The sequence below is a fragment of the Pengzhenrongella frigida genome, from assembly GCF_004168625.1.
GTDB lineage: Bacteria > Actinomycetota > Actinomycetes > Actinomycetales > Cellulomonadaceae > Pengzhenrongella > Pengzhenrongella frigida.
On record NZ_SDWW01000024.1, the window covers coordinates 1 to 56,724 of the forward strand.

The following is a 56,724-nucleotide window of genomic DNA, read 5'->3' on the forward strand; positions in this document are numbered from 1 at the left end:
TGCGACCTCGACCACCGCGAACCGTTCCACCCCGACGGCACCGGCGGAGCCACCTCCGCCGCCAACCTCGGCCCCCTATGCAGGCGCGACCACCTGATCAAGACCTACGCCCGATGGCACCTATCCACCGACCCCCAGGTGCCGGGTTCGTACACGTGGACCACCCCCACCGGGCACGTCTACCCCTACCGACCCGACCCACCACCCGGGCACGAACCCCCACTGACCCGCGACTTCGACTGGGACACCCCACCCCCGTACTGACGCGCGACCCCGTTCCGACCCCGAGTCACCTTCTCGCGACCCCCCGGACGGGCGATGACCGGACGGGTCAGGCGACCGTGGTGCCGAAGACGAGACCGAGGAGGTAGGTCGCGCCGGCCGCGCCATAGCCGATGGCGATCTGGCGTAGCGCGCGCCGCAGCGGCGGGGCACCGGACAGCAGGCCGACGATCGCGCCGGTGGACAGCAGTGCGAGCCCGACCAGGACGGTCGCGATGATCAGGGCCACCGCTCCGTGGAACCCGAACAGGTAGGGAAGCACGGGGATGACGGCGCCCGAGGCGAAGAAGCAGAAGCTCGACACGGCCGCGCCGAGACCGGTACCGATCGCCTCGTGGGTGTCGACCTCGGGGACGGATGTGCTGGCGGCGGGCGCGAGGTCGCGGTCGCGGAGCACGTCGGCGGCATGAGCCTCGGCGTCCGCGGCCGACATGCCCCGGGCCCGGTAGACCAGGACCAGCTCGTTCGCATTGACGTCGAGGTGGGGCAGTGCGGTGTGCGTGTCCGGGTCGGGCGACGACGCCTCGAGAAGCTCGCGCTGCGAGCGCACGGAGACATACTCGCCGGCCCCCATCGACAGCGCACCGGCGAGCAGCCCGGACAGCCCGGTGAGCAGGACCGTGGCGTTGGAGACGCCCGCGGCGCTGATGCCCAGGACGAGCGCGAGGTTGCTCACCAGGCCGTCGTTGGCGCCGAAGACCGCGGCCCGGAACGTGCCGGACAGCCGGTTGCGGCCACGCGCGGCCAGGCCGCGCACGACCTCCTCGTGGATGCGCTCGTCGGCGGCCATCGCGTCGGTGGCGTGCGCGTCGTCGGCATAGGGGGAGCGGCCCTCGGCGCGCTGCGCCAGGGCGAGGACGAAGACCGAACCGAAGTGCCGGGCAAGGAAGGCCAGCACGCGGGTCCGGAAGTCACCACGCAGCGGCTTGCCCACGCGATCGCCGAGCAGTGCGACCCAGTGCGCCTCGTGGCGCCCCTCGGCCTCGGCGAGCGCGTGCAGGATCTCGCGCTCGTTCCCGGTGCGGCGGTGGGCGAGCTCGCGGTAGACAGCAGCCTCGGCGCGTTCGTCGGCAAGGTACTGGCGCCAGCGGCGCACGTCGCGTGCGCTCGGGGCGGGGGCCGCGAGCACGTCGGGCCGGACGGGGGTGGGGGAAGGCATCGGGGCTCCTACGGTCGTTTCCGACCGAACGCCCGCGGGCCTCGGCCAGCTGCCGGGCACCGAGATGCCGCGGCGGAGAAAATGGCCGAAGGTCTCGTTCGCCCGACTCGCGGGTGGTGCACCGGGCTGTGAAGCCGGTGTGTCGACGCACCTGTCACCGACCGCGCTCGACACGACGCACGACGGCGAGAACTACTCCCCTTCAGGGGGTGACGGTACCGGACGCCGCGCGGCGGGCTAGCCCTTGTCGTGCGACCGGTACTCGCTGGGGCTCGAGCCATGGATCCGGCGGAACTGTCGGGAGAAGTACAGCGGGTCGTCGTACCCGACCTGGCGGGCGATCGAGGTGATCGTCCGGTCGGTGGTGTCGAGGAGCTCACGGGCGAGCCCCATGCGCAACCGCGTCTGGTACTCGAGCGTGCCGTAGCCCGTGGCGCGGCGGAACAGCGCCGCGTAGTGGGAACCGCTCAGACCGGCCATGCCGGCGAGCTCCGCGACGGACAGGCGGGTGGAGATGTTGGCCCGCAGGTGCTCGATCGTGACCTGGACCGGGTCGACGCGCTCGCGACCCACCGCCCGCCGGTCGGCCGCGAGGAGCGTCAGCGCGTGCCAGGCCGCCCCGGACGCCGCGAGCAGGCTGGACATGGTCTCGTCCCGCTCCATCCGGTTGATGATCGTGTCGATCAGGGCGATCACCCGGGGCGGGTCGCCGAGCCCGAGGACGGGCTGGTCGGCGTTCGCGCCGATCGTTGCGAAGAGCTCGGCGACTCCGCGACCGACGACGTGCATCCACCAGATCGTCCAGGGGTCGTCAGAATCTGCCTCGTACAGGTGCGCGAGCCCGGCCGGGATGATGACGGCCTGTCCGGCGCGCACGGCGTGGCTCCCGCTCGGCACGACGCACGTGCCCCGACCCGCGGCACAGACGATGACGATGTTCTGGGCTGCCCCTTTCGGTCGGGAACGTCCGTGCGACGACGCCCGGGGGTAGTAGCCGACGTCGGTCACCAGGATCTGACCCGTGGTCGGCGCCCGCAGGGCCTGCGTGACCAGCGGGCGCGGCAGGACGCGCATGCGCTGGCCGGGGAACCCCTCGCGGAGCCGCGTCGCGCCGAGGTCGTCTTCGATCATCGATTCATCCATGTCTGTCGGAGGAATGCCCATTCTGCACGCTCGCGGGCGCTTCTAGCGTTGACCCCATGCTCGATGAAGAGTCCCTCCTGGAACTGCCCCCGGTCCCGCCTGCTCAGGCCGGCCGCCCCGTCGCCGCCTGGCGCGAGCCGCTGACGATCGACACCTACCTGCCCGACGTCGCGGATCGCTATCCGGCCTACCTGGAGAGCCGGGTCTACCAGGGCTCGTCCGGTCGCGTGTACCCGCTGCCGTTCCACGAGCGGATCAGCCCCACCAAGTCGCCGCGGCAGTGGGACGCGATCCACCTGGAGAACCGCTGGGTGCGGCTCGTGATCCTGCCCGAGCTCGGGGGACGTATCCACGTCGGGTTCGACAAGACGAACGGGTACGACTTCTTCTACCGGAACAACGTGATCAAGCCCGCACTGGTCGGGCTCGCCGGTCCGTGGATCTCGGGCGGGGTCGAGTTCAACTGGCCCCAGCACCACCGTCCTGGGACGTTCCTGCCGACCGACTCGTACATCGAGCACGAGGAGGACGGCGCCGTCACGGTGTGGTGCTCGGACCACGACCCGTTCGCCCGCATGAAGGGCATGCACGGGATCCGGCTGCGGCCCGACAGCTCCGTCATCGAGCTGCGCGCCCGGCTGTTCAACCGCACCGACGACATGCAGACCTTCCTGTGGTGGGCGAACGTCGCGGCCGCGGCCGGCGACGACTACCAGTCGTTCTTCCCGACCGACGCACGTGCCGTGGCCGACCACGCGAAGCGCGCGGTGACCGCGTTCCCGCAGGCGGACCGGCCCTACTACGGCGTCGACTACCCCGCCCGCGTGGACGCGGCCCACCCCGACGCCGACCGCATCGACTGGTACCGCAACATCCCGGTGCCCACCTCGTACATGTGCCTGGGGACCGAGGACGACTTCTTCGGCGGGTACGACCACGGCGTGGACGCCGGCTTCGTGCACTGGGCGGACCACCGCGTCGCGCCCGGCAAGAAGCAGTGGACCTGGGGCAACGGTGCGTTCGGGTGGGCGTGGGACGCGAACCTCACGGACACCGACGGCCCGTACGTGGAGCTCATGGCCGGGGTCTTCACCGACAACCAGCCCGACTTCTCGTTCCTCGCCCCGGGGGAGACCAAGGCGTTCAGCCAGTACTGGTACCCGATCCAGGGCATCGGCGCGGTCGACCAGGCCACGCTCGACGTCGCCGTCCGGCTGGACATCGCGGCCTCCCCGAGGGGGAACGCGCCGGACGGGAGCACGCCGGACGGGAGCACGCCGGACGGGAGCACGGCCGTCCGGGTCGCCGTCGTCGTCACCGCCGACCGCCCCGGGCTGGAGCTCGAGCTCGTGGACCGCGCGGGCGCGGTCGCCTGGCGGCGGACCGTGGACGCCGGTCCCGGCACACCCTCCATCACCGAGCTGGCCCTGGCGGGCCGGTTCGCGCCGACCGACCTCACCCTCGTGGTCACCCACGCGGGGATCGAGCTGGTCCGCTGGACGCACCGGGAGCTGGCCGACGACGTCGTCGTGCCCGAGCCTGCGACCGAGCCCCCGGCCCCGCAGGACGTGGCCAGCACCGAGGAGCTGTACCTCACCGGCCTGCACCTCGAGCAGTACCGGCACGCGACCCGGTCGCCCGAGCCCTACTGGCAGGAGGCGCTGGCGCGCGATCCCGGGGACATCCGGTCCAACGTGGCGCTGGCCGCGCGGCGGTACCGGAGCGCGCGCTACGCCGAGGCCGAGGTGCACCTGCGCCGGGCGATCGAGCGGCAGACCGCGCTGAACCCGAACCCGTACGACGGCGAGGCCTACTTCCGCCTCGGTCAGGTGCTCGGGCGCACGGGTCGGGCTCCTGCCGCGTACGACGCCTACGGCAAGGCCGCGTGGAACTACGCCTGGCGCGGCGCCGCGCACCTCGCCATGGCTCGCATCGACGCCGCCCGTGGTCGGGACGCGGACGCGCTCACGCATGCCCGGGCCGTGCTCGCGCTCGATGGCGACCAGCTCCAGGCGCGCAACCTGGCCGTCGTGGTCCTGCGACGTCTCGGTCGCGAGGCCGAGGCCGCGGCGCTGCTCGCCGCGACCCTGCGGCTCGACGCGCTCGACTTCTGGGCGCGGGACCTCGCCGGCGAGCCCGCCAGCCCGGACGCGCCGCTCGAGCTCGACATCGCCCTGGAGTACGCCTCGGTGGGGGAGACGGGCCGGGCGCTCGACCTGCTCGCCCTGGTGGCGTCCCTGCCGACCGTGCCCGGACAGGTGGAGGTCGCACCGCTGGCTCACCTGCACCGCGCGGACCTCCTGACCCTGCGCGGGGACACCCGCGGTGCGCGGGCCGCGCTCGACGACGCCCATCGCGCGGCCGCGACCTACTGCCTGGCCTCGCGCCTGGACGACGTCGACATGCTCGTCCGGATCTGCGCCGCGCACCCCGGCGATGCCCGGGCCTGGGCGCTGCTCGGTCACTGGCTGTACTTCCAGCGCCGGTACGCGGACGCCATCGAGGCCTGGACCACCGCCACGGCGTGCGGCGTGCAGGACCCCGTGGTCTGGCGCAACCTGGCCGTCGCGGCGTTCAACGTGCTCGACGACGCCGAGCTCGCCGCCGCGCACTACCAGCGGGCGTTCGACCTCGCGCCCGACGACGCCCGGCTCCTGTACGAGTCGGACCAGCTCGCCAAGCGCACCGGGTCGAGCTCCGCGGCCCGGCTGGCGCGGCTGCAGTCGCACCCCGCCGCCGTCGCGCAGCGGGACGACCTCACGGTCGAGGTGGTCGAGCTGCTCACCGCGGCCGGGCAGGCCGACGCCGCGCTGGAGATCCTGCAGACCCGGGCGTTCCAGCCCTGGGAGGGCGGGGAGGGACAGGTGCTCGGCGCCTGGGACGAGGCGCTGCTGGCCCTCGCCCGTGCCGCCCTGGCCGACGGCGACCCCGCCCGCGCCGTCGACCTCCTCGAGACCGCCCTGACGCCGCCGTCGACCCTCGGCGAGGGGCGGCACCTGCTGGCGAACTGCGCGCACCTGCTGCTGACCCTCGGGGACGCGCGGACCGCGGTCGGCGACCTCGCCGGCGCCCAGGACGCGTGGCGACGTGCCGCCGCGTTCGCGGGGGACTTCCAGTCGATGTCCTCGACGCCGTGCTCGGAGATGACCTACTACTCCGTGCTGTCCGCGCGGCGCCGTGGCGACGAGGCGATGGTGCAGGACCGGATCGACGAGCTCGACCGGTTCGTCAAGGAGCTGCGGGAGACCGCGGCGTCGGTCGACTTTTTCGCGACCTCGCTGCCGAGCCTCCTGCTGTTCACCGACGACCTCGACGCGCGCCGCACCACGACCGTGCTGATCCTCGAAGCCCAGGTCGCGGCGCTGCGCGGCGACCCGGTGCAGGCCGGACAGCTCGTCCGGGCCGCCCTCGAACGCGAACCGAGCCGTGTGCGGGCCCTCGACCTCCAGCGTGAGCTCAGCACGCATCGATGAACGTGGCGCGCGGCACAGGCCGCACGCTTATCCCTACGGAACCATGCAAAGAAGGACGACGATGACAACGAAGACATCCTCACGGAACAGCCGCTGGGTCGGTGCGAGCGCGGTCGGTGCGCTCGCGCTCCTGCTGGCGGCCTGCAGCTCGGGTCAGGCAGAGACTGCCGCACCCGCCGACGACGGCGCCGGCGCCGGGACGAGCGGGGCGATCTCGATCGTCTACCTGCAGAAGCAGGGCGACCAGCAGTACTTCGTCGACCAGGCCGACGGCGCCAAGGCCGCCGCATCCGAGCTCGGCGACGTCACCGTGACCGTGGTGAACCTGGGCACGGACGCGAACAAGGCCATCAGCGAGCTCGACGCAGCGATCGCTCAGGGCGCCGACGGCATCGTCATGGTCGCCCCCGACCAGGCCATCGGCCCGCAGGTCATCGACCAGGCCAAGCAGGCCGGGATCCCGCTGCTCGCGTCCGACGACGGTCTCAAGGCCGCCGACGGCACCGCGGCACCGTTCGTCGGGTTCAACGGCACCGCGATGGGCAACGCCGTCGGCGAGAAGGCGTCCGAGCTCTACACGGCGGCCGGCTGGGCTGCCGCGGACACGAAGATCATCGCCGTCGGCAAGGCCGACCTCTCGGTCTGCGTGCAGCGCCTCGAAGGTGCCGCTGACTCGTTCGGCGAGGTCGTCACGGACGTCCCCGAGACCGTCGAGGTCGGGACGGACAACTCGGTGACCGACGCGCTCAACAAGGCGGGTGCGGTCGTCACCGCGAACCAGACCGTCAAGAACTGGATCGTCTGGGGCTGCAACGACGAGTCCGAGACCGGGGTCGTGACCGCCCTGCAGAACTCGGGGATCGCCGCGGCGAACATCATCGGGGTCGGCCTGGGCGCCAACCTCACCTGCAAGGACTGGGCCGCGGGTCAGGACACCGGCAACAAGGCGGCGCTGTACATCTCCGGGTACGACGTCGGCAGCGCCGCGGTCAAGGCGATGGTCGCGCAGATCCGGGACGGCGTGGCGTTGCCGGCCGAGACGATCGCGGACACCCACATGGTCGACAAGGACAACTGGGAGGACGAGGGCGTCGTCTGCACCTGACGACCACCGGTGACGGTGCCCGCTCGCGTTCGAGCGGGCACCGTCCCGCCCCGCCCCATCCCGACGTCCCCCGAACGAGAGAGCCCCATGACGCGATCAGACGATTGGCCGCGAGCGTCGCTGAACGCCCGCGGGATCACCAAGAACTTCACCGGTGTGCGGGCGCTCGCCGGGGTCGACCTCGACCTTCCCACCGGGAAGGTGACCGCCCTGATGGGCGAGAACGGGGCGGGCAAGTCCACCCTCCTGAAGATCCTGTCGGGTGACTACCAGCCCGACGAGGGGACGATCGAGATCGGCGGCAAGGCGGTCACGTTCGCCACCCCGTTCGACTCGCGCGCGGCGGGCTTGCGGGTCATCGCCCAGGAGCCGGAGATCGTGCCGTTCGTCTCGGTGGCGGAGAACATCTACGTCGGCGCCCTGCCGGGCAGCCGCGGGATCGTGTCGCAGCGGCAGCTGCAGGACCGGGCGCGGGCTGACCTCGAACGGTTCGGGTTCGAACGCTTCCTCGACCCGGCGACCCGGGGGATCGACCTGTCGCCGGCACAGCGCCAGATGGTCGAGATCGTCCGGGCGCTCATCGGCGATCCGCAGGTGATCTGCTTCGACGAGCCGACCTCGTCCCTGTCGGACTCCGAGACCGGCGTCCTGTTCGACCTCATCGTCCGGCTGCGCGACGAGGGCCGCGCCGTCGGCTACGTGTCCCACCGGATGCGCGAGATCTTCCAGATCGCGGACACCGTGACGATCCTGCGCGATGGCCGGCTGATCGGTTCCCGGGAGATCCGGGACACCTCTGTCGGCGAGGTGGTGCGCATGATGGTCGGCCGAGACCTGTCGACCATGTTCGAACGCAACCGGCACGAGCTGGGCGAGGTCGCCCTGGAGCTCGAGGCGGTCAGCACCGACGACGTCACCGACATCTCCCTGACCGTGCGCCGCGGCGAGGTCGTCGCGCTGGCCGGCCTGGTCGGTGCCGGACGGACCGAGCTCGCGCTGGCGATAGCCGGCGACCGGCCCGTGACCGCCGGCACGATCAAGGTCCACGGCGTCGCCCAGCGCTTCCGCAGCCCGGCCGACTCGATCGCCGCCGGCATCGGGCTGGCCCCGGAGGAGCGCAAGGCGGACGCCCTGATCATGGTGCGGAGCGTGCGCGACAACATCGCCCTCGCGGTGCTCGGCGGGCTCAGCCGGTTCGGGGTGGTCGACCGCCGCAAGGAGCGGCAGCTCGCCGAGAAGTACATCGCCCAGCTGCGGATCCGCACGCCGTCCATGGCCCAGCTCATGCAGAACCTCTCCGGCGGCAACCAGCAGAAGGTCGTGCTCGCCCGCTGGCTCGCGAAGGCGACCGACGTCCTCATCCTCGACGAACCCACCCGCGGGGTGGACGTCGGAGCCAAGGCCGAGATCTACGCCATCGTCGACGAGCTCGCCGCGAACGGTGTCGCCGTGCTGGTCATCTCCTCCGAGCTGCCCGAGGTCCTCGGGCTGGCCGATCGCATCATCGTCATGCAGGAGGGCCGGGTGACGGGTGAGCTCACCCACGCCGAGGCCACCGAGGAACGCATCCTCACCCTTGCCATCGCCGACCATTTCTCCGCCGAAGGAGTACAGCCGTGAGCACCACCGTCGTCCATGAGATCCCGACCACCCCCGAGGTGGCCCGGGCCAACGCGTTCAAGCGCACCGTCCTGGCGGTCGGCGTGCAGAACCTCAGCCTGATCCTGGCCATCGCGGTGCTGGTGGTGGCCATCGGGTCGCAGAACTCGGCGTTCTTCCTCACCTCCAACCTCAAGACCATCGGCACCGCGGTGACGATCTCGGGGCTGCTCGCCCTCGTGCAGACCGTCGTGATCATCATGGGTGGCATCGACCTCGCGGTCGGCTCGATCGCCGGGCTCGCCTCGGTGACCTCCGCCATGATCTTCACCAGCGCCGGCAGCTCCGCGAGCTTCTTCGGTGCCCTCGCGATCGGGGCGGTGTGCGGGCTGGTCAGCGGGTGCATCGTGGTCTTCGGCCGGGTCACGCCCATGATCGCGACCCTCGCCGGCCTGATCGCGTTCAAGGGCGTCGCCCAGCTCGTCTCCAACGGGCGTGCGCAGGGCTACACGGGTGCCGATCCGTTCTACGTGTTCCTCGCGCGGGGCTCGATCATCGGGATCCCGACCCTGATCTGGGTGCTCGTCCTGATGGCCCTGCTCATCCATTTCGTCCTGCGGTACACCCGCGTGGGCCGCAACATCTACGCCGTCGGGGGCAACGACACCGCCGCGCGGCTCTCGGGCATCAACATCAACCGCTACATCCTGGGCGTGTTCATCCTGGCCGGCACGGTGGCGGCGCTCGCGGGGATCCTCATCACGGCCCGCACGGGCTCGGGGCAGCCGGTCTCGGGTTCGGAGGGGCTCGAGTTCCAGTCCATCACCGCCGCCGCCCTCGGAGGCGTCGCGCTGCGTGGTGGCAAGGGGTCGATCGGCGGGACGATCCTCGCGGTGATCCTGCTCGGTGTCCTGCTGAACGGGATGTCGCTGCTCGGGGTCAACCCGTTCTGGCAGAACGTCGCCCAGGGGACGCTCCTGGTGGCGGCCGTGATCATCCAGCAGCTGCGCAACGGGGAGCGCCGGGTCGGACTGCCCAAATGACCCACGCCGCACCGGCGGCTGCGGCGACCTCCGTGGTCGGGGCGCCGAGCGACGTGGCGCTCCGGCGCGCGGCTCCCGGCGGGGAGCTGCGCGCGTCGGTGGACCTGCTCGGTGGCGGGCTCCGGTCCCTCACCTTCGGGGGGGTGGACCTCGTGGAGAGCTACCCGCAGGGACAGCCCGCCCCGGCGTGCTCAGGCGCGGTGCTCTTTCCCTGGCCGAACCGGGTCCGAGACGGTCGTTGGTCGCAGCACGGGAGCGAGCACCAGCTCGTGGTCACCGAGCCGGAGCGGGGCAACGCGAACCATGGTCTGGTGCGTACGGCGCCGTTCACGATCGAGCATGTGGCGCAGGACGAGGTCGTCGTGTCGGTCTGCCTCACCCCGCAGCCAGGCTTCGCGTTCCAGCTCACGATGCAGGTGCGCTACGCGCTCACCGACGACGGGCTCGAGGTCACCCACACCATGACGAACACGTCGGGGTGGCCGGCCCCGGTCGCGCTCGGGGTGCACCCGTACGTGCGGATCGGGGACGTCCCCCGGGGCGAGCTGAGCATCCAGGTCCGCGCCGGCCGCTACCTCGAGGTGGACCGCCAGCTCATCCCGGTGGGCGAGCGCCCGGTCGCCGGCTCTGCGGTCGACCTTCGCGAGCCCCGGCGGGTCGGCGAGCTGGAGCTCAACACCTGCTTCGGCGACCTGACCGCAGCGGACGGGTACAGCCGCAGCGTCGTGGCGGCCCCGGACGGACGCGCCGTCGCGGTGTGGGCCGACGAGGCGTTCGCCTTCGTCCAGATCTACACCTGTCCGGACTTCCCCCGCGCTGACGGAGCCGGGCTCGCGCTGGCGATCGAGCCCATGACTGCGCCCGCGGACGCCCTGAACTCCGGGGTGGGGCTGACCTGGCTCGACCCCGGCGAGACCTGGACCGCGTGCTGGGGGATCCGACCCGGCGGGCGATCGGACGCCTGGGCCACCGCGTTCACCCGGACCGGGTGAGGCGCGCGTCCCCGCGCCCGGTGCACGCTCAGGGTCTCCTCGTGAGTTCGGAGCCCGTCATGACGTCCGGCGACCGCCCGTCATCGCCCCGCTGCAGGGTGCCGTGACCGGCCCCGCACCGCTCCCGGCGGCGACCGCCCGGCGGTGGCGTACCCGCCGATCGGCTGCGGTCGCCGGGATCGTGTTCGCGGTCCTGCTCATCGTCGCCCTCGTGGCGATGCGCGTGGCGCTGTCGGCGGGGGACGTCCGCGCTGTCGGGACCGACCCCCAGCGCCAGGCCTTGATCCGGCTCAGCCTGAACATCGTGCCGTTCGCCGGGATCGCGTTCCTGTGGTTCATCGGCGTCGTGCGCGATCAGCTGGGCGCCGTCGAGGACCGGCTGTTCTCGACGGTGTTCCTCGGCAGCGGGCTGCTCTTCCTCGCGATGCTGTTCGAGGGCGCGGTGGTGGCGACGAGCCTGATGGAGATGGCCGCCGGGCAGGGGCTCGACGCGGGCATCTGGGCGTTCGGCCGTGGCACCACCCAGGCGCTCATCACCGTGTACGCGATGCGGATGGCGGCCGTGTTCACGCTGTCGGTGAGCACGGTGGCGCTCCGCACCTCCGCGATGCCGCGGTGGGTGGCGTTCGTCGGGGTCGCGGTCGCCGTCGTGCTGCTCGTGTCGGCCGGTGAGCGCACCTGGTCCCAGTTCGTCTTCCCGGCGTGGGTCCTGCTGGTCAGTGTCGTCATCCTCTTCACCCGTCCGCACGGTCCGGGCGTCGCGCCGGCGGACGAGGCCGGTGCGACGATGCGGCCATGAGGACGATTCGGCCATGAGCAAACGCGCGGAGCTCCAGGTCGCCCTGCGGCCGCTCGACGCGCCCGGTATCCGGGCCTTCCTGACGGCGCACTCGGCGCTGCCCGGACCCCGTGCCAACCTCGAGCTGCTGGCCGCCTTCGGGGACGTCGCGCCCGCCACCGTCATCCTGGGGCTGGTCGGGTCCGACGACGAGTACCTCGCCGCGTGCGCGGCCGGCGCGCTGGGGCGCCTGGTGATCGAGGCCGACGGCGGCCGGCGCGACGAGCTGGTCGGGTTGCTGCACGACCAGGCCGCCGACGACCGCTGGCGAGTTCGCGAGGGCGTGGCGATGGGGCTGCAGCGGATGGGCGACGTCGATGCGGCCCTGCTGCGCGACCTCGTCGACGCCTGGGTGGACGACGACGACCCGCTGGTCCAGCGCGCTGCGGTCGCGGGGATCTGTGAGCCCCGGCTGCTGGTCGACCCCGAGACCGCCCGGTGCGCGCTGGCCGCGTGCGCGACAGCGACCGCGTCGCTGGCCCGCCGACCCCCGGATCAACGACGACGCGCCGAGGTACGGGTCCTGCGTCAGGGGCTGGGCTACTGCTGGAGCGTCGCGATCGTCGCCGACCCGGTGCGGGGTCTGCCCGCGCTCGCCGCGCTGGAGGCCTCGACCGACGGCGACGTCGGCTGGATCGTGCGCGAGAACCGCAAGAAGGCCAGGCTGATCTGGTTGCTCGACGCTAGCCGTTGAAGGACCGTCCGGGCACCGGCGCCTTGTTGCTGACGGCGGTGATGATCTCGGCGGAGACCAGGCGGAGCTTGACGTTGCGGTGCTGGGAGGCCGCGCGCAGGATCGCGAACGCCGCGTCGGCGTCGCAGCGGTTCTGGCCCATGATGATGCCGATCCCCTGGTCGATCGTGGTCCGGGAGTCCAGGGCCGCGCGGAGCTGCTCGGTGATCTCGCGGTCGTGCTCGTGGCGCACCGCCAGGGCGAGCGCGCGGGAGGCGTCCGCCGCGAAGTAGCGCGCCGCGGCCTGCTTCGCGGCACCGAAGGCGTGCGCCTGCAGGGAGTACAGGTTGAGCGCGCCGACCGCGTCCGGCCCGCCGTCGAGCGGCAGGAACATCGCGGACCGCACCCCGAGGCTCAGCGCCCGGGTGCGGAACCGGCGCAGGCGCTCGTCGGCCGCGAGGTCGTCGATCACGACGACCGTTCCCGCCTGGATGGCGCCCGTCGCGGTGTTGTCGCGCTCGGCGAAGAGCGCCTCGTCGCACAGTCGGGCCAGCTCGTCGGTGCTGGCCAGGGTCGCCCGGCGCTCGTCCCGCATGACGGTGACGGCGCCCGAGACGCCGCCCGGGACTCCCTCACCGAGGGTGGCGACCGCGAGCTGGACGAGGTGCTCGAGGAAGCCCGGGACGTCGGTGCCCGTCAGCAGCGCGTCGTGCAGCTCGCTGGGTGGGTGGCGGCGGCGTTCGCTGAAGACCGCGGTCTGATCGTGGTCGGACATGGCGTACCGCCAGTTCCTTCAAAGGCGCGTGCGTTCGGGGTGCACCGCTCGGGTGCGCCAGCGAAGCGCGTCCCACTCGGCAAAAGGTTCCTCTTTGATCATCACACGGGAGTCAAATTGCCCTCGTTGCGTCACACGGCCCGAACGCCGTCGAGCACCTGGTAGAGGTCGAAGTCCTGCCAGGATCCGGCGATGTTGAGGTACTCCGGTGCGGTTCCGTACCAGGCGAAGCCGGTGCGTTCCAGGACCCGCCGCGACCCGAGGTTGTGGTGCAGGATCTCCGCCTGGACGCGGTGCAGCACCCAGTCCTCGAAGGCGACGCGGGTGATGTCCCGGACGGCCGCGGTGGCGTGGCCGCGCCCGTTGTCGACCTCCGCGACCCAGTAGCCGAGGCAGCAGGACTGGAACGCTCCCCGTACGACGCCGCTGAGCGTGATGCGGCCGACGATGCGGCCGGCCTCGTCGAGGATGACGTGCGGCAGCCCCGCCTCCTGGCGATGCATCGCGAGCGCCGCGTCGACCACCGCGCTCTGGCCGTCCTCGGTGAAGTACTCCTCGTTCCGGACCGGCTCCCAGGGGGCGAGGAAGTCGCGGTTGGTGCGGACGAGCGCGGTCAGGGCCGGGACGTCGTGGGCGGTGATCAGTCGGGTGGGGCGCACCGGCTCAGTGTGGCAGCGCCCCGAGCCGGCCCGGCGGGCGCAGAATGGCGCATGCGCCACCGTCCCCCCGCCCCGCCCGTCGCCCGCATCGTCCCCGGTCCCGGGCAGGAGTCGGTCTGGGACTACCCCCGCCCGCCCCGGCTCGAGGCGACCGTCGAGCGGGTCGTCGTCCGGTTCGCGGGCCGGGTCGTCGCGGACACCCGCGCGGCGGTGAGGGTCCTGGAGACGAGCCATCCGCCGGTCTACTACCTGCCGCGGGCGGCCTTCGCCGACGGCGTGCTCGTCGAGGTGCCCGGGTCGTCGCTGTGCGAGTTCAAGGGGTCGGCGCGGTACCTCGACGTGCGGGTGGGGGACACGGTGGCGTCCCGAGCCGCCTGGTACTACCCCGAGCCGTGGCCGGGCTACGACGAGCTGAGGGACCGGGTCGCGCTCTACCCGGGCACCATGGAGTCCTGCGAGGTCGACGGCGAGGTCGTGCAGGCCCAGGAGGGCGGTTTCTACGGGGGCTGGATCACCGCGCGCGTCGTCGGCCCGTTCAAGGGCGCGCCCGGGACACTCGGGTGGTGACCGCCATCAGGACCTCCGACTCTTCCACCGGGAGACGACGGCAGACCAGGATCGTGTCGTGACCAGCGGACCGAACCGAGTCCTCGCGATTCTCGTCGGGCTCGTGGTGGTCCTCGCCGCGGTCGCGGGGGTCGTCGTCGCGAACCGCACCGCGCCGTCCTTGGACGCGGACACCCCCGCGGGCGTCGTCCAGGAGTACCTGCAGGCCGTTCTCGCCGGGGACTACCCGGCCGCGGCCGACCTGATCTCGCCGTCGTCCCCCTGCGACGCCGCGGACGTGGCGCAGGCGTACCTCCCCGAGACCGCGCGCGTCGTGCTCGACCGCACCACGGTCGACGGCGACCGTGCGGTCGTGACCCTCGACGTCACGGAGAACGCCGGCGACGGCCCGTTCGGTGACTCGGGGTACTCGCACACCGAGCGCATCAACGTCGCGCGTGAGGGTGGGGCCTGGAAGATCACCGGATCGCCCTGGCTGCTGTACTCGTGCGACTCCACGAAGGGCTGATCATGATCCTCGGGCTGATCTCCTCGATCGTCACCCTCGTCCTCCCGATCGTCGTGGTCGTGTGGGCGGTGCGTCACTTCGGCGGCCGCGGCGGACCCCGCGGGACGGACGGGCGTGGCGTGCGGCGGTTCTTCCAGTACCTGCTGCTCTACGCCCTGATGATCGTCGCCGCCGTCGGCCTGTCGGAGCTCTTCGGGCTGCTGCTCGAGCAGCCCGCGCTCGTCGGGGACGACCGCACGGCGCTGGCCCGGGCCCTGACGTTCTCGGTGTTCGGCATCCCGATGTTCGTCCTGCTCGCCGTCTGGACCCGCCGGCACCTGCGGCAGGACCCGGATGAGGCACGGTCGCTCGGCTGGGCCGTCTACGCGACGTTCGCCCCCCTGACGGCCCTGATCGTGGCCATGGTCGCGCTCGGCGAGCTCGTCTCGGCGGCGCTCGCGGACCAGCGGTTCGCCGGGACCGCGCTCGCCCAGCTCGTGGTGTGGACCGGGGTCTGGGTCGCGCACTGGATCGTGGCGACCCGGATGCTCGACGCCGATCGTCGGCAGGGACAGCTCCTCCTCGGCTCGCTCATCGGCCTGGGCACCACGATCACCGGGCTGGTCTGGCTGCTGGGGGCGTCGGTCCGCATCCTGCTCGTGGACCAGCCGGACACCCTGCTGGTCGGGTCGCAGACCCCGCTCGCGCCGGCTGCCGCCACCCTCGTCGTCGGCGCGCCGGTCTGGGTCTGGTACTGGCTGCGACACCTGGCCCCGTCCCGGCGGACACCGGTGTGGTTCGCGTACGTGCTCCCGGTCGGCGTCGGCGGCTCCCTCGTCCTGGCGGTGGTCGGGGCGAGCATCGCCGGCTACCAGCTCCTCGTCTGGCTCATCGGCGAGCCGGCAGCCGCGACGGCCGCCCAGCACTTCGAGGGCACCCCGATCGCGGCCGCCTGCGTCGTGGTGGGCACCGTGAGCTGGTGGTACCACCGGCGGGTGCTGGCCGGCGCGACCCCCGAGCGCACCGAGGTCACCCGGGTCTACGAGTACCTCATGGCCGGGATCGCCCTGCTGGCCGCGGCGGCCGGGGTGGCGATGGTGATCGTCGCGCTCGTCGAGTCGCTGCTGCCCGAGGTGGTCGAGTTCGGCACGTCCGTGGTCAACTCGCTGCTGGCCGGGGTGACGCTGCTGCTCGTCGGCGGTCCGCCGTGGTGGGTGTTCTGGTCCCGGATCGGACGGGCGACCCGCACCGACGACCCGGACGAGCTCGGCGCGCCGACCCGGCGGCTGTACCTGTTCGTGCTCTTCGGGCTCGGCGGTGTTGCGGCGGTCGTGTCCGTCCTGGTGGCCGCGTTCGTCGCGATCCAGGGCATCCTGCAGGGCGGGCTCGATGCGCAGGTGGTGCGCGACATGCGCATCCCGGTCGCGATCCTGCTCACGGCCGGAGCCGTCTCCGGGTATCACTGGGCGGTCTACCGCGACGACCGGTCCCGGCTGCCCGCGCCCGTTCCTGCCCGCGGTCCGCGGTACGTGCTCCTCGTCGGTGCCCCCGGCGGCGTCGACCGCGGTGCGCTCGAGCGCCTGACCGGGGCCCGCGTGGACGTGTGGGTGCGCGCCGACGGCCTTGCCGCCCCCTGGGTGGTCGACGACGTGGTCGCCGCCGTGCGGGGGTCGGCAGCCGAGGCGGTCACCGTCGTGGCCGGGCCGACGGGGCTCGAGGTCGTCGCGATGCAGCGGCCCGGGCCGCTCACCGGTCCGGGTCCGCTCACCGGTCCGGTCCCGCAGCCGACGATCTGACGCGCTTCCGGCGTTCAGACCGCGCGCTGCAGCAGTCCCCAACGCGTGCTGTCCAGCTGGTCGAGCAGGTTGTCGAAGACCACGGCCCGGTCGAACTGCCGGGCGCGGGCACGGGCGCGCTGCTCCATCGCCGCGCGCTCCGCCGGCGCCATGGCGTCGACCCGGTCGAGCGCGGCGGCGATGGCGTCCGGGTCCTCGACCGGCACGAAGATCGCGCAGTCCCCGACCGCCTCGCCGATGCCGCCGGTCTCCGTCGTGATCACCGGGCCCCCGCCGGACAGCATCTTCTCGACCAGGGCGATCCCGAACGTCTCGACGAACTCGGGCAACGGCTTGCTGGGCAGCACGTACGCGGCCGACCCGGCCATCAGGTACGGCTTCTCGGCATCGCCGACGTCGTCGAGGAACATGATCCGGTCGGCGACAGGGGACACCGCGGCCAGGGCGCGCAGCCGGCCGGCGTCGGGCCCGGTGCCGGCGATGACCAGCTGCTGGCGGTGGGCCGCGCCGCTGCGCTCGTAGCCGGCGATCAGGTCGTCGACCCCCTTGGCGGGGCTCAGGCGCGACAGGAACAGCACGTACCCGTCCCGGGTCAGCCCGCGCCGCGCGAGCACGCGATCGCCCTCGGCCGGGTCGAGGCGGAGGTAGGCGCCGACGTCGATCGCCGGGTAGGACACGGCCACGCGACCCGTGCAGCGTTCGGCGAACGTGCTCCCGTGGCGTGCGTCGAGCTCGGCGGCCTCCGCGAGGATGATCTGCCGCGTGTACTCGGACACCGCGAGGCACAGGTCGTGGGCGAGGTAGCTCGACAGGACGTGGGCCGCGGCGCCCCACCGCCCCTCCTCGAGGCAGGACCGCACGACGTTCGTCACGTCCGAGCCGACCGCCTCCGCGACGGTGGTGACGTCGACCGGCAGCCCGGTGGAGTGCGCGATCCGGACGGCGTCGGCGACCGCGACCGCGTGCGGGCTCAGGTACAGCGACATGCACACCGTCGGGACGCCGTCGGTGAACAGCTCGACGAGGCGACCGGTCAGGCCCGCGAGGTAGCGCCCGTCGGGCACCTTGTAGTCGCCGACCGGGCCGGGGCGCTCGACGGTGATGCCTGCCGAGTAGGGCAGCACGCGGTCGAGCGGCTTGAGCGGCAGGCCGGCCTCCTGCAGCCGGTCGATGGGCCAGGTGATGATCCGGACGTCGTCGAAGCCGCGCAGCAGCGCCGCCTCGGCGAGGTTGCGGGCCTCGCCGGAGTGCCCGCAGATCACCGGGTCGGCGCGGACGACGATCACCAGGCGGCGGTTCGGGAGACTGATCATGGCGTCGCTCCGGGGTGTGCGGGGGCGGGGGGCTCGGTCGTCGACGTCGAGGGCGGGCGGGAGCCGGTTCCCCACCGGCCGGGGACCGGACCGAGGGTGATGTGCAGGCGGCCGCCGCGGTGCAGCTCGTTCCCGGTCAGCCAGGTGCGCTCCAGCGGCGCACCGTTCAGCTGGACGGCCTGCACGTACTGCACCGGACCGCCCGGCTCGGGTTCCTCGAAGCCGGTCGTCTCGATGATGAACGTGGAGCCCGCCGAGCCGCCGACGTCGATCCGTGACTCGCGCCAGGCGGGGGCGTTGATGAGGAACAGGTTCTGGCCCGCCACCGGGAACAGCCCGAGGGTGGCCCACACGTACCAGGAGCTCAGACCGCCCGAGTCGTCGTTCCCGGGCAGACCGCCGCGTCCGGTCCCGAACTGCTGGTGCACCACGGCGTGGACGACCTCGGCGGTCCGGTCCGGGCGCCCGGCGTACTGGTACGCCCAGGGGGCCTCCATGTCCGGCTCGTTGTTCAGACCCTCGAACCTGTTCAGCGCGTAGCCGCGCGCCATCTCCTCGACGCCCGGTCGGACCCCGGGCTGGGACACCGCAGGCGCGTCGAACCCGAAGAACCGGTCGAGCAGGGCGACGAACGCCTCCTCACCCCCGGCCATCGCGATCCGGGCGGCCATGTCGTGGATCAGCCGGAACGAGTAGTTCCACTTGCCGCCCTCGTAGAAGGTCGAGTCCTTGAGCAGCCCGTCCGCCGGGTCGAAGGCGTTGACCCACCGCGCGGCCAGCGGCGCGAACTGCGCGGCGAGGTCCGGGTCGCCGACCCGGTCCGCGATCTTCGAGGTGCACCAGTAGCCGAAGGCGAGGTCGAGCGTGTGGCTGATCGGATGGGCCTCGCCCCGCAGCAGGAAGTCCTCGCCGTAGGAGCGGCGCAGGTCGTTGTGCATGTGCACCAGGGCCCAGTCCCAGTCCAGCTCCAGGTCGAGCTGGCACAGATCGGCCAGGAACGTGTGCGCCAGGGCGCTCGCCTGCCGCGAGAACTGGTCCGCCCCGCGGGCCATCCGATACCCGATCGGCAGGTTTCCCTCCTCCTCGGAGATGTACAGCAACGCCTGCGCGAGCTCGATTGCCCGGTCCGGCCGGAGCGCGGTCAGCAGCGGCAGCTGGGTGCGGTAGATGTCCCACATGGTGGCGATGTCGAACGCGAACGGTCCGTCGGCCGGCCAGAAAGGGCTCTCACCCGGTGCCAGGCACGGCTTGATCAGCGAGTGGTAGAGCGCGGACGCGAAGACCGTGCGCCGATCCTCCGACGGGGTCTCGACGCTGATCGTGGCGAGATGGTCGCGCCACGTCCCGGCCGTCGCCGCCCGGCGGGTGGTGAAGCTGGAGGGCCCCGTCCCGCAGTCGGTGACCAGGTTCTCCCGGGCCTGGGCGGCGCCACGCAGCGAGAAGCCGAAGCGCAGCTCCACGACCTGGCCCGGCTCGGTCGGACCGGCCCACATCAGGCCGAACGGACGGAGCGTGGTGGGCCGGATGTGGTCGAAGTCGAGCCGGGTGCCGCCGGGCATCAACCGACGGTCGTACCAGAGCATCTGCCGCCACTGGGGGGTGTCGCACTCGACATGCACGCCGAGCGGGGCGCCCTCGACGACGATCTCGCCCTGCGCGACCCCGGGCGCGAGGGTGTGCAGGTGGGCACGCAGCGGCACGGTTCGCCCGTGCGGGATGGCCAGCCCACCGAGGGAGAAGTCGATCACGAGCCGCGCGTCGCGGTGCTCGGGGAACGTGTACCGGTGCACGGCGCTCTTGGGACCGACCGTGACCTCGCACCGGATCCCGGACGCGAGCGTGGCGGAGTACCACCCGGGTGCGGCGCTCTCCTCCTCGATCTCCCACAGTGCCCCGAGGTCGTCCAGCGGCTGGAGCATCGGGGTGACCCGGAAGTAGTTGTAGTACTTGCGGATCGCGCCGGTGCCGGACTGCTGGAAGTGGGTGAAGCCGGAGGCCATCTGGCGCTCGTGCCGCAACGGAGGGACCCCCTCGGTGACGAGGTCGTACCGGCCGTACCCCGTCGGGTAGGCGCCCGAGTAGGCGCACGCCGACACCATGCCCAGCGGGTAGGTGGCGCCGGGGTGGGTGTTGCCCACCTGCGGCTTGGGCCACCACCAGGTGCCGGCCAGGCCGGTGGGCGTCGTCAGCGCGGTGGCGTCGGTCCCGATGAACGGGTCGACGTGGTCGAGCATCGACTGCCCGGCCGAATCCGAGGGATGTGCGTGCGCTCCGCTGCGACGTCCTGCGTCCATGGCGCCGACGGTACGAGTCGTATGTGTCCGAGCGGTTACCGGCAGGTCACCTCCGCGTCAGGCCACAGCCAGCGGTGACCACCCGCCTGCCCGGTACAGTTCCCGCCATGCAAGGGGCGCAGGGGAGCAAAGGGCTGTACGCACTCAAACCGTGGTACACCCGACGGCTCGACGGGGCGATCCGCCTGGCGCAGCGGCGGGGTCTGTCACCCGATGTGTTCACCGTGCTGGGTGTGCTCTCGGCGCTGCTCGCCGGTGGAGCGATCGCGGCGGGCTGGTGGCCGGCGGCGCTGCTGCTGCTGGCCGGCCGCCTCGCCGGTGCCAACCTGGACGGCGCGGTGGCGCGCGCTCGTGGCGTGAGCCGTCCGTGGGGGTTCGTTCTCAATGAGGCCGGCGACCGGGTGAGCGACCTGCTGATGTTCGCCGGCCTCGCGGTGCTGGCCGTGCGCGAACCCGCGACCGTGCTCGTGTCCGGATCCCTGACCTCGGTGGTGTGGGTGCTGGTCGCGACCACGGCGGCGACCCTTCCGACCCTGGTCTCGCTGTCCGGCGCCGGTGCCGGCTCGACGCGGCTCAACGGCGGTCCGTTCGGCAAGACGGAGCGGTGCGCCGTCGTCGTCCTGGCCACGGCCGTCCCCGCCTGGATCCCGGTCGTGGCCCTGCTCGTGGTGGCCGGGTCGGTGGCCACGGCGGTCGCCCGGCTCCGGCGGGTGCACGCCGAGCTGTCGGCGGCCCGGTCCAGATGAGGCCCGCGGCGCCGGTGGTCGGGGGCATTGATCCCCTGGGTTCGTGGTTCGGGCTCGATCGGGAGGCGTTCGCGATCCACGGCGCGCTCGGTGGCTGGCACGTCGACCTCGACGGCCGGGCGGTGTTCCTGCTCCTGCTCTCCGCAGCCCTGCTCGCCGTGGCCGCGATCCCGGTCTTCGTCTCGAGACGACCCGAGCTGATCCGCCGGTGGACCACGTGGGCCCTGATCCTGCCGGTCATCGGCATCCCGATGTGGATCGGTCCGGGTGCCACCGCCGCCCTCGCCGCGCTGCTCGCCCTGCAGGCGGTGCGGGAGTTCGCGGCCATGCTGCGGCTTCCCCGCCCGGAGACCGGGCTGCTGCTCGTGCTTGCGGTCGCCTACCCGGTGGCGGCCTGGCGCGAGCCGAGCCTGCTCGCTCTGGTGCCGCTCATCGCTCTGCTCGCCGCCGTGCCTGCGGTCGTGCGGGGCGACGTGGACCTGGGGATGGCGCGGGCCACGGCCACGGGCTTCGGGTCGATCTGGATCTGCTGGTCGCTGGCGAACCTGGTGCTGGTCGGCGCCGATGCGTACGTGCTGTGCTTCGCGGCCGCCGCGACGGACATCGCCGCGTGGTGCGGTGGCACGGGGCTGCGACGATTCGGTTGGGCCCGACGACCGCTCTCGCCGCTCAGCCCGAACAAGACGCTCGGGGGCCTGGTCGGCGCGGCGATCGGCGGGGTGCTGGTCCTGGCGGTGCTCGGAACGGTGTCGGTCGGGTTGGTGGTCGCGGTCGTGCTCGGCAGCGTAGGAGGAGATCTGGTGGAGTCGATGGTCAAGCGGCAGGCGGGTGTGAAGGACGCCGGGCGGTGGCTGCCCGGGTTCGGTGGCCTGCTCGACCGGGTGGACTCGCTGCTGCTCGTCCTGCCCCTCGCCGCGGTGCTCGGATGACCCGCCGTCGGGTGGGGCTGCCGCCGGGGTTCAACCTGGCCGGGGCCGCGCGGCACACGGTGTGGCGCAACGTGTTCCACGCCGTCGGGGGGTTCAAGGTCACCGGGGCCGCGCCCTACGAAGCGATGGTCGTGGTGGCCAACCACTCCTCGCACGCCGACACGCCCGCCCTCATCGCGGCCTTCCCCGCGCCGTACAAGCCGGTGGTCGTCGCCGCGGGGGACTACTGGTTCGAGAAGCGGTGGATGCGCTGGGGGCTGAAGCTCCTGATCGGGGCGGTCCCCGTGCGCCGGGTCGGGGGCGGAGGCTTCGAGAGCCTGCTCGCCGGTGCGCAGGACGTGCTCGGCACGGGGTCGAGCCTGCTCGTGTTCCCCGAGGGCACGCGCAGTGCCGACGGCGAGCTGGGCACGTTCCGCACCGGCGCGCTGCGGATCGCCCGGGAGTTCGACGTGCCCGTGCTCCCGGTCGCCATCGTGGGGACCAGCCGGCTGCTGCCGAAGGGCGGCCGGATGCGACCCGGACCGGTGGAGGTGCGGATCGGCGTGCCGGTGCAGCCCGAGGACCTCGACCCCGAGGACATGGGGCCCGTGGTCGCCCAGATCCGGGCCCTGCTCGACGACGGCCCGGCCCGGGCCTCCGAGTCGCGGACCTGGCGCACGCTGCACGGGGCGATGGACGGGTGGCCCGGCATGGCCGGCGGGTTCGCCTGGGGGTTCGCCGAGGCCGTGAGCTGGCCCGTGACCTCGGAGATGTACCTCGCGCTCGTCGGGGTCGCGCACCCGCGCCGGGTCCTGCCGGCGGCGGGGTGGCTGACGGCAGGATCGGTCGTGGGCATCCTGTGCACGCGGGCGTTGACCGGCAACGGCCTGCGGCCGCCGGCGCCGCTGACCACGGAGTCGATGCGGCTGGCTGCCGCCCGGCACATGGCGGTCGGAGCCCGCGGGATCTGGTGGCAGGCGCTCAACGGCGTGCCGGTCAAGCTGTACGCGCAGGCGGCCGCCGACGCCGGGGTCGGTGCCCGGCCGCTGGCCCTGCACGCCCTCGGGGCGCGGGGCGCCAGGGCGGCGGCGATGGGCGCGGTCGCGGCGGCCGGGGCCGGGGTGGCCCAGCCGGTGCTGCGCCGGTTCTACGGTCCGTACCTGGGTGCCCTCGGGTTGACCTACGCCGGCGGGCTCGCCCTCGTGATCCGGCGGTGGCAGCGGCGCTGACGCCCCACCGGCCGGGGTCCGTGCTTCATCGTTTGCGGGTCGCCCGGCTCGGTCCTAGCGTGCCGAGAGACCGTTGTTCTCGGCACGGAAGGAGTCGACGATGACCAGGACCACGGTGCGCAGCGATGCGCCGGACGACTTGCGCTCCCGGGTCTCGGGAGCGGTGGTGACCCCCGCGGACGTCGATTTCGACGCGGCGCGCGCGGTGTGGAACTCGATGATCGACCGCAGGCCGGCGGCGATCGTCCGCGCGGCGGGAGTGGAGGACATCGCCCCCACGATCGGGTTCGCGCGGGAGCGCGGGCTGGACCTGGCGGTCCGCGGCGGCGGCCACAACGTGGCCGGCAGCGGAACGGTCTCGGACGGCATCGTGCTGGACCTGGGCGAGCTGACCGAGGTCACCGTCGACCCCGCGGCCCGGACCGTCCGGGTCCAGTCCGGGGCCACGCTCGCGCACGTCGATGCTGCCACGGCGCCCCACGACCTGGCGGTACCGGTCGGGGTCGTCTCCGGGACCGGGATCGCGGGACTGACCCTGGGTGGGGGGATGGGCTGGCTGACCCGCGCGTACGGGCTCACCGCCGACAACCTGGTCGCGGTCGACCTCGTGACCGCCGACGGGCGACCGGTGACGGCGACCGAGACCGAGAACCCGGAGCTGTTCTGGGCCCTGCATGGGGGCGGCGGCAACTTCGGGGTGGTCTCGGCCTTCACCTTCCGCGCCTACCCGCTCGGCCCGCGGGTGTTCGCCGGCAATCTCGTCTACGGCCAGGAGCGCTGGCGCCAGGCCTGGGCTGCGCTCGACGAGTGGACCCGGGAGCTGCCCGACGCGATGACGACGATCACCTCGACGCTGACGCCGCCGCCGCTCCTGGGGCTCGGGGAGGCGCCCGTGCTGCTGATCGGGTTCGTCTGGGCCTCGCCGGACCGTGCGGCGGGGGAGGCGCTCGTCGACCGGCTCCGCGCGCTCGCCCCGCCGGACGTCGAAGAGGTCGGTGACGTGTCCTGGGTCGAGTGGCAGTCGGCGGTCGACGCGATGTTCCCGCGCGGGGTGCGTGCGTACTGGCGCAACACGTCCTTCGATCGCCTCGACGACGAGGTCGTCGACGTGCTCGTCCGGCGCGGCGCCGAGCAGACCTGGTACGGCACCGGCTTCGACGTGCACCACCTCGGTGGCGCCTTCGGGCGGGTGCCCCAGGACACCACGGCCTTCCCCCAGCGGTCCGCCCGCTTCTGGCTGAACGTCTACGGGTTCTGGGGCGACGCGGCCGACGACGACGACCGGGTCGCCTTCGTGCGGGGCCTGTCCGCGGACCTGGACCCGTTCGCCACGGGTGGCCAGTACGTCAACTTCCAGGGTCAGGAGGTGACGGGCCACCGCGTGCAAGACCCGCGGGTCGTGTTCGGCGAGCGGGCCTTCGAGCGACTGGTCGCCGTCAAGCGGCAGTACGACCCCGACAACGTCTTCCGGCTCAACCACAACATCCCGCCGCGCTGACGTTCCCGCCGCGCTGACGTTCCCGCCGCGCTGACGGCTCACCACGGTCGTCAGCGGGGTCGGGCGATCCTGTCAGGCGACGCCGTCCCCGGTGGCGGGGGCGTCGTCGTCGTCGTCGGCCAGGATCAGGTAGAGCGAGCGCCGGGCGTCGCGCAGGACGGTGCTCGCTGCCTCCTGCTGCGCCGCGCTGCCGGACCGGGCCAGCTGGCGGACGGCGCTGATGAGCCCCTCCATCGGCTTGCGCAGGTCGACCTGGCTGCCGACCTCGGCCTTCAGCGCCCCGAACGGGTCCCCGAGCTCGTCGGCGTGGTCGACGAGGTACGCCCGCCCCTCCTCGGTCAGGGTGGCCAGCTTGCGACCCTGGTCATGGGTGATCGCGACCAGCCCCTCGTCCTCCAGCTGGGACAGGACCGGGTAGATGGTGCCCGGGCTCGGGCGCCACACGCCGTCGCTGCGTTCCGCGATCCACTGCATCAGCTGGTAGCCGTGGGCCGGCGCCTCCCCGAGCAGCTGGAGCACGGCGGCGCGCACGTCCCCGCGGGGGGCGCGCATGCCTCGACGGCGGCCCGGTCCGCGTCCGCCGCCGCCGTGGCCGTGGCCGGGGGCACCGTGGTGGCCGGGCCCGAAGCCGGGCCCGAATCCCGGACCGGGGCCGAAGCCCGGGGTGAACGGTTCGTGGTGACTCCACGCTCGGCGGTCGCCGCTGCGGGGGTCCTTGCTGGTGGCGTCTCTCATGACGCTCCTTTCGTCGATACGCTCACGATATATCGCTGACGCATCGCTCGCAAGAGCGGGTGTCTCTCGTCACACGGTGATCTCGGAAGGCTCCCGGCGCGGGCTGGTTGTAGAAGACAGCACCCGCAACCGTCAAGGAGTCACCATGCCCAACCTGTTCGAGCCGTTCACCCTCGCGGGTCTCGAGCTCACCAACCGCCTCGTGATGGCGCCGCTGACGCGGAACCGGGCCGGTGCCGGCGAGGCCCCGACCGCGCTCGCGGCCGAGTACTACGCCCAGCGCGCGTCCGCCGGGCTGATCATCGCCGAGGGCACGCAGCCGTCCGCCGCCGGGCAGGCCTACCCGCACACGCCGGGGCTGCACACGGACGAGCAGACGGCCGGCTGGGCCCAGGTCGCGGACGCCGTGCACGCGCGCGGCGGAAAGATCGTCGTCCAGCTCATGCACGCCGGCCGCATCAGCCACGAGGCGATCATCGGAACGCGTCCGGTCGCGCCGTCGGCCATCACCCCGGCCGGCCAGGTCTACACCGAGCAGGGCATGAAGGACTTCGAGGAGCCGCGCGCCCTCGAGACCGCCGAGCTCCCCGGCGTCGTGGCGGAGTTCGTCGACGCGGCCCGCCGCGCGATGGCGGCCGGCCTCGACGGCGTCGAGCTGCACGCGGCCAACGGCTACCTGCTGCAGCAGTTCCTCGCCACCGGCGCCAACAGCCGCACCGACGGCTACGGCGGGACGCCCGAGTACCGGGCCCGCTTCGTGATCGAGGTGGCCACCGCCGTCGCGGCGGCCATCGGCGCCGACAAGGTCGGGATCCGGATCTCGCCGGCGGGCACGATGAACGGCATCTCCGAGACCGAGGTCGCCGCGACCTACGCCGCGCTGCTCGACGGCCTGAACCCCCTGGGACTGCTCTACCTGCACATCCTCGAGGGCCAGGACACCGTCTTCCACGAGAAGCTGCGCGCCCAGTGGACCGGCGCGGTCATCTTCAACACCGGCTTCACCGGGCCGTCGGACCTCGGCACGGCGCAGGCGGCCGTCGATGACGGGACGACCGACCTGTTCTGCATCGGCCGCGGCTTCCTGGCCAACCCCGACCTCGTCGAGCGACTGCGCAGCGGCGCGGACCTCAACGAGGTCGACACGACGACCCTCTACAGCGGCGGCGCGAAGGGCTACACGGACTACCCGTTGCTCTCCGCCTGACGCCGCTCCGCCTGACACCGCTCCGGCGTGGCTGTTGCCACGCCGGAGCTACGGCTCCGTGGCGTAGTTCATCGCCTCGCCGGCGAGCTCGAGATCGACCGTGGCGCCGAGCACGGGTGAGGTGCCGCCCGAGATCCGGGCCAGGACGCGCTCGTCGGTGGCGAGCACGGTGAGGGCGACCACGGAGTCGTGCCCGTAGAAGTGCACCCGGTCGACCCGCGCCAGCGTCTGGATGCTTGTGCCGTCGGCGGGCACGATCAGGACCTGCTCGGGTCGCACCAGGATCTGGGCAGGTCCGTCGCGGCGCAGCCGTCGGAGCGGGATCGGCCCGATGCTGGTGTGCGCGAGGCCGTCCCGGACCTGCGCCTCCAGCACGTTGGCGTGCCCGACGGACCGGGCCGTGGCGGCGTCGGCCGGCTGGCCGTACACGGCGGCCGGGGCGTCGGCCTGGACGATGCGCCCGTCGCGCATGATGGCGATGCGGTCGGCCATCGACATCGCCTCGCCCTGGTCGTGCGTCACGAGCAGGGCGGACGCCGACGCCGCCCGCAGCGCACTGACGACCGCCTCGCGCGTCTCGGTCCGCAGGGCAGCGTCCAGGGACGAGAACGGCTCGTCGAGCAGGAGCAGGGTCGGACGCGGCGCGAGGGCGCGCGCGAGCGCGACCCGCTGCTGCTGCCCGCCGGACAGCTGGTGCGGCGCGCGGTGGCGGACCCGTCGGTCGAGCCCGACGAGCTCGAGCAGCTCGTCGACCCGGTGGTGCGCCTTGCGCTCGGAGCGGGGCAGGCCGAAGACGATGTTCTCGGCGACGTCGAGGTGGGGGAACAGCGCACCCTCCTGCGGGACGTACCCCACGCGGCGACGTTGCGGCGAGACGAACGTGCCGTCACCGACCACGACGTCGTCCCCCAGTGCGATCGTGCCCTCGTCGGGGGCCGCGAACCCGGCGATGAGGCGCAGCAGGGTGGTCTTGCCGCAGCCCGAGGCACCGAGGACCGCGGTCAGCTCGCCGTCGGCGACGGTGAGGTCGACGCCGTCGAGCACGGGATGGTCCCCGAACGACTTGCACACGCCCTTGATGGTCAACGCGGTCATCTGAGGTGGCCCTTCCGGGTCGGTCGGGTCAGCAGGTAGGTCGCGGGCAGTGACAGCACGACCATCAGGACGGCGTACGGCGCCGCGGCACCGTAGGCGAGGCTGCTGCTGTAGCCCCAGAACGTCGTGGCGAGGGTCTCGGTGCCGATCGGGGCCAGGAGCAGCGTCGAGGTCAGCTCGGTGATCACCGCGAGGAACACGAGGGCGGCTCCTGCGCCGGCCCCGGGCGCGATCAGCGGCAGGGTGACCCGGGCGAACCGGGCCACGACGCCCGCGCCCAGGGAGCTGGCGACCTCGTCGAGCGCGGGCGGCACCTGACGGATCGCTGCCTGCAGGCCCACCATCGCCCGCGGCATGAACAAGATGACGTAGGCGATCACCAGCACGGGAGCGGTCTGGTACCAGGGCTGAGCGAAGCTGATCGTGAGGGTGACCAGCGCGAGCGCGACGACGATGCCCGGCAGCGCACTGCTCACGTAGGTGCTGCGCTCGAGCAGCGTGGCGAACGGTCCGGCGTGCCGCACGCTCAACCAGGCCACCGGCAGCGCGAGCGCGGTGGTGGCGAGCGCGGCCACCAGACCGAGGAGCAGGGACTGGGTCAGCGTCGCGGTCAGGGTCCCCAGCTCGAGCGTCGTCGACGACCCGACCCACAGCCACCGCGCCAGCATCGCCATCGGCAGCCCCACCGCGAGCACCGCGACGCTCGCGACCAGGACCAGCCCGGGGGTCGCCCAGCGCCCCGCGCGCAGCCGCGTCGTGGCCCGAGCGGTCCCGTGCCCCACCCGGGCCAGGTGGCGGTGGCCGCGCAGGCGCAGCTCGGTGAGCAGCAGGAACAGGCACGCGATCACCAGGACCGTGGCCAGGGAGTTCGCCGCCGGGCCGGCGAAGGACGACCGGTACTGGTCGTAGATCGCCGTGGTGAAGGTGGGGTACTGCAGCATGCGCAGCGCGCCGAACTCCGCCAGCAGGTGCAGCCCCACGAGCAGGGAGCCCCCGAGCAGCGCCGGGCGGAGCTGGGGGAGGACGACCCGTCGGAACGTGCCCCAGCTGCCGAACCCGAGCGACCGGGAGACCTCCTCCAGGGCGGGGTCCAACCCCCCGAGCATCGCCGAGACGGGCAGGTACACGAGCGGGAAGTAGGACAGCGTGACGATCAGCAGGGCCCCGCCGAAGCCGTGCAGGCCCGGCACGAGCGAGACCCATGCGTAGCTGTTGACGAACGCCGGGATCGCCAGCGGCGCCACCATGAGCACGTGCCACAGGCGGCGTCCCCGGAGCGCGGTCCGCCCGACCAGCCAGGCCGTGGTCGTGCCCACCAGGGCGCACATCGCGATCGCCGCCAGGGTGAGGCGGACCGTGTTCCAGGTCAGCTCCAGGACGCGCGCCCGGAACACCAGCCGTGACACCTGCGCCCAGCCGGCGTCGACGGTGTACCCCACGACGTACAGCAGCGGGAGCGTCACGAGCAGCGCCACCAGCAGGCTGACGCCGCGAAGCAGCCACACCCCCGACCGGGTCGTGGGCCTGCTAGCGAGGCGGGTTGCAGTGAGCACTCAGAGGAGGCCCGCCTGCTGCATGAGCTCCACCACGAGCGGTCCGTTCAGGCTGGTCGGATCGACGACGGGCGGGTCGAGGTCGCTCAGCGGCGGCAGCGCGGGGTTCGACTCGGCGTCGCTCGCGATCGTGTACTCCAGCGCCTTGCTGCCGGCGATCGCCGCCTGGCCCTGCGCGCTGGTGAGGAACGCGACGAACTGCTGGGCCTCGGCCGGATGCTCGCTCGACGCGAGCACCCCGGCACCGGACACGCTCAGGAACGCGCCCGGGTCCTGGTCGCCGAAGTAGTGCAGCTCCACGTTCGCGCTGTTGTCGCCACCCTCGGCCCGGTCCTGGTACCAGTAGTAGTGATAGACGACCCCGGCGTCGATCTCCCCGGCGTTGACGGCCTTCATCACGGTGCTGTTGCCGTCGTAGATCTTGGCGTTGGCCTTGAGCCCAGCCAGCCAGGCGGCCGCGGCGTCCTCGCCCTCGAGCTGCACGACGGCGCTCACGATGGCCTGGAAGTCCGCTCCGGCCGGGGAGATGCCGAGGCGTCCCTCCCAGACCGGGTCGGCCAGGTCCATCAGCGAGGCGGGCAGGCCGGCGCTGTCCAGCGTCCGCGCGTCGTAGACCAGGACCGTCGACCGGGCGGCGAACCCGACCCAGGTGCCGTCGGTCGGCTGGTACTGCGTCGGGGTCTGCTCGAGGGTGTCCTGGTCGAGCTCGGCGAACAGGCCCGCGTCCGAGACCAGGCTCATGCCGGGGGAGTTCTCGGTGACGAACAGGTCGGCGGGGGAGGCCTCGCCCTCCTGGACCAGCAGGTTCGACAGCTCCGAGTCGTCTCCGTTGCGCATCTGCACGGCGATGCCGGTCTCGTCCTCGAACGCGTCGATGACGGGCTGCATGAGCGCTTCGTGCTGGGCGTTGTACAGGGTCAGCGTCGTGGCGCTGGCATCGGCGGTGGTGTCGGACGTCGTGCCGCAGGCCGACAGGGTCAGGGCGGCTAGGGCGACAACGGACGCCACCGGGCCTCGCAGGGATCGCATGGGTAGGTCTACTCCAGAGGTCTCAGGTAAGCCTAACCTTAATTTTGAGAACCAACCTGGTCAAACCTGCTGGTCAGCGGGACCCACCTGGGTGTCCAGCCAGCGGGTCAGGGGGCGCGAGGCCCGGAGCACCTCCACGACCTCGTCCTTGGCAGCGGCGGTCCCGAGCCAGGGCTCGACCGGCCACTGCTTCCAGGTGACCAGGCCCTTCATGCGCAGGAGCTCGATCCGCGGGTGGTCTCGCGGGTAGCCGCGTGGCGCGGTCGCCAACGTGCTCGCCGCGGTAGTGGTCAGCCCGGCCGCCCGAGCGTCGTCGACGATCCGCACCAGCGCCTCGCCGGGGATGTCGCTGGCCACCGCGCGACGGTAGCGGGCCAGCTGATCGGTCGCGAAGACGTACATGCCGCTGGCCACCGCGAGCCCGTCCGCCGAGAGCTGCACGTAGCCGTGCCGGGCGAGGGTGCCGCCGATGTGGGACTTGTACGGGGTCTTGTCCGCGCTGAACCGGATGTCGCGGTTCGGCCGGTAGATCTTCGCGTCACCGAACTCGTCGGCGAGCTCGGCGAGCAGCGCCTGCATCGGCGCGCGCACCTGCTCGTCGTACACCTGCTTGTGCGCCTGCCAGTAGGCCTTGGAGTTGTCGACCTCCAGCCCGTCGTAGAAGTCGAGGACCGCGTCGGTCCAGCCGTGGAACGCCACCGTCACCGCCCTCCTGCTCCGCCGTCTGCTCCCTGGTCGGCCCGCCGGGCGCCACCGGCGCGGATGCCGATCACGACGGTGGCCTGGAGCTCGTCGGACGTGGTCACCCGCGCGGTCAGCCCGCTGCGCTCGACGAGGTCGACGGTGCCGGCCGCCTGGCTCCGGCTGGTCTCGATCACCAGGGACCCGCCCGGCGCCAGCCAGTCGGCCGCCCGGGCGGCCACGCGCCGGTGGACGTCGAGGCCGTCGCCGCCCCCGTCCAGCGTGACCCGCGGCTCGTGCAGCCGGGCCTCCGGCGGCATCGTGGCGATCGCGTCGGTCGGCACGTAGGGCGCGTTGACGACGATGAGGTCGACCCGGCCGCGCAACCGCGCCGGGAGGGGATCGAACAGGTCGCCGGAGTACACGTGGCCGCCGGCGGGCTCGATGTTGCGGCGGGCGCAGCGCACGGCGGCGGGTTCGATGTCGGTGGCGTGCAGGTCGAGATGCTCGACCTGCGCGGCCAGCGCGGTACCGATCGCGCCGGAGCCGCAGCACAGGTCGACGACGACGGCGCCGGGGCGGGCGAGGGCCACCGCCTGCGCGACGACGAGCTCCGTGCGCCGTCGGGGCACGAAGACCCCCGGCTCGACGGCGATCCGCAGCCCGCAGAACTCCGCCCAGCCGAGCAGCGGTTCCAGGGGCAGGCCGCTGGCTCGCCGGGTCACCAGGTCGTCGAGCTCGGCCGGCGACCGAGCCGCGCCCAGGAGCAGATCGGCCTCGTCCTCGGCATAGACGCAGCCGGCCGCACGCAGCCGCGCGACGACCTCGGGGCGCGTTGCCATCTCAGGGCGCGATGCCCTCTCGGGGCGCGTTGCCGCCTCACGGTGCGCGGCCGTGGGCCGTGGTGCGGGCGAGGCTGGCATGGGGACTCTTCCGGTGGCGCCGACGTCGGCGGTCACGCTACCGGAGCACGGGCCCTTCTACCCTGTGCGGGCCTGTTCGCGTCCCTAGGCTGAGAGCCATGATCACAGTCAAGGAAGCCGCCGCGACGTTCCTCACGGCGAAGCGGGTCGCGGTGACCGGGGTGTCCCGCAAGGCGGAGGGGCACGGCTCCAACATCGTCTATCAGCGGCTGCGGGACCGGGGCTACGAGGTCTTCGCGGTCAACCCGAACGCCGAGACCGTCGAGGGCGATGCCGCCTACCCGGACCTCGCCTCGATCCCCGGTGGGGTGCAGGCCGTCGTGATCGGGACCAAGCCCGCCACGGCGGAGGTCACCATGCGTGAGTGCGCCGACCTGGGGATCGACCAGGTGTGGATGCACCGGTCTATCGGCGGCGGCAGCGTCTCGCCGGCGGCGACCGAGTACGGCCGGGCGCACGGGATCACCGTGATCGACGGCGGCTGTCCGCTGATGTTCGACCCCACCGCGGACACCGGGCACAAGTGCATGCGCTTCGTGTTCAGCATGTCGGGGGCCGTACCGCGCCACGTGAGCTGAAGTCACCGCGGCGGGTTGCCCCCGAGGAGCAGACGGCGGCGACGTAACCGCGTAAGTTGTCGCCACGTCCTTGCGGCAAGGACCGCCGTCCGTACGGACGGTGCAGGTGAGGAAGGACCACCGTCGTGACCGAGGTCGACCCGTCGAAGGCCGGCGCGGAGCAGCTGGCGCCACTGCAACCCCCCGGTCCTGTCGAGCCGGTGCTCACGCTCACCGTGCCCGCCCCGGTCGGGCAGGTCCAGGCGACCGCGGCGCCCCGGATGGCGCCCGCCGTCGATCCTGCCGCGCTGCCCGGGCTCGATGCGAAGGTCGGCGACTTCCTCGGCTCGTTGATGACGGCCGAGCCCCACTCGCCGGAGTTCGCCACCAAGGCCGGCGACGTGCGCATGATGGGCGACGCGGACATCCGGCACGCGGCCGAGAGCTCCAACCGGTTGCTGAAGTCGCCGGTGCGCGCGCTGACCGAGGGCGGGCTCGCCTCGGGCTCCAAGGTCGGCACGACGCTGGTCGAGCTGCGTCGCACGGTCGAGGACCTCGACCCGTCGGGCGCCCAGGGCACCCGCAAGCTGTTGGGGTTCCTGCCGTTCGGCGACAAGATCGCCGACTACTTCCAGAAGTACCAGAGCGCCCAGACCCACCTCGACGCGATCCTGCACGCGCTGCGGGACGGGCAGGACGAGCTGCGCAAGGACAACGCCTCGCTCAACCTCGAGAAGGGCGAGCTGTGGGCGGCGATGGCGCGCCTCAACCAGTACGTCTACATCGCCGAGCGGCTCGACTCCCGGCTCGCGGCGGGCATCTCCGAGCTCGAGGCCACCGACCCGGACCGAGCCCGGTCGCTGCGCGACGACGTGCTGTTCTACGTGCGTCAGAAGCACCAGGACCTGCTGGTCCAGCTCGCGGTGTCGATCCAGAACTACCTCGCGATCGACGTCGTGATCAAGAACAACCTCGAGCTCGTCAAGGGCGTCGACCGCGCGTCGACGACGACGATCTCGGCGTTGCGCACCGCGGTCATCGTCGCCCAGGCGCTCGGCAACCAGAAGCTCGTGCTCGACCAGATCTCGGCCCTGAACACCACGACGTCGAACCTGATCGAGCGCACCTCGGCCATGCTCAAGGACAACTCGGTCCGGATCCAGGAGCAGGCGGCGTCGGCCACGATCGGCCTGCCCCAGCTGCAGGCGGCGTTCGCGAACATCTACGCCACGATGGACGCGATCGACACGTTCAAGGTCGGGGCGCTCGACACGATGGCGGCGACGATCGGCACCCTCGAGACCGAGGTCGGCAAGTCGCGCGACTACCTCGACCGGGTCCAGCAGCACGACGACCGGTTGGCCAGCGGTTCGCTCGACCTCGACCGCCCGGCCGGCAGCGGCCGATGACGCTCGGCGTCCGGGTGAGGAACTGAGCTGATGGGTTCGTTGGCCGACCTGGTCGCCAGGGTCCTGCACCGCCCGCACCCGTCGGCGCAGGCGGACCGCCTCGTGCTGCCCGCGGTGCCGACCCGCGCCGACCTGCTCGCGTCGGTCGACCGGGTCGAGGCGCTGGTGGCCGACGGCGCCGTCCCCGCGCCGGTCGCCTCCCGCGTGTCCCGCGTGACCCGGGTCGTGCGGCAGGCCATCCCGCGGCTGGACCGGTTGGGTGCCGGCAGCCCGCAGGCGTACTCGGTGATGGCGACGGCGACCGACTACCTGCCGGAGGCGATCGGCGGGTACCTGCGCCTGCCGCGGGACTGGGCGAACAGTCGACCAGTAGACAACGGTCGCACGTCGCTGATGGTCCTCATCGACCAGCTCGACCTGCTGGCGCGCACCATGGATCAGGTGTTCGACGCCGTCAACCGCTCGGACGCGGCCGCGCTCGTGGCCCACGGCCGCTTCCTCGCGGAGAAGTTCGGCTCGTCGTCCGGCGGCGGCCAGCTCGAGATCGGCCAGATCACCCCGCCCGCGCAGCCGACGTCGTGAGCGCGCCGCGCACGACCTCCCTCGACGGCGCGCTGGCCGGGCTGGTCGAGATCGGTTCGGTCGCCGGTCTGGCCGTGGCCGACGTGCACGCGGAGGGTGCCGCCCTCGCGGCGGCCGTGGCGGAGTCCGCCCCGCACGCCGCGGCGGACTGGGCGGCGCAGGCGGCCCACGACCGTCCGTTGCGCACGCAGGACTTCTTCGACGCCGCCTCCCGCGGGCGCCGGTGGCGGGCTGCGCCCACCCGCCTGCTCGGGGAGCTCGTCGCGACCGGTTCACCGCATGCGCCGGCGTACGCGCACGCCCTGGCCGAGGTCACCTCCGCCGCCTGCGGGCTCGGGGAGCCGACCCTGCGGGTGATCGGCAACGCGTCCGTCGCCGCGGCGGCGCAGCTCTCGGCGGTGCCGCGGGCGGCGACGAGCCCGCCGACTGCTGCTGCCCCCAGTGTTGCTGCTCCGACCGCGCCAGCCCTGGCTCCGGGGCCGGTGCCGCCCGCCGAGCCGGCCACGCCCGCGCCACCGGCCAAGACCGTCGACGAGCTGCTCGCGGAGCTCGACCAGCTCGTGGGTCTCGCGCGGGTCAAGCGGGAGGTGCACCAGCAGGCCGCCGTCCTGCGGGTCGACCGGCTGCGCGCGGAGCACGGGATGACGAGCCCGACGATCTCGCGCCACCTGGTCTTCACCGGCAACCCCGGCACCGGCAAGACGACCGTGGCGCGCCTGGTGTGCGGGATCTATGCGGCGCTCGGGCTGCTGTCCAAGGGGCACCTGGTCGAGGTCGACCGGTCCGAGCTCGTCGCCGGCTATCTCGGGCAGACGGCGGTCAAGACGTCCGACGTCGTGCGCGGGGCGCTCGGCGGGGTGCTCTTCATCGACGAGGCGTACAGCCTGGCCGGGGACCAGTACGGCGCGGAGGCGGTCGACACCCTGGTCAAGGAGATGGAGGACCACCGCGACGACGTCGTGGTGATCGTGGCCGGCTACCCGGCGCCGATGGTCGAGTTCGTCGACGCGAACCCCGGTCTGGCCAGCCGGTTCCGCACCACCGTCGAGTTCGACGACTACACCGATGACGAGCTCGCGGAGATCTTCGCCCGGCTCGCCACGGCCGCCGAGTTCGAGCCCAGCCCCGCGTGCCTCACCCGGTTCCGCGAGATCCTGGCCGCCACGCCGCGGGGGACCGGGTTCGGGAACGGTCGCTTCGCGCGCAACGTTCTAGAAGGTGCCATCGGCCGCCTCGCCTGGCGGCTGCGTGACGTCGACCACCCGTCTCGGGAGGAGCTGCGGGTGCTCCTGCCGCAGGACCTCGCGGACGACCTGCCGGACCCCGACCAGCCCCTCAGACCCGGAGGTCTCGCGTGACCCGGACCGCTCCGACCACGGCCCCGGCGTCGGCTCGCCCCGGCGCCGACCCGTATGCCAGCCCGCTCCCGACGGTGGCGTCGCCCGCCGCGCGGGCGGGTCAGCGCATGCAGCGGGCCCGCCTGGGTGTGCAGGGCACGCCGGGTCGCATGCGGCTCGTCTCGGCCGCCCTGGTGGTGGTCGGGCTCCTCGTGGGCCTGGCCGCCGCGCAGTCGTTCTCGGTGGCCGACGGCGCCCTGGTGCGGGCCGATCGCAACGCCGCGCAGCTGGTCCGGCTGCAGGACATCCAGACGCTCCTCGTGCGGGCGGACGCCGATGCCACCAACGCGTTCGTGGTCGGCGGCCTGGAGCCGGCCGACCAGCGCGCCGACTACGACGAGGCAGTGGACCGGGCCGTGCAGCAGGTGGCCTTCGCCGCGCGGGCCCAGCCCGCCGACGGCGAGGCGCTCGCCGCGCTCAGCTCCGCGATCCAGAGCTACACCAGCGGGGTCGTGCAGGCCAGGGCCGCCAACCGGCAGGGCCTGCCGCTCGGTGCGCAGTACCTGCGTGAGGCGAGCGCCGGGCTGCGCGCGGACGCGCTGCCGCTTCTCGGTGCGCTGACCTCGGCCAACGAGGAGCGTGTCCAGACCGAGTTCGACACGGCCGGCCGGGCTCAGGTGCTCGCGCTGGTCGCCGGTCTGCTCGGCCTCGTGATCGTCGCCGGGGCGCTCGTCTGGCTCGCCCGGCGCACGCACCGCTACGTCAACGTGCCCGTCGCCGGGGCCGGCGTCGTCATCCTCGTCGTCCTCGTGGCCAGCGTGGTGGCGCTGGGGTCGGTGGCCGCCGCGGTCGCGGACCTCCGAGCCGGTTCGTATGCCTCGGCGCGCGCGCTGGCGGGAGCGCGGATCGCGGCGTTCGACGCCAAGGCGAACGAGAGCCTGACACTCGTCTCCCGCGGATCGGGCGCGGCGTTCGAGGCCGCCTGGCAGGAGTCGTCCGCGGTGACGTCCAGCCTGGTCGCCGAGGCCGCGCAGATCGACCCGGCCGCCGCGGACCTGCCGGGCGGCTGGGACGCGTACACCGCGCTGCACCAGGAGATCAGGTCGCTGGACGACGGCGGCGGGTGGGAGCAGGCCGTGGCCGCGGCGATCAGCCGGGAACCGGGCAGCGCCAACGCGACGTTCGACGCCTTCGACGCCGCCTCGGGCGAGCAGCTGACCGCCGCGAGCGAGGCGACGTCGTCGGGCCTGCGCGACGCGCGGTCCGGTCTTGCGCTCGCCGGGTGGCTGTGCGGGCTGGCCGGGGTGCTCGCCGCGTTGTTGGCCTGGTGGGGACTGTCGCAGCGGATCGAGGAGTACCGATGAGCGGAGATGTGCGGGGCACGCAGGAGCCTGCGAGGGGCCGGGTGGTGCTCGCGGCCGTGGTCACGCTGGTCGGTGCCCTGCTCGCAGGCTGCACGTCGTCGGGCTACGACCCGACGCCGCTGCCGACCGCCTCGGCCGCGCCGTCCCCGACGTCGTCGCCGAGCCCGAGCGGGTCGGCCGCCCCGGTGTGCGACGACCCGCTCGCGTCCTACGCGCCGATCTCCCCGCTGCCGGCCCCCGGCAGCATGCCGTCGGGGTCGACGATGGCGACGATCGCCGAGCGCGGCCGCCTCATCGTCGGGGTCTCGGGCGACTCGCTGCTCCTCGGCGCCCGCAACCCGATCAGCGGTCAGCTCGAGGGCTTCGACATCGACATGGCCCGGCTGGTGTCGCAGGCCATCTTCGGCGACCCCGACAAGATCGAGCTCCGCGTGATCACGGCGGCCGAGCGCATCCCGCTGCTCGAGGACGGCAGCGTGGACCTGGTCGCCCGCAACATGACGATCACGTGTGCCCGCTGGGAGCAGATCGCCTTCTCGGCGGAGTACTACCGGTCCGGTCAGAAGGTGCTCGTCCCGCTCGGGTCGAGCGCGACGTCGCTCGCCGACCTGGCCGGGCAGCGCGTGTGCGCCCCCGCCGGCTCCACGAGCCTGGTCAAGCTCGAGGACTTCCCGGAGGTCGTGCCGGTCAGCGCAGCCACGCACACCGGGTGCCTGGTGAAGTTCCAGCAGGGCGAGGTGGACGCCATCACCGGCGACGACACCGTGCTCGCCGGGCTGGCGGCGCAGGATCCGTACGCCCAGGTGGTCGGCCCGGCGTTCACCGCCGAGCCGTACGGGCTGGGTGTCAACCAGGCGAACACGGACCTGGTCCGGTTCGTCAACGCCGTCCTGGCCCAGGCCGTGGCGGACGGCCGGTGGACGCAGTCCTACGACAGGTGGCTCGCCGACGCGCTCGGCGCGGCCCCCGCCCCGCCGGTCCCCGACTACGGGCGTGGCTGATGGGCCTGGTCACGGCGATCGCCCCGGTGGCTCCCGCTCGGATGGGGGAGCCCGTCGAGCCCGCCGCGATGCTGCGCTTCCTGTCCGAGCTGGTCGCGTGGAGCGAGCGCCGCCGCGCGGAGCTGGCCGAGCTGGACGCGGCGGCGCTGACCGCGGCCGACGCGGGCGCGCTGACGGGTGACATCACGCTGTCGATGACGCTGTGGCAGGCGGTCGCCGGACGCCTGGCTCAGATCGAGCAGGTCTGGGACGACGGTCGGGTGGGTCCGGTCGAGCGGCAGCGGCTCTCCGCCCTGGTGTGGGGGCGGCTCGACGCCGACGCCGGTCCCGGCAGTGCGTCGCTCGCGATCTCGCTGCCCGAGGCCTGCCGGCTGTCGGACGCCCTCGCCGCGCAGCTGAGCTGGCGGCTGTCCCTCGATCCCGTGGGGGTCGACCTCGCCGCGCACCTGCGGTCGCTGCGCGCGACCCTCGAGCGGGTGCGCGACCTGCTCCCCGGCGAGCAGGCCGGCCCGGTGCGCGACGCCGCCGCCGAACGCCTGCTCCGGATCGACCGGCGGCTGGAGGATGCGACCGCCCGGGCGGGACGCGGCGCCGACGTCGGCGGCCTGATCGGCCCGCTCGAGTCCGACGCGGCCCTGCTCGAACGCGACCTCATCGTGGCGGCGGCGACCCGCCGGGACGACGAGCGGGACCGCGCCCGGGCGCACGCCCTGCGTGACCGGCTGCTCGAGCGGTCCGTGGTGGTCGATCGCGTCGTGGACGACTGCGTCGCGCAGATCCGGTCGGCGCCGACCCTCGCGGTGCCCCGCGTCGAGGCGCTCGGCCCGGTGCCCGACGACGCCCTCGCGGTCGACGCGTACCTGGTCCGGCTCGCGGCCGTGGCCCGGGCCCTGACGCTCGCCGAGCAGGCCTACGGCGGTCCGCTCGCCGAGCTCAGCGACCTGCGCGCGCTGCTCGACGTCTACCACGCCAAGGCTGCGGGCACCGGGCATGCCGCCCATCCCGAGGTGGCGGAGATGTACAAGCAGGCCCTCGCCGTGGTCAACGAGCCCCCCACCGACCTGGCCCGCGCGCGGGCCGTCGTCGGGGCGTACCAGCTGCTGCTCGGCGGTTCGGCGGGACCCACCCCTGAAGGACGGAGCTCATGAGCGACATCGCCTGCAGCCAGCCGGGATGCACCGGCACGATCCTGGACGGGTACTGCGACGTCTGCGGCACCCCCGGCGGGGCACCGCCCAGCCCGGTCGTCGCGGCATCGGTCCGGACCGCCGCCGTCCACACCCCTGCCGTCCATACCGCAGGGGCCGGCCAGGTCACCGGCTCGCCGGCCGCTCCGGCAGGCACCGACAGTGCGGCGTCGACCATGTCTCGGGCCTCCAACCGGCTGGCGTCCACCGCCATGGGATCAGCCCGCACGGGCGGCACCCAGGTCACGCTCCGCCGCGGCACGACGTCGACCCGGCTGCGCGCCGCGCGCCTCGGTGCCGGTCTCACCACGATCCCGCCCCAGCCCGCCGTCGACGCGTCCAAGGCGCTGATGGTGAACCCCGAGGTCGCCCCGGAGAAGCGGTTCTGCCCGACGTGCGGCTCGCCGGTCGGGCGCCCGCACGACGATTCGCCGGGTCGCACCGAGGGCTTCTGCCCGCAGTGCCGCAGCCCGTTCTCGTTCACGCCGAAGCTCCAGGCCGGCGACCTCGTCGGTGGCCAGTACGAGGTGGCCGGGGCGCTGGCGCACGGCGGGCTCGGCTGGATCTACCTGGCGCGCGACCGCAACGTGTCGAACCGGTGGGTCGTGCTCAAGGGTCTGCTGAACGCGGGCGACGCCGATGCCGTGGCCGCCGCCATCGCCGAGCGGCAGTTCCTCGCCCAGGTCGAGCACCCGCTGATCGTCGAGATCTACAACTTCGTGACGCACGAGGGTGCCGGCTACATCGTGATGGAGTACATCGGCGGCACGTCGCTGAAGTCGCTCCTCAAGGAGCGGATGAAGGCCGCCGGGCGCTACGACCCGCTCCCGCTCGACCAGGCCATCGCCTACGTGCTCGAGATCCTGCCCGCGTTCCAGTACCTGCACGACCTCGGCCTCGTGTACTGCGACTTCAAGCCCGACAACATCATCCAGGTGGGCGACGACGTCCGGCTGATCGACCTGGGCGGGGTGCGCCGTCTGCAGGACGTGGACTCGGCCATCTACGGGACGGTGGGCTACCAGGCTCCCGAGGTGCCGGAGGTCGGCACGTCGATCGCCTCGGACATCTACACGATCGGGCGCACCCTGCTGGTGCTCGCGATGGAGTTCCGGGGTTACCAGTCGACGTACCTGACGTCGCTGCCGGCGGTGGCCGACACACCGCTGTTCCAGAAGTACGACTCGTTCTACCGGCTGGTCGCCAAGGCGTGCGCGCCGGATGCGGCAGACCGGTTCGCGTCCGCGGCCGAGCTCCGGGTGCAGCTGCTCGGCGTGCTCCGGGAGGTGGTCGTCACCGACCGGCCGGACGACCGCGCCGTGCGCCACGCACCGCCGTCCTTGCTGTTCACGCCGCCGAACGTCTCGGACTCCGGGCTGGCGTGGCCGGACCTGCCCGAGCTCGTGGTCGACACCAGCGACCCGCAGGTCGGCTGGCTGGCCACGGTGAGCGTGGTCGATCCGGCCGCGCGGCTCGACCTGCTCGCCCAGGCGCCCGAGCGGTCGCCCGAGGTGCTGCTCCACACGGGCAGCGCGGCGCTCGCCGCCCACCGCCCGGACGTGGTGGACGCGGTCGTGGACGAGCTGCTGACCGCCGACCCCTGGGAGTGGCGGGCGGTCTGGCTCCAGGGGCTCAAGGCCCTGGACACCCGCGACGGCGACGGCGCGCAGGCCGCGTTCAACGCCGTCTACGGGCAGGTGCCGGGGGAGCTCGCCCCCAAGCTCGCACTCGCGCTGGCCTGCGAGCTGCGGTCCGAGCTCGACATCGCCGAGGCGCTCTACACGACCTGTGCGCGCAGCGATGCGTCGTACACCGCGCCCGCGGCCTTCGCGATGGCGCGGATCCGGTCCGCGCGAGCGGACATCGCCGGTGCGGTCGCCGCGCTCGACCTGGTCCCGCCGACCAGCCGCGCGTTCCCCGAGGCGCGCCGTCAGCGCGCCGGACTGCTCGCCGACTCCGGGGGCGGGCTCCCCGCGCTCGCCGCGGCGATGGCCAGCGTGGACGGGGTGAGCATCGACCCGCACGATCGCTCGCGGCTCACCGCGCAGGTCCTCGAGACCGCTCTGGGCCTCGTGCTGCAGCACGGTCCGCAGCCCACGGTGGCCATCGGGGGACTCCGGGCCGCCGAGCCTGCGCTGCGCGACGGCCTCGAGCAGACCTATCGCGAGCTCGCGTCGATGGCGGCGACGGCCGAGGAACGGGTCGCGCTGGTCGACTCGGCGAACGCTGTGCGGCGATGGACGCTTCGATGAACGGCCGGCGTCGATGGGCGCTGCGATGAGCGGCGCCGTGGTGAGCTCGTTGCCGGTGTGCGGCTCGTGCGGTGCCGTGGCGGCGATCGGCGCGCGCTTCTGCGAGGCGTGCGGGACGGACCTGCCGACCCCGGCCGGGGGTCAGGGCGCCACGCCGCCCGGAGAGATCCTGGCCGCGCCGGTCCCCGACCCTGCGGGGCCGGTGCCCGTGCCGGTTCCCGAGCCCGTGCCCTGCCGCGAGTGTGGCGGCGTCGTCGACGCCGACGGCTACTGCACCTCCTGCGGCGCCAAGGCCCCCCGTGCGCGGGACCACGTCGTGGAGCAGCCGCAGGCGTGGGTGGGGGCGGTCAGCGACCGCGGGATTCGTCATCACCGCAACGAGGACGCGCTCGCGGTCGCCGCGAGCGAGGCACCCGGCAGCCACGCCGTGCTGGTCGTGTGCGACGGCGTCTCGTCCTCCGAGGACTCCGACGTCGCCAGCCTCGCCGCCGCCCGGGCGGCGCTCGACACGCTGGCCGGGCCCCGCGCGCAGGGCCTGGACACGAGCGCCGGGCTGGTGGCCGTGATCGGCGCACGCCTCGAGGCCGCGGCCGACGCCGCCAGCCGAGCCGTCGCGGCAGCGACCTCGCACGACCACGGGGACAGCCCGCCGTCGTGCACGTTCGTCGCCACCGTGGTCGAGCGCGGGCGGATCGTGACCGGGTCGGTCGGGGACAGTCGCGCGTACTGGCTGCCGGACGCGGGTCAGGCGCGGTTCCTGACCACAGACGACTCGTGGGCGGCCGAGCAGATCGCCGTCGGGGTACCGCGGGACCAGGCTGAGTCGGGCCCGCAGGCGCACGCCATCACGCGCTGGCTCGGCGTGGACGCACCCGACCACACGCCACGCATCACCACGATGGAGGTCGACGGGCCGGGTTGGCTCGTGGTGTGCTCGGACGGGTTGTGGAACTACTGCTCCCCGGCCGACGAGCTCGGCGCGCTCGTGCGGCGGATCGCGGCGACGGTCGCCGGCGAGCCGCTCGCGACCGCCTCAGCCTTGGTCGACTGGGCCAACGGGCAGGGCGGGCATGACAACATCACGGTGGTGCTGGCCCGGCTCGGCGCCGACCCGGACTCACCCCTTCCACGCGATCAGACGGGATCATCGAGATGACCGAATTCTCGGCGCAGGTGTACCAGAACGAGTTCCTGGCCGACGGCGCCACGGACGTCCACGCGATCGTCACGGTCACCTGCACCGGTGCGGGTCAGGCCGGGCACACCGGGGCGGGTGAGGCCGCCGAGATCGTCATCGTCGACACCTCCGGCTCGATGGGACCGGTCGGGATCCGGGCCGCGCAGCTGGCGGCCGCGGCCGCTCTCGACCAGGTCCTCGACGGGACCTGGTTCGCCGTCATCGCCGGCAGCCACGTGGCGCGTCTGGCCTACCCTGCCCCGGCGGGCGAGCTCGGGATGGCCCGCATGGACGCCTCGACCCGGGCGGCGGCGCGCGCAGCGATCGGCACGTTCGTGCCCGAGGGCGGCACCGCGATGGGGACGTGGCTCGAGCTCGCCACCGCGGTGTTCGCGAGCGTCCCGTCGGCCGCCCAGCGGCACGCGATCCTGCTCACCGACGGCAACAACCAGCACGAGACCCCCGCCGAGCTGACCCGCCGGATCGCCGCCGCGAGCGGCCGGTTCCAGTGCGACTGCCGGGGGGTCGGCGCCGACTGGCAGGTCGGCGAGGTCCGCCGGATCGCGACCGCCCTGATGGGGACGGTGGACCTCATCCCCACCCCGGACGAGATGGCCGCCGAGTTCGAGACGATCATGCGGGCCTCGATGGGCCGTGGGGTCGCCTCGGCCGACCTGCGGGTGTGGGCCCCGCAGGGCGCCCAGGTGCTGTTCGTCCGTCAGGTCGCCCCGGCGGTCGAAGACCTGTCCGGTCGCCGCCGCGAGATCAACGCCCTCACCGGGGCCTACCCGACCGGCAGCTGGGGCGACGAGTCGCGGGACTTCCACGTGGCGGTGCGGGTCTCGGCCGCGCGCGGCGTCGGCCAGGAACAGCTCGCCGCCCGCGTGCAGCTCGCCGTCGGGGACGAGGTCCTGGCCCAGGGGCTGGTCAAGGCGAAGTGGTCCGACGACAACGAGCTCACCGCCCGGATCAACCCGGAGGTCGCGCACTACACCGGTCAGACCGAGCTCGCCGAGGCGATCCAGGAGGGGCTGGCTGCGAAGGCCGTCGGCGACACCGCCACGGCGACCGCCAAGCTCGGCCGCGCGGTGCAGCTCGCCTCCGAGACGGGCAACGAGGAGGCGACGTCCAAGCTGCGCAAGGTCGTCGACATCGACGAGCCCGGCACCGGCAAGGTGCGATTGCGCAAGGCCGTCGATCGGCTCGACGAGATGGCGCTGGACACGGCGTCGACCAAGACCACGCGGGTCCGCAAGTGAGCGCGGCGACCTGCCCGAACGGGCACGCGAGCGGCGCCACGGACTACTGCGACGTCTGCGGGGCACCGATGGCGGACGGTGCCGGTGCGGCCGCGCTGACCGGGTCGGGCGCCGCCGCACCGACCGCTGCGCCCGCTACGACCGCTGCGCCCGCTACGACCGCTGCGACCGGCGGGGCCCAGATCTGTGTGAACTGCCAGACCGCGAACGTCGCCGACGCGCTGTTCTGCGAGGCGTGCGGGTACGACTTCACGACCGGGGCGATGCCCCGCGTCGTGGCGTCCGCCTCGGCGGCCGGCGCCGTTCCCGCCAGCCCGGCGGCGCCCGAGGGATCCCTCGCGCCGGCCGTGCCGCTCGAGTGGGTCGTGGAGGTCTGGGTCGACCCGGACTGGTACGCCGAGCAGGAGAGCGAGGAGACCTGCCCGTCGCCCGGGCTGCCGGTGATCGTGCCGCTGCGGGTGCGCAGCGTCCTCGTCGGGCGGGTGTCGAAGAGTCGGAGCATCCACCCGGAGGTCGACTGCGACGGCGACATCGGGGTCAGCCGCCGGCAGGCCCAGCTGACCACGGACGGCACGCGCTGGTGGATCGAGGACCTCCAGTCGTCCAACGGCACCTACCTCGGCCCGGACAGCGGGCCGCTGCCGACCGAACCTCTGCCCCCGGGGCAGCGGCGCGAGCTCGCCGAGGGGGACCGGGTCTATGTCGGCGCGTGGACCCGGCTCGTCGTGCGGCGGGCCACGGACGAGGAGAAGGTAGCCGGCTGAGCAGAGCTCCGGCTGAGCACAGCCCGGCTGAGCGCCCGAGAGAGGGGGCGAGCATGGTCACGGTGGCGCGCGAGCAGGTCGAACCGGAGGACAGGTCCGGGTGGCGACAGTGGCTCGCCGAGCACGGCGGGACGAGCCCGGGAGTGTGGCTGGTCATCCGCCGCAAGGGGGCGGGCCCGGGGGGCTGCACGCTCGACGAGGCGGTCGAGGAGGCGCTCTGCGCCGGTTGGATCGACAGCACGCTGCGGCGCCTGGACGACCGGCGCAGCGTGATCCTGTTCGCGCCACGGCGCCCGACGGGCACCTGGTCGAGGGTGAACCGCGACCGGGTGGTGCGGCTCCGTGAGCGGGGGCTCATGACGGAGGCGGGGGAGCGCGCCGTGCAGCGCGCGCAGGAGAACGGGTCCTGGACGGTCCTCGACGACATCGACGCCCTGCTCGTCCCGCCGGATCTGGCCGCCGCACTCGATGCAGCGCCCACGGCCCGGGCAGGGTTCGACGGCTGGAGCGACTCGCTCCGCAAGCAGTACCTGTGGTGGGTGGCCACCGCCCGGCGGGCGACGACCCGAGAGCGCCGAATCGGCGAGATCGTTCAGCTCGCCGCCGACGGTGCCGCGCCCGGACCGACCGGATCGGCTGGATCGCCCGGCTCGGCCGGGCCACCCGGATCGGCCGAATCACCGGACGCCCGCAGGTAGCGGTTGAACCAGCCGCTCGCCAGGAGCGCGACCTCGGCGAGCGTGCCCGGTTCCTCGAACAGATGGGTGGCCCCCCGCACGATGTCCAGCTGGTTCGGGCAGGTGAGGCGCGTCTGGGCGCGCCGGTTGAGCTCGAGCACCGTCGTGTCGGCGCCGCCGACGATGAGCAGGGTCGGCGCACGGACCTCCGCGAGCCGCGGGGCCGCCAGATCCGGACGGCCACCCCGAGACACCACCGCCGAGATCTGCGCGCCCTGGTCTGCTGCGGCCCAGAGTGCAGCCCCGGCGCCGGTGCTCGCCCCGAAGTAGCCGATCCGGGCGCCCGCGGCCTCCGGCCGGTCGCGGAGCCATTGCGTCGCCTCACCCAGGCGGTGCGCGAGCAGGGGGATGTCGAACACGTTGGCGCGGTCGAGCTCCTCCCGCGGGGTGAGGAGGTCCAGCAGGAGCGTGCCGAGCCCCGCGCGGTGCAGGACCGACGCGACGAACCGGTTCCGCGGGCTGTGCCGGCTGCTGCCGCTGCCGTGCGCGAACACCACGACCCCCGCCGCCTGCTCGGGCCGGTCCAGGCGTCCGGCCAGCAGGCCGGCCTCGATGGGGATCTCGACGTCGCGCCCGGTGACGGGCGGCGGGTCGACCACCCGGCCGTGCACGCGCCGCGCCGCCTCGTCGAGCGCCGCGATCACGTCCTCGTCGCTGGTCGGCGAGAAGTCACGGTAGTGGCGACCGACCGCCACGAAGGGCGTGGGCATCCGGTCGCACACGATCTCGTCGGGCTCGGTCAGGTTGTCCACGACGTCGGCGGGTGCGACGGGGACCGCGAGGACCACCCGGGACGCACCGAGCCCCCGCGCCACCTCGCACGCCACGCGGGCGGTGGACCCGGTCGCCATGCCGTCGTCCACGATCAGCGCGATCCGACCGGTCAGGTCGATCCGCTCGCGTCCCCGGCGAAGGCGCGCCACCCGAACCTCGAGCGCCGCACGTTCCCGCCGCTCGACGCCGTCCAGCTCGTCCGCCGTGACGCGGGCGCGGGCCACCAGGTCGGCGTCGACGAAGCGGACCCCGCCTTCGCCGATGGCGCCCATCGCCAGCTCGGGCTGGAACGGCAGGCCGAGCTTGCGCACGACGATGACGTCGAGCGGGGCCTCGAGGGTCCGGGCGACCTCGGCGGCGACGGGAACGCCGCCGCGCGGCAGGCCGAGCACGACGACGTCCCGGCCGCGCAGGTGGGTCAGCCGTCCGGCCAGCTGCCTGCCTGCCTCGACGCGATCTGCGAACACGGCCACGGTGGCACCTCTCGGTCGGCGGGGCCCGGCCGGCCGGGACCGGCGCAAGCAGGTGGTCCTCCCGGTCTAGCACCGGGGACCGGGACCCGCCTGCGGTCCGGTCAGCCGCTACGTTGACCGTGTGGCGGCGATCGATGAGGTGCGAGCCGAGCTGGCCGCCGCGGCGGACCCGCAGCGGGCGGTCGGTCTTGCGCGGTACCTGCAGATCGCACCGGGTGGGTACGGCGAGGGGGACCAGGTCCTCGGCGTACCGGTGCCGGCCCAGCGTGCGGTGGCCCGCCGGCACTGGCGCACGCTGGAGCTCGACGCCGTCGACGATCTGCTGGGCAGCCCGTGGCACGAGGAGCGCCTGACCGCGATCTTCGTGCTGGTGCGCAAGTTCGACGCCGGCGGCACCCCCGACCGCAGGGCGATCGTCGAGGTGCTGCTCGCAGACACGACCCGGATCAACAACTGGGACCTGGTCGACTCCAGCGCGCCCTACCTGCTCGGTCCCTGGTTGCTGGACCGGGACAGCGCCGTGCTGGACCGGCTTGCCGCCTCGTCGTCGGTCTGGGACCGGCGGATCGCGGTCATGGCGACGTTCGCCTTCATCCGCGCGGGCCGGTTCGAGCGCACGCTCGAGCTCGCGGAGCGGTTGCTGCACGACGAGCACGACCTCATCCACAAGGCCGTCGGCTGGATGCTGCGGGAGATCGGCAACCGTGATCGCGCCGTCGAGGAGGCCTTCCTCGCCCGGCACCACGCCGCCATGCCCCGCACGATGCTGCGGTACGCGATCGAGAAGTTCCCGGCCGACCGGCGCGCCGCCTACCTCACCGGCGCCGTCCCGGCGCCACCGGCCGTCGCGCGCCCCACGGACGGGGTCAGGTGACCGCGCGGCCCGCCGCCGGCGCGGGCTGCGTGCCGACGGCGGACGTGGTCCGTCTGCGGGCGAGGTCCAGGCTCTCCGCGGGCAGGGCCGCCGCGACCAGCAGTCGGGGCAGGAGCTCCGGTTCGAGGGTCAGCGCGCGGAACGTCACCGCGATGGTGACGTCGTGGTCGGGTCGGTGCGCGATCTCGACGTCATCGCCCGCACGGATCTCGCCCGGCTCGATCACGCGCAGGTAGGCCCCGGGCCGCGCGGCACGGGTGAACTCCTTGATCCAGCCGTCCACCCGCAGCCATCCCTGGAACGTGCCGCACGGGATCCGCGGGCACGACACCTCCAGGACGAGGTCGGGCCCGATCCGCCAGCGTTCGCCGATGAGGGCGCCGGACACGTCGACCCCGGCCGTCGTGAGGTTCTCCCCGAAGCTGCCGCCGGTCAGCTCGGTGTCCAGCACGCGCTCCCACCGGTCGAGGTCCTCGCGCGCGTAGGCGTACACGGCCTGGTCGGTGCCCCCGTGGTGCCTGACGTCGAAGACCTGGTCACCGGCGAGCCCGACGGCGCCGGTGCCCTTCGGTCCCGGTGCGGTGACCTTGACCGGGCCGTCGACAGGGCGTTTGTCGATCCCGGTCGTGCTCGGCCCCCTGCCCGGGTTTGCGCGGGGATGGGCGACGTTCACGGAGATCACCGGCATGCGGCCACGGTACGGCCTCGGGAGTGTCCCGCAGGGCGCACGACCGGGCGAGAAGTCCCCGGTTCTGCCTTCTCGGGGGCGTCATACTCGAACCTGCGAGGCCGCCCGACCCGACCCGTCCAGCGCAGACCGATGGAGTTCTTGTGCCGCACCGTTCCACGCCCCGTCCGCCCGTCGCCGCTCGGCCTCAGACGTCGCCAGCGCCTGAGACGTCACCGGCCCCGGGGATCGACAAGGTGGTCGCCTCGCCCGAGCTGGCCGTTGCCGACGTCGGGGCGGGTGCGACGATCGCCGTCGGCGGCTTCGGGCTGTGCGGAAACCCGATCGCGCTGATCGAGGCGCTGCTCGCAGGCGGGGTGCGCGACCTCGAGATCGTCAGCAACAACTGCGGCGTGGACGACTGGGGCCTGGGCGTCCTGCTGGGCGCGGGCCGGATCCGCCGGATGACGTCGTCGTACGTCGGCGAGAACAAGGAGTTCGGGCGGCAGTTCTTCTCGGGCGAGCTCGAGCTCGAGCTGGTCCCCCAGGGGACGCTGGCGGAGAAGCTGCGCGCCGGCGGGTCGGGCATCGCGGCGTTCTGGACCCAGACCGGCGTCGGCACCCTGGTCGCCGAGGGCGGGCTGCCGCTGCGGTACGACGGCGCCGGCGGGATCGCGCTGGCCTCGCGCGCCAAGGAGGTCCGCGAGTTCACCGTGCGGGGGGTGACCCGCGAGTACGTCCTCGAGGAGGCGATCACCACGGACTTCGCGCTGGTGCACGCCGAGCGCGGCGACCGGTACGGCAACCTCGTCTTCCACCGCTCCGCGCGGAACTTCTCCCCGATCGCCGCCATGGCCGGCCGGGTGACGATCGCGCAGGTGGAGGAGCTCGTCGAGCCGGGCGAGCTCGATCCCGATGAGATCCACCTGCCGGGGGTGTTCGTGCACCGCGTGGTCGAGGTCGGCCGTGATGTGCCCAAACGGATCGAGAAACGGCGCGTGCGCGCCGCTGTCGAACCGTCTGCGGGGGTGTGAGGACATGGGGATCTCACGCGAACAGATGGCGATGCGTGCCGCTCTCGAGCTCGTCGACGGGTCGTACGTGAACCTGGGGATCGGCCTGCCGACCCTGGTGTCGAACTACGTCCCGGCCGGGTTCACCGTGATGCTGCACTCGGAGAACGGCATCCTCGGGGTAGGGCCGTACCCGACCGAGGCCGAGGTCGATCCCGATCTGGTCAACGCCAGCAAGGAGTCTGTGACCCTGGTGCCGGGCGCGGCGCTGTTCGACTCGGCGATGAGCTTTGGCATGATTCGCGCCGGCAAGATCCACACGGCCATCCTCGGCGGGATGCAGGTCTCGGCCCGGGGAGATCTGGCGAACTGGATGGTCCCCGGCAAGATGGTCAAAGGCCCCGGCGGCGCGATGGATCTCGTGCACGGCGCGACCCGGGTCATCGTGCTGATGGAGCACTGTGCGCGCGACGGGTCGATGAAGATCCTCGAGGAGTGCTCGTTCCCGTTGACCGGTCGGCGGGTGGTGCACCGGATCATCACCGATCTGGCAGTCATCGACGTGACGTCCGGGGGACTGGTGCTGCGCGAGGTCGCGCCAGGCGTGACGCTCGCTGAGGTGCGGGCCGCGACGGAGCCCGAGCTGACCCTGCATCCGGACCTGCTGCCGCTGGCGTAGCCGCCGACCGCCCGAATTGTCCGAGGTCCCCTAGCATCAAAAGTCCTAGATCCGCGGGACTCGACCAGGGGGCTCAGATGACCACCAAGGATGCGGTGCCAGCCAGCACGGGTGCTGTGTCGAGCGGCACGGGTGCTGTGCCGGCCAGCACGGACGTGAGCGAGCGCCGGGCACGCGAGGTGGCCGAGGCTGCGCGGGAGACAGAGTGGGTCCGGCCGAGCTTCGCCAAGGGGCTGTACCTCGGGGACTTCGACCTCGACCTGATCCACCCGCACCCGCAGCCGAGCCCCGAGGCCGCCGAGCGCGGCGACGCGTTCCTGGCGCGGCTCACCGCCTTCTGCCGCACCCTCGACGGGCGCCGCATCGAACGCGAGGATCGCATCTCGGACGAGTACCTCGCGGGCCTGACGGCGCTCGGCGTGTTCGGCATGAAGATCCCGCCGGGGTACGGCGGGCTCGGGCTGTCGCTGCTCTACTACGGGCGCGCCCTCATGGTGGTCAGCTCGGTGCATCCGAGCCTGGGGGCGCTGGTCTCCGCGCACCAGTCGATCGGGGTGCCGGAACCGGTCCGGATGTTCGGCACCGCGGCGCAGAAGCGCGAGTTCCTCCCGCGGTGCGCGGGCGGCGCCATCTCCGCCTTCCTGCTCACCGAGCCGGACGTCGGCTCCGACCCCGCGCGGATGGGTGCGACGGCGACCCTCAGCGACGACGGGTCCGAGTACGTCCTGGACGGCGTCAAGCTCTGGACCACGAACGGCCCGATCGCCGAGCTGCTGGTCGTGATGGCCCAGGTCCCGCCGCACGCCGGCCGGCCCGGCGGGATCAGCGCGTTCGTGGTGGAGGCGGACAGCCCGGGCATCACGGTCGAGAACCGCAACGCGTTCATGGGCCTCAAGGGTATGGAGAACGGGCTGACGCACTTCCACGACGTGCGCGTGCCGGTCGCGAACCGGCTCGGCCGGGAGGGGCAGGGACTGAAGATCGCCCTGACGACGCTCAACACCGGCCGGCTCTCGATCCCGGCGATCTGCGCCGGTGGCGGCAAGTGGGCGCTCAAGATCGCGCGGGAGTGGTCGGCCGAGCGGGTGCAGTGGGGCAGGCCGGTGGGCGAGCACGAGGCCGTCGGCAAGAAGCTCGCCTTCGTCGCCGCCACCACGTTCGCCCTCGAGGCCGTGTTCGAGCTCTCGGCGGCGCTCGCGGACGCCGGGCAGAAGGACGTGCGCATCGAGGCGGCCCTGGCCAAGCTGTGGGCGAGCGAGATGGGTTACCGGGTGGCGGACGAGCTCGTGCAGATCCGCGGCGGGCGCGGGTACGAGACGGCCGACTCGCTCGCGGCGCGCGGCGAGCGGGCGGTCGCCGCCGAGCAGCTGCTGCGCGACATGCGGATCAACCGCATCTTCGAAGGTTCGTCCGAGATCATGCGGCTGCTGATCGCGCGCGAGGCGGTCGACGCGCACCTCGCGGCGGCGGGGGACCTCGCATCGTCCGAGGCGGGTCTGCGGGCCAAGGCCGCCGCGGCCGTGGCCGCCAGCGGCTTCTACGCGCGCTGGCTGCCCCAGCTGGTGGTCGGCAAGGGGACCCTGCCCGGCGCGTACGGCGAGTTCGGCCGCCTGGCCGGGGAGCTGCGGTACGTCGAGCGCGCCTCGCGCACCCTGGCCCGGCGCACCTTCTACGCGATGTCCCGCTGGCAGGCCGGGCTGGACCAGAAGCAGGCGCTGCTGGGGCGCATCGTCGACATCGGCGCCGAGCTGTTCGCGATGGCCGCCGTGTGCACGCGGGCGGAGTCGCTCCGCTCGCGGGACGAGGTCACCGGGGAGGCCGCCTACCGGTTGGCGGAGGTCTTCTGCGCGCAGTCCCGGGCCCGCGTGGAGGCGCTGTTCCGCGAGCTCCGGCACAGCACCGACGGGCCCGACCGGCGGTTGGCGACGGCAGTGCTGGCCGGCGAGGCGACCTGGCTCGAGCGCGGCGTGATCGACGCGTCGGAAGGCACCGGGCCCTGGATCTCACCGCCGACGACCGGCCCGTCGCCGAAGGTCTCCGTGCGCCGCCGCTACCGATGACCACCGGCCCGCGGGCCACCCCGGGGCGCCCGTACCCGCTCGGCGCGACGCGAGCGATCGGACCGGACGGGTCCGCGGGGACCAACTTCGCCGTCGGCTCCCAGGTCGCCGAGGCCGTGACGCTGTGCCTGATCGACCCGGACGGCACCGAGACCTCGATCCCGCTGCTGGACGAGGACGCCGGGGTCTGGCACGCCTTCGTCCCCGGCATCGGCGCCGGTCAGCGCTACGGCTACCGGGCCTCGGGGGTGTTCGACCCCGCCCGGGGGCTGCGCTGCAACTCCGCCAAGCTGCTGCTCGATCCCTACGCCCGGGCCATCGCCGGCGAGGTCGACCTCGGTGATCACGTCCTGGGTCACGACCCCGCCTTCCCGGACCACCCCAGCACGCTCGACTCGGCCGGCCACGTCCCGGTGTCCCTCGTCGTGGACCCGGCCTTCGACTGGCAGGGTGATCATCGCCCGGAGCACCAGCTGGCCGACTCGGTGCTGTACGAGGTCCACGTCGCGGGGTTCACCCGGACGCACCCCGGCGTCCCGCCGGAGCTGCGTGGGACGTATGCGGGGCTGGCGCACGAGGCCGCCGTCGGGCACCTGGTCGGGCTCGGCATCACCACGGTCGAGCTGCTCCCGGTCCATCACAGCGTCCCCGAGGAGTTCCTGCGCGCCCGAGGGCTGACCAACTACTGGGGCTACAACACGATCGGCTACTTCGCCCCGCACGCGGGGTACTCGGCCCGCGTCGCGGCGGACCAGGACGGCGGCCAGGTGACCGAGTTCAAGGAGATGGTCCGGACCCTGCACGCGGCCGGGCTGGAGGTCGTGCTCGACGTCGTGTTCAACCACACCGCCGAGGGTGGTGAGGGCGGGCCGACCCTGTGCCACCGGGGGCTGGACAACCCCGCCTACTACCGCCTCGACCCCGCCGATCGGCGCCACTATCTCGACACCACCGGGTGCGGGAACTCGCTCAACGTCCGGGACCCGGGGTGCCTGCGGCTGATCATGGACGCGCTGCGGTACTGGGTCACGGACATGCACGTCGACGGGTTCCGGTTCGACCTGGCCCCCAGCCTGGCGCGGGCCGAGGGCGGGTTCGACACCCTCGCGGCGTTCTTCGACATCGTGAGCCAGGATCCCGTCATCTCGCGGGTCAAGCTGATCGCGGAGCCGTGGGACGTGGGCCAGGCGGACAGCTACGACCTCGGCCGGTTCCCGCCGCTGTGGAGCGAGTGGAACGGCCGCTACCGCGACACGATGCGGGACTTCTGGCGTCTGCAGGACGGCCGGATCGGCGACTTCGCGACCCGGTTCGCCGGCTCGTCCGACCTGTTCCACGCGTCCGACCGCCGCCCGACCGCGTCGGTGAACCTGATCACCACCCACGACGGCTTCACGCTGCGCGATCTCGTCTCGTACGACCACAAGCACAACGAGGCCAACGGTGAGGACAACCGTGACGGTTCCGGCGACAACCGCTCCTGGAACGGCGGCGCCGAGGGCCCGACCGACGACGCCGTCGTCCTCGTCGGGCGCGCCCGACGGCAGCGGGCGCTGCTCACCACCCTGCTGCTGTCGTTCGGCGTCCCGATGCTGCTCGGCGGTGACGAGCTCGGTCGCACCCAGCGGGGCAACAACAACGCCTACTGCCAGGACAACGAGCTCAGCTGGTTCGACTGGGCTGGCGTGGACGCGGACCTGCTGGCCTTCACCCGCCGGGTCGTCGCGCTGCGCCGGGCGCATCCGGTGTTTCGCCGTCGGCGGTTCCTGTCCGGGGTGGACCTCGCCGAGCTGACCTGGTTCACCCCGGCGGGTGGGCCGATGCGGACAGAGAACTGGGGCGATCCGCTGGCGCGAGGACTCACGGTCGCGCTCGACGGGGACGATGCGCCCGATCGGGCCAGCGACGGCACCCTCCTGCTTGACGACGACTTCCTGCTGCTGGTCAACGGCTGGCGCGAGGCGATCGACTTCACGATCCCGGCCGAGCGGGTCGACCAGCGGTGGCTGGTCGAGCTGGACACCGGCGACCTCGACCGCGCCGGGCGCGCGGTGGGCAGCCTCGTGCGCGTCGCTCCCCAGTCGATCGTCGTGCTGAGGGCCGCGCTCACTCGTCCCGGTCGTCGTCCCGGCCGTCGTGCATGATCAGCACGGTCGAGGCGGCGTCGCGGAGGACCTCGTGGCTCACCGAGCCGAGCAGCATCCCGCGGAAAGCACCCAGTCCGCGCGACCCGACCACGACGAGCTGGGCCCGGCGAGACGCGTCCACCAGGGCATGCACGGGGTCGTCCGCCACGACCTCCAGCCGGATGTCCGCGGTCGGGTGCTCCACCCCGAGCCGGTCGACGATCTCCTGCGCCGCCTTCTGGGTGGGATCGGTCGGTGCGGCGTAGCTCTCGGGGAGCGTGGCCAGCACGGGGGCGCCGCGTCCGAACGCGCTGGCGACGACCGGCCGGGCGTGCAGGACGACGAGCGGCACCTGCCGCAGAGCCGCCGCACCAGCCGCGGTGCGCGCGGCGGCGACCGACTCGGGTGACCCGTCGACCCCGACCACGACCGGCGCCGCCGGATCGGCCGGGGCGGCCCGCACCACCGCGACCGGGCAGCGGGCGTGCGCGGCGAGGTGTCCGCTGACCGAGCCGACCCGCGGCCGCCTGCCGTGCCCGGCGGCGCCGATCACGAGCAGCTGCGCCGTCTCGCTGAGCCGGCGCAGCTCGGGGACCTCCGCGCCGTGCGGCTCGCGCGAGTCGATCGTCAGGTCCGGGTGACGCTGCCGTTCGCGGGTGCGCAGCTCGGCGAGGTACTCCTTCGCGACGGTCTCGAAGCCGAGGTCCTCGTCGATCAGCGGGTACCAGCTCCACTCGGCGAACTCGCGCGGGAGCTCGAAGACGCGGACGAGGAGCACCTCAGCGTGCCGGCGGGTGGCCTCGGCGAGGCCCCAGTCCAGGGTCTGCTCGCTGTGCGGGGAGCCGTCCAGCGCGATCACCACGGGGCCGTCGGTCTTCATGAGAACCCTCCAGATCCAGGCGCGCGAACGGTGCCGATATCCCCACCCTGGCCGGTCGGCACGGTCGACGTCCCGGGTATTCGGTCCCCAGTTGCCCGCGCGCGCCGGCCGTCTGCCCGCATGCGGGCCGGTAGCTCGCCCGCGTGCGGGCGGGTCGTGAAGGGCCGCTGCTAGCCCGTCTCGCCCCGGCCCGCCGCGCGAGCGATATGGGTCGCGCCGCTCGTGAAGGCGCGGCGCCAGGGCACGACCCCCTCGATCTCGATCTCGAGCGAGAAGCTGAGGAACGTCCGGATCAGCACGATCAAACCGAGGATCACGACGTTCTCGAGGGTCGGGGCGACCGCCACGGTGCGCACGAGGTCCGCGGCCACGAGGATCTCCAGCCCGAGCAGGATGACGCCGCCGAACGCCTCCCGCAGCACCTGGTAGGCCTGCCGCCCGTCTCGCGATCGCCGCCAGGACCGGACCGAGATCCCGACGGCCACGAACAGGCCGACGAGCAGGACGGCCGCCCCGATCCCCTCGAAGAGCTGCGCCACATGCTCCATCGCCTCCGCGAACCCCATGCCTCAGCACCCTAGTTGCCGCCGTGCGACCCGGGTGGCTGGATGCCTGGGCGGCTACGATCTGGCGTGTGAGCGAGGTCGCGCTGGTCCATCGCGCCCACCACGTGGCGGGGGCGATCTACGGAACGATCCTGGCGACCACCGTGGTGGCCGCCGCCGGGCACGAGCCCGAGACGATCGACCAGGCCGCGATCCTCGTCCTGGGCACCTCGGTGGTCTTCTGGCTGGCCCATGTCTACTCGCTCGGCCTCGCCGCACGGGTGGTCGCGCGGCGACCGCTCCGGCGCGACGAGATGGTGTCGCTGGCGATCGCCGAGTGGCCGATGCTCCAGTCCAGCTGGCCGATCCTGCTCGCCCTCATGCTCGGCGTGACCGGCATCGTCCCCCGCGCGACGGCGGTCGATCTGGCGATGGCGGTCGGGATCGGGGCGCTGTTCACCTACGGGTTCGTGATCGGGCGACAGGAGAAGCTGAGCTGGCCGAAGGTCCTGCTCAACATGGCGATCTCCGGGGCGTTCGGGCTCGCCATCCTGGCGCTCAAGGTGTTCGTGCACTGATCGCCGTGTTCGTCCGCTGATCGACCCGGGGGATCGGCGTCTGATCTCGATGTGATCCCGATCCGGTCACGATCACGAGCGAAACCCGATGCTGCGGTTCGCGCGCCCCTACGGTCGGCGGATGAGACGCATCGCGGTGCCGGTCGTACTGCTCCTTCTCGGCGGAGGGTTGCTCACCGGGTGCAGCGCCTCGTCGGACAGCTCCCTCGCCAACACCTCCGTCGCGGACGAGGCCGGCTCGCTCGGCGAGGGGGCGGTGGGTGCTGTTGCCGACGTCGCCGGGGATGTTGGAGCGGCGGTGGGCACGGTCGCAGCCATCGACCGGCAGGTCGTGACCTCTGGCTCGGTGTCGCTCGTCGTCCGGGACCCGGCCGCCTCGGCCCAGCGAGCGAGCGAGCTCACCGAGGCGGCCGGTGGCCGGGTCGATGAGCGTGTCGAGGTGTCGGCGTCCGACGAACGATCTGCCAGTGCGCGCCTGGTCGTCCGGATCCCGGCGCCCAAGGTCACCGAGACCCTCGAGCAGCTCAAGGCGCTGGGCGAGGTCGGCCAGGTGCAGCTCACCGCCACCGATGTGACCGGCACCGCGCAGGATCTCGACGCCAGGATCTCCGCGCTCATGGTCTCGGT

The 56,724-nt window shown here is 73.1% G+C and carries 50 protein-coding genes and 1 pseudogene (1 of these 51 only partly in view); 35 read left to right on the forward strand and 16 right to left on the reverse strand.

What is annotated here, in order from left to right:
• A pseudogene (locus EUA98_RS19755) lies at nucleotides 1-264 on the forward strand (HNH endonuclease); the annotation flags it as partial.
• Between the two features lie 67 nt (nucleotides 265-331).
• Here the strand turns inward: EUA98_RS19755 and EUA98_RS10925 are convergent.
• Both EUA98_RS10925 and EUA98_RS10930 read right to left on the reverse strand, forming a co-directional pair.
• Complete coding sequence (locus tag EUA98_RS10925) at nucleotides 332-1,441, reverse strand: VIT1/CCC1 transporter family protein (protein WP_130102719.1); 1,110 nt, start codon at nucleotides 1,439-1,441, stop codon at nucleotides 332-334.
• Nucleotides 1,442-1,678: 237 nt separating this feature from the next.
• Nucleotides 1,679-2,572: an AraC family transcriptional regulator gene (locus EUA98_RS10930; protein WP_207219048.1), complete on the reverse strand. Its 894-nt coding sequence runs from the start codon at nucleotides 2,570-2,572 to the stop codon at nucleotides 1,679-1,681.
• 68 nt (nucleotides 2,573-2,640) lie between these two features.
• On the opposite strand from EUA98_RS10930, the gene EUA98_RS10935 reads away from it, so the two are divergent.
• The 7 genes from EUA98_RS10935 (at nucleotide 2,641) to EUA98_RS10965 (ending at nucleotide 12,328) form a co-directional block, all read left to right on the forward strand.
• On the forward strand, nucleotides 2,641-6,057 hold the full coding sequence (locus EUA98_RS10935; protein ID WP_130102720.1) for a DUF5107 domain-containing protein: 3,417 nt from the start codon (nucleotides 2,641-2,643) through the stop codon (nucleotides 6,055-6,057).
• Nucleotides 6,058-6,118: 61 nt separating this feature from the next.
• Nucleotides 6,119-7,162 (forward strand): substrate-binding domain-containing protein, encoded by a 1,044-nt coding sequence (locus EUA98_RS10940; protein ID WP_130102721.1) that lies wholly within the window; start codon nucleotides 6,119-6,121, stop codon nucleotides 7,160-7,162.
• Between the two features lie 87 nt (nucleotides 7,163-7,249).
• A complete protein-coding gene (locus EUA98_RS10945) occupies nucleotides 7,250-8,782 on the forward strand; it encodes a sugar ABC transporter ATP-binding protein (protein ID WP_130102722.1) in 1,533 nt (510 codons plus the stop codon).
• The gene (locus tag EUA98_RS10950; RefSeq protein WP_207219049.1) at nucleotides 8,779-9,804 is read left to right on the forward strand and encodes an ABC transporter permease; all 1,026 of its coding nucleotides are present in this window, start codon (nucleotides 8,779-8,781) and stop codon (nucleotides 9,802-9,804) included. The genes EUA98_RS10945 and EUA98_RS10950 overlap by 4 nt, the downstream gene beginning before the upstream one ends.
• On the forward strand, nucleotides 9,801-10,796 hold the full coding sequence (locus EUA98_RS10955; RefSeq protein WP_130102723.1) for an aldose 1-epimerase family protein: 996 nt from the start codon (nucleotides 9,801-9,803) through the stop codon (nucleotides 10,794-10,796). Before EUA98_RS10950 ends, EUA98_RS10955 begins: the two co-directional genes overlap by 4 nt.
• 103 nt (nucleotides 10,797-10,899) lie before the next feature.
• The gene (locus tag EUA98_RS10960; RefSeq protein ID WP_130102724.1) at nucleotides 10,900-11,595 is read left to right on the forward strand and encodes a hypothetical protein; all 696 of its coding nucleotides are present in this window, start codon (nucleotides 10,900-10,902) and stop codon (nucleotides 11,593-11,595) included.
• 13 nt (nucleotides 11,596-11,608) lie between these two features.
• Nucleotides 11,609-12,328, forward strand: coding sequence for a HEAT repeat domain-containing protein (locus tag EUA98_RS10965; RefSeq protein ID WP_130102725.1), 720 nt, complete (start codon nucleotides 11,609-11,611; stop codon nucleotides 12,326-12,328).
• Here the strand turns inward: EUA98_RS10965 and EUA98_RS10970 are convergent.
• Nucleotides 12,318-13,082, reverse strand: coding sequence for a GAF and ANTAR domain-containing protein (locus EUA98_RS10970; protein ID WP_130102726.1), 765 nt, complete (start codon nucleotides 13,080-13,082; stop codon nucleotides 12,318-12,320). The two genes, EUA98_RS10965 and EUA98_RS10970, sit on opposite strands and share 11 nt — an antisense overlap.
• Before the next feature lie 131 nt (nucleotides 13,083-13,213).
• Nucleotides 13,214-13,741, reverse strand: a complete 528-nt coding sequence (locus EUA98_RS10975; RefSeq protein WP_130102727.1) for a GNAT family N-acetyltransferase — start codon at nucleotides 13,739-13,741, stop codon at nucleotides 13,214-13,216.
• Nucleotides 13,742-13,792: 51 nt separating this feature from the next.
• On the opposite strand from EUA98_RS10975, the gene EUA98_RS10980 reads away from it, so the two are divergent.
• Genes EUA98_RS10980 through EUA98_RS10990 form a run of 3 tightly spaced genes read left to right on the forward strand, consistent with a single transcriptional unit; the run spans nucleotide 13,793 to nucleotide 16,591 of the window.
• A complete protein-coding gene (locus tag EUA98_RS10980; RefSeq protein WP_130102728.1) occupies nucleotides 13,793-14,308 on the forward strand; it encodes a DUF427 domain-containing protein in 516 nt (171 codons plus the stop codon).
• A 58-nt stretch (nucleotides 14,309-14,366) separates the two neighbouring features.
• Complete coding sequence (locus EUA98_RS10985) at nucleotides 14,367-14,816, forward strand: nuclear transport factor 2 family protein (RefSeq protein ID WP_130102729.1); 450 nt, start codon at nucleotides 14,367-14,369, stop codon at nucleotides 14,814-14,816.
• A complete protein-coding gene (locus EUA98_RS10990) occupies nucleotides 14,795-16,591 on the forward strand; it encodes a DUF5671 domain-containing protein (RefSeq protein WP_130102730.1) in 1,797 nt (598 codons plus the stop codon). The genes EUA98_RS10985 and EUA98_RS10990 overlap by 22 nt, the downstream gene beginning before the upstream one ends.
• Nucleotides 16,592-16,605: 14 nt before the next feature.
• Here EUA98_RS10990 and EUA98_RS10995 read toward each other — a convergent pair whose 3' ends face one another.
• Nucleotides 16,606-17,904, reverse strand: coding sequence for a glycosyltransferase (locus EUA98_RS10995; RefSeq protein WP_130102731.1), 1,299 nt, complete (start codon nucleotides 17,902-17,904; stop codon nucleotides 16,606-16,608).
• Entirely contained in the window at nucleotides 17,901-20,198 is a 2,298-nt protein-coding gene (locus tag EUA98_RS11000) for a glycoside hydrolase domain-containing protein (RefSeq protein WP_242511395.1), read from the reverse strand. The genes EUA98_RS10995 and EUA98_RS11000 overlap by 4 nt, the downstream gene beginning before the upstream one ends.
• A gap of 107 nt (nucleotides 20,199-20,305) precedes the next feature.
• Between EUA98_RS11000 and EUA98_RS11005 the strand changes: the two genes are divergently transcribed.
• From EUA98_RS11005 to EUA98_RS11020, 4 genes are all read left to right on the forward strand, one after another.
• Nucleotides 20,306-20,944 carry a CDP-alcohol phosphatidyltransferase family protein gene (locus EUA98_RS11005; RefSeq protein WP_130102732.1) on the forward strand — a complete coding sequence of 213 codons (639 nt, stop codon included), beginning with the start codon at nucleotides 20,306-20,308 and terminating at the stop codon, nucleotides 20,942-20,944.
• Nucleotides 20,941-21,873 (forward strand): phosphatidate cytidylyltransferase, encoded by a 933-nt coding sequence (locus EUA98_RS11010; protein WP_130102733.1) that lies wholly within the window; start codon nucleotides 20,941-20,943, stop codon nucleotides 21,871-21,873. Before EUA98_RS11005 ends, EUA98_RS11010 begins: the two co-directional genes overlap by 4 nt.
• Nucleotides 21,870-23,081: a lysophospholipid acyltransferase family protein gene (locus tag EUA98_RS11015; protein WP_130102734.1), complete on the forward strand. Its 1,212-nt coding sequence runs from the start codon at nucleotides 21,870-21,872 to the stop codon at nucleotides 23,079-23,081. Before EUA98_RS11010 ends, EUA98_RS11015 begins: the two co-directional genes overlap by 4 nt.
• Nucleotides 23,082-23,181: 100 nt before the next feature.
• Complete coding sequence (locus EUA98_RS11020) at nucleotides 23,182-24,579, forward strand: FAD-binding oxidoreductase (protein ID WP_130102735.1); 1,398 nt, start codon at nucleotides 23,182-23,184, stop codon at nucleotides 24,577-24,579.
• 72 nt (nucleotides 24,580-24,651) lie between these two features.
• On the opposite strand, the gene EUA98_RS11025 is transcribed toward EUA98_RS11020, so the two are convergent.
• The gene (locus tag EUA98_RS11025; RefSeq protein ID WP_130102736.1) at nucleotides 24,652-25,314 is read right to left on the reverse strand and encodes a PadR family transcriptional regulator; all 663 of its coding nucleotides are present in this window, start codon (nucleotides 25,312-25,314) and stop codon (nucleotides 24,652-24,654) included.
• A 145-nt stretch (nucleotides 25,315-25,459) separates the two neighbouring features.
• Between EUA98_RS11025 and EUA98_RS11030 the strand changes: the two genes are divergently transcribed.
• Nucleotides 25,460-26,521: an alkene reductase gene (locus EUA98_RS11030; protein WP_130102737.1), complete on the forward strand. Its 1,062-nt coding sequence runs from the start codon at nucleotides 25,460-25,462 to the stop codon at nucleotides 26,519-26,521.
• Nucleotides 26,522-26,569: 48 nt separating this feature from the next.
• Here the strand turns inward: EUA98_RS11030 and EUA98_RS11035 are convergent, their stop codons facing one another.
• Genes EUA98_RS11035 through EUA98_RS11055 form a run of 5 tightly spaced genes read right to left on the reverse strand, consistent with a single transcriptional unit; the run spans nucleotide 26,570 to nucleotide 31,721 of the window.
• The gene (locus EUA98_RS11035; RefSeq protein WP_130102738.1) at nucleotides 26,570-27,616 is read right to left on the reverse strand and encodes an ABC transporter ATP-binding protein; all 1,047 of its coding nucleotides are present in this window, start codon (nucleotides 27,614-27,616) and stop codon (nucleotides 26,570-26,572) included.
• Complete coding sequence (locus EUA98_RS11040) at nucleotides 27,613-29,121, reverse strand: ABC transporter permease (protein ID WP_242511397.1); 1,509 nt, start codon at nucleotides 29,119-29,121, stop codon at nucleotides 27,613-27,615. Before EUA98_RS11040 ends, EUA98_RS11035 begins: the two co-directional genes overlap by 4 nt.
• Nucleotides 29,122-29,169: 48 nt before the next feature.
• The gene (locus tag EUA98_RS11045; RefSeq protein WP_130102739.1) at nucleotides 29,170-30,198 is read right to left on the reverse strand and encodes an iron ABC transporter substrate-binding protein; all 1,029 of its coding nucleotides are present in this window, start codon (nucleotides 30,196-30,198) and stop codon (nucleotides 29,170-29,172) included.
• A 60-nt stretch (nucleotides 30,199-30,258) separates the two neighbouring features.
• Nucleotides 30,259-30,903, reverse strand: coding sequence for a DUF2461 domain-containing protein (locus tag EUA98_RS11050; protein WP_207219050.1), 645 nt, complete (start codon nucleotides 30,901-30,903; stop codon nucleotides 30,259-30,261).
• Nucleotides 30,900-31,721 (reverse strand): putative protein N(5)-glutamine methyltransferase, encoded by an 822-nt coding sequence (locus EUA98_RS11055; RefSeq protein WP_207219051.1) that lies wholly within the window; start codon nucleotides 31,719-31,721, stop codon nucleotides 30,900-30,902. Before EUA98_RS11055 ends, EUA98_RS11050 begins: the two co-directional genes overlap by 4 nt.
• 179 nt (nucleotides 31,722-31,900) lie before the next feature.
• Between EUA98_RS11055 and EUA98_RS11060 the strand changes: the two genes are divergently transcribed.
• From EUA98_RS11060 to EUA98_RS11115, 12 genes are all read left to right on the forward strand, one after another.
• The gene (locus tag EUA98_RS11060; protein ID WP_130102741.1) at nucleotides 31,901-32,380 is read left to right on the forward strand and encodes a CoA-binding protein; all 480 of its coding nucleotides are present in this window, start codon (nucleotides 31,901-31,903) and stop codon (nucleotides 32,378-32,380) included.
• Nucleotides 32,381-32,505: 125 nt separating this feature from the next.
• Nucleotides 32,506-33,768, forward strand: coding sequence for a toxic anion resistance protein (locus EUA98_RS11065; protein WP_130102742.1), 1,263 nt, complete (start codon nucleotides 32,506-32,508; stop codon nucleotides 33,766-33,768).
• Nucleotides 33,769-33,798: 30 nt separating this feature from the next.
• Nucleotides 33,799-34,350, forward strand: coding sequence for a hypothetical protein (locus tag EUA98_RS11070; protein WP_130102743.1), 552 nt, complete (start codon nucleotides 33,799-33,801; stop codon nucleotides 34,348-34,350).
• Nucleotides 34,347-35,708, forward strand: coding sequence for an AAA family ATPase (locus EUA98_RS11075; RefSeq protein WP_130102744.1), 1,362 nt, complete (start codon nucleotides 34,347-34,349; stop codon nucleotides 35,706-35,708). The genes EUA98_RS11070 and EUA98_RS11075 overlap by 4 nt, the downstream gene beginning before the upstream one ends.
• A complete protein-coding gene (locus EUA98_RS11080; protein WP_130102745.1) occupies nucleotides 35,705-37,051 on the forward strand; it encodes a GlnX family signal transduction membrane protein in 1,347 nt (448 codons plus the stop codon). The genes EUA98_RS11075 and EUA98_RS11080 overlap by 4 nt, the downstream gene beginning before the upstream one ends.
• The gene (locus tag EUA98_RS11085; RefSeq protein WP_130102746.1) at nucleotides 37,048-38,052 is read left to right on the forward strand and encodes a glutamate ABC transporter substrate-binding protein; all 1,005 of its coding nucleotides are present in this window, start codon (nucleotides 37,048-37,050) and stop codon (nucleotides 38,050-38,052) included. The genes EUA98_RS11080 and EUA98_RS11085 overlap by 4 nt, the downstream gene beginning before the upstream one ends.
• Entirely contained in the window at nucleotides 38,052-39,200 is a 1,149-nt protein-coding gene (locus tag EUA98_RS11090) for a hypothetical protein (protein WP_130102747.1), read from the forward strand. Before EUA98_RS11085 ends, EUA98_RS11090 begins: the two co-directional genes overlap by 1 nt.
• Nucleotides 39,197-41,491 (forward strand): serine/threonine-protein kinase, encoded by a 2,295-nt coding sequence (locus EUA98_RS11095; RefSeq protein WP_130102748.1) that lies wholly within the window; start codon nucleotides 39,197-39,199, stop codon nucleotides 41,489-41,491. Before EUA98_RS11090 ends, EUA98_RS11095 begins: the two co-directional genes overlap by 4 nt.
• 25 nt (nucleotides 41,492-41,516) lie before the next feature.
• The gene (locus EUA98_RS11100; RefSeq protein WP_130102749.1) at nucleotides 41,517-42,647 is read left to right on the forward strand and encodes a PP2C family protein-serine/threonine phosphatase; all 1,131 of its coding nucleotides are present in this window, start codon (nucleotides 41,517-41,519) and stop codon (nucleotides 42,645-42,647) included.
• Nucleotides 42,644-43,927, forward strand: coding sequence for a vWA domain-containing protein (locus tag EUA98_RS11105; RefSeq protein WP_130102750.1), 1,284 nt, complete (start codon nucleotides 42,644-42,646; stop codon nucleotides 43,925-43,927). The genes EUA98_RS11100 and EUA98_RS11105 overlap by 4 nt, the downstream gene beginning before the upstream one ends.
• Nucleotides 43,924-44,691 carry an FHA domain-containing protein gene (locus tag EUA98_RS11110; RefSeq protein ID WP_242511400.1) on the forward strand — a complete coding sequence of 256 codons (768 nt, stop codon included), beginning with the start codon at nucleotides 43,924-43,926 and terminating at the stop codon, nucleotides 44,689-44,691. Before EUA98_RS11105 ends, EUA98_RS11110 begins: the two co-directional genes overlap by 4 nt.
• Nucleotides 44,692-44,744: 53 nt before the next feature.
• The gene (locus tag EUA98_RS11115; protein WP_130102751.1) at nucleotides 44,745-45,389 is read left to right on the forward strand and encodes a YdeI/OmpD-associated family protein; all 645 of its coding nucleotides are present in this window, start codon (nucleotides 44,745-44,747) and stop codon (nucleotides 45,387-45,389) included.
• On the opposite strand, the gene EUA98_RS11120 is transcribed toward EUA98_RS11115, so the two are convergent.
• Nucleotides 45,284-46,675 carry a phosphoribosyltransferase gene (locus EUA98_RS11120; RefSeq protein ID WP_130102752.1) on the reverse strand — a complete coding sequence of 464 codons (1,392 nt, stop codon included), beginning with the start codon at nucleotides 46,673-46,675 and terminating at the stop codon, nucleotides 45,284-45,286. The genes EUA98_RS11115 and EUA98_RS11120 overlap by 106 nt on opposite strands.
• A 121-nt stretch (nucleotides 46,676-46,796) precedes the next feature.
• Between EUA98_RS11120 and EUA98_RS11125 the strand changes: the two genes are divergently transcribed.
• A complete protein-coding gene (locus EUA98_RS11125) occupies nucleotides 46,797-47,549 on the forward strand; it encodes a DNA alkylation repair protein (RefSeq protein WP_207219053.1) in 753 nt (250 codons plus the stop codon).
• On the opposite strand, the gene EUA98_RS11130 is transcribed toward EUA98_RS11125, so the two are convergent.
• Nucleotides 47,542-48,237, reverse strand: coding sequence for an MOSC domain-containing protein (locus EUA98_RS11130; protein WP_130102753.1), 696 nt, complete (start codon nucleotides 48,235-48,237; stop codon nucleotides 47,542-47,544). The genes EUA98_RS11125 and EUA98_RS11130 overlap by 8 nt on opposite strands.
• Nucleotides 48,238-48,464: 227 nt before the next feature.
• Between EUA98_RS11130 and EUA98_RS11135 the strand changes: the two genes are divergently transcribed.
• The 4 genes from EUA98_RS11135 (at nucleotide 48,465) to glgX (ending at nucleotide 54,112) form a co-directional block, all read left to right on the forward strand.
• The gene (locus tag EUA98_RS11135) at nucleotides 48,465-49,250 is read left to right on the forward strand and encodes a CoA transferase subunit A (protein WP_130102775.1); all 786 of its coding nucleotides are present in this window, start codon (nucleotides 48,465-48,467) and stop codon (nucleotides 49,248-49,250) included.
• 4 nt (nucleotides 49,251-49,254) lie between these two features.
• Entirely contained in the window at nucleotides 49,255-49,908 is a 654-nt protein-coding gene (locus EUA98_RS11140) for a 3-oxoacid CoA-transferase subunit B (protein WP_207219054.1), read from the forward strand.
• Between the two features lie 77 nt (nucleotides 49,909-49,985).
• Entirely contained in the window at nucleotides 49,986-51,968 is a 1,983-nt protein-coding gene (locus EUA98_RS11145; protein ID WP_130102754.1) for an acyl-CoA dehydrogenase family protein, read from the forward strand.
• On the forward strand, nucleotides 51,965-54,112 hold the full coding sequence (glgX, locus tag EUA98_RS11150; protein WP_130102755.1) for a glycogen debranching protein GlgX: 2,148 nt from the start codon (nucleotides 51,965-51,967) through the stop codon (nucleotides 54,110-54,112). The genes EUA98_RS11145 and glgX overlap by 4 nt, the downstream gene beginning before the upstream one ends.
• Here the strand turns inward: glgX and EUA98_RS11155 are convergent.
• Both EUA98_RS11155 and EUA98_RS11160 read right to left on the reverse strand, forming a co-directional pair.
• Nucleotides 54,075-54,974, reverse strand: a complete 900-nt coding sequence (locus EUA98_RS11155) for a universal stress protein (RefSeq protein ID WP_130102756.1) — start codon at nucleotides 54,972-54,974, stop codon at nucleotides 54,075-54,077. The genes glgX and EUA98_RS11155 overlap by 38 nt on opposite strands.
• A gap of 170 nt (nucleotides 54,975-55,144) precedes the next feature.
• The gene (locus tag EUA98_RS11160) at nucleotides 55,145-55,540 is read right to left on the reverse strand and encodes a DUF1622 domain-containing protein (protein WP_130102757.1); all 396 of its coding nucleotides are present in this window, start codon (nucleotides 55,538-55,540) and stop codon (nucleotides 55,145-55,147) included.
• A 68-nt stretch (nucleotides 55,541-55,608) separates the two neighbouring features.
• Here EUA98_RS11160 and EUA98_RS11165 point away from each other — a divergent pair, with 68 nt between their 5' ends.
• On the forward strand, nucleotides 55,609-56,097 hold the full coding sequence (locus EUA98_RS11165) for a hypothetical protein (RefSeq protein ID WP_130102758.1): 489 nt from the start codon (nucleotides 55,609-55,611) through the stop codon (nucleotides 56,095-56,097).
• Nucleotides 56,098-56,218: 121 nt separating this feature from the next.
• On the forward strand, nucleotides 56,219-56,724 hold the 5' portion of the coding sequence (locus tag EUA98_RS11170) for a DUF4349 domain-containing protein (protein WP_165372800.1). The gene runs 400 nt beyond the window's last position; the window shows 506 of its 906 coding nt (coding positions 1-506); it begins with the start codon at nucleotides 56,219-56,221; its stop codon lies beyond the right edge, outside the window.

Coding starts and splice junctions, on each gene's coding strand:
- EUA98_RS10925 (WP_130102719.1), bottom strand. CDS start 1,441: ATGCCTTCCCCCACCCCCGTCCGGCCCGACGTGCTCGCGGCCCCCGCC.
- EUA98_RS10930 (WP_207219048.1), bottom strand. CDS start 2,572: ATGATCGAAGACGACCTCGGCGCGACGCGGCTCCGCGAGGGGTTCCCC.
- EUA98_RS10935 (WP_130102720.1), top strand. CDS start 2,641: ATGCTCGATGAAGAGTCCCTCCTGGAACTGCCCCCGGTCCCGCCTGCT.
- EUA98_RS10940 (WP_130102721.1), top strand. CDS start 6,119: ATGACAACGAAGACATCCTCACGGAACAGCCGCTGGGTCGGTGCGAGC.
- EUA98_RS10945 (WP_130102722.1), top strand. CDS start 7,250: ATGACGCGATCAGACGATTGGCCGCGAGCGTCGCTGAACGCCCGCGGG.
- EUA98_RS10955 (WP_130102723.1), top strand. CDS start 9,801: ATGACCCACGCCGCACCGGCGGCTGCGGCGACCTCCGTGGTCGGGGCG.
- EUA98_RS10965 (WP_130102725.1), top strand. CDS start 11,609: ATGAGCAAACGCGCGGAGCTCCAGGTCGCCCTGCGGCCGCTCGACGCG.
- EUA98_RS10970 (WP_130102726.1), bottom strand. CDS start 13,082: ATGTCCGACCACGATCAGACCGCGGTCTTCAGCGAACGCCGCCGCCAC.
- EUA98_RS10980 (WP_130102728.1), top strand. CDS start 13,793: ATGCGCCACCGTCCCCCCGCCCCGCCCGTCGCCCGCATCGTCCCCGGT.
- EUA98_RS10995 (WP_130102731.1), bottom strand. CDS start 17,904: ATGATCAGTCTCCCGAACCGCCGCCTGGTGATCGTCGTCCGCGCCGAC.
- EUA98_RS11000 (WP_242511395.1), bottom strand. CDS start 20,198: ATGGACGCAGGACGTCGCAGCGGAGCGCACGCACATCCCTCGGATTCG.
- EUA98_RS11005 (WP_130102732.1), top strand. CDS start 20,306: ATGCAAGGGGCGCAGGGGAGCAAAGGGCTGTACGCACTCAAACCGTGG.
- EUA98_RS11010 (WP_130102733.1), top strand. CDS start 20,941: ATGAGGCCCGCGGCGCCGGTGGTCGGGGGCATTGATCCCCTGGGTTCG.
- EUA98_RS11015 (WP_130102734.1), top strand. CDS start 21,870: ATGACCCGCCGTCGGGTGGGGCTGCCGCCGGGGTTCAACCTGGCCGGG.
- EUA98_RS11020 (WP_130102735.1), top strand. CDS start 23,182: ATGACCAGGACCACGGTGCGCAGCGATGCGCCGGACGACTTGCGCTCC.
- EUA98_RS11025 (WP_130102736.1), bottom strand. CDS start 25,314: ATGAGAGACGCCACCAGCAAGGACCCCCGCAGCGGCGACCGCCGAGCG.
- EUA98_RS11030 (WP_130102737.1), top strand. CDS start 25,460: ATGCCCAACCTGTTCGAGCCGTTCACCCTCGCGGGTCTCGAGCTCACC.
- EUA98_RS11035 (WP_130102738.1), bottom strand. CDS start 27,616: ATGACCGCGTTGACCATCAAGGGCGTGTGCAAGTCGTTCGGGGACCAT.
- EUA98_RS11045 (WP_130102739.1), bottom strand. CDS start 30,198: ATGCGATCCCTGCGAGGCCCGGTGGCGTCCGTTGTCGCCCTAGCCGCC.
- EUA98_RS11055 (WP_207219051.1), bottom strand. CDS start 31,721: ATGGCAACGCGCCCCGAGGTCGTCGCGCGGCTGCGTGCGGCCGGCTGC.
- EUA98_RS11060 (WP_130102741.1), top strand. CDS start 31,901: ATGATCACAGTCAAGGAAGCCGCCGCGACGTTCCTCACGGCGAAGCGG.
- EUA98_RS11070 (WP_130102743.1), top strand. CDS start 33,799: ATGGGTTCGTTGGCCGACCTGGTCGCCAGGGTCCTGCACCGCCCGCAC.
- EUA98_RS11085 (WP_130102746.1), top strand. CDS start 37,048: ATGAGCGGAGATGTGCGGGGCACGCAGGAGCCTGCGAGGGGCCGGGTG.
- EUA98_RS11090 (WP_130102747.1), top strand. CDS start 38,052: ATGGGCCTGGTCACGGCGATCGCCCCGGTGGCTCCCGCTCGGATGGGG.
- EUA98_RS11095 (WP_130102748.1), top strand. CDS start 39,197: ATGAGCGACATCGCCTGCAGCCAGCCGGGATGCACCGGCACGATCCTG.
- EUA98_RS11100 (WP_130102749.1), top strand. CDS start 41,517: ATGAGCGGCGCCGTGGTGAGCTCGTTGCCGGTGTGCGGCTCGTGCGGT.
- EUA98_RS11105 (WP_130102750.1), top strand. CDS start 42,644: ATGACCGAATTCTCGGCGCAGGTGTACCAGAACGAGTTCCTGGCCGAC.
- EUA98_RS11115 (WP_130102751.1), top strand. CDS start 44,745: ATGGTCACGGTGGCGCGCGAGCAGGTCGAACCGGAGGACAGGTCCGGG.
- EUA98_RS11130 (WP_130102753.1), bottom strand. CDS start 48,237: ATGCCGGTGATCTCCGTGAACGTCGCCCATCCCCGCGCAAACCCGGGC.
- EUA98_RS11140 (WP_207219054.1), top strand. CDS start 49,255: ATGGGGATCTCACGCGAACAGATGGCGATGCGTGCCGCTCTCGAGCTC.
- EUA98_RS11145 (WP_130102754.1), top strand. CDS start 49,986: ATGACCACCAAGGATGCGGTGCCAGCCAGCACGGGTGCTGTGTCGAGC.
- glgX (WP_130102755.1), top strand. CDS start 51,965: ATGACCACCGGCCCGCGGGCCACCCCGGGGCGCCCGTACCCGCTCGGC.
- EUA98_RS11155 (WP_130102756.1), bottom strand. CDS start 54,974: ATGAAGACCGACGGCCCCGTGGTGATCGCGCTGGACGGCTCCCCGCAC.
- EUA98_RS11160 (WP_130102757.1), bottom strand. CDS start 55,540: ATGGGGTTCGCGGAGGCGATGGAGCATGTGGCGCAGCTCTTCGAGGGG.